Below are 57,671 nucleotides of genomic sequence, written 5' to 3'. Positions count from 1 at the left end.
ACGCTTCATTGGCTGTCCGGAAGCCGAAACTAAAATAATTTCATCGACTACATTTTTATGCAAATCGATTAGATCGTAATTAGCCTCTGACATGTTTCCAATTTCAAAACCTTTAAACGGATTTTCTTTTTGAAAACCTGCTTCGATAGATTTCTCAATCGCATTGTACAATTCTTCAACAGAACCAATCAGAACTTCTTCTTTTTTGTCTTCAGTTCTCCAAATTGGCAATGGAATTCCCCAATATCTAGAACGAGATAAATTCCAGTCGTTGGCATTTTTCAACCAATTTCCAAAACGTCCTTCACCAGTAGATTTAGGCTTCCAGTTGATAGTTTCGTTCAGGTCGAACATTCTATCTTTTACATCGGTTACTTTTATGAACCAGGAATCTAGTGGATAATATAATAACGGTTCATCAGTTCTCCAGCTGTGTGGATAACTATGTACGTATTTTTCAACCTTAAAGGCTTTATTTTCTTCTTTTAAACGAATTGCGATCTCAACATCTACAGAACGTTCTGGAGCTTGTCCCGCATCATAATATTCGTTTTTAACATATTTACCGGCAAGTTCACCTAAATGCGAAGTAAATCTTCCTTGTAAATCAACTAAAGGAACTGCTGTTCCATTTTCGTCCAAAACTAACATTGGCGGAACTTCAGGTTTAGCTTCTTTAGCAGCCTTAGCATCCTCTGCACCAAATGTTGGAGCGGTATGTACAATTCCAGTTCCGTCTTCTGTAGTAACAAAATCGCCAGCAATTACTCTAAATGCATTTTCAGCATTTTGATACGGCAATACATAAGGTAATAATTGTTCGTAACGAATATCAACTAAATCAATCCCTTTTGCTTCAGCTAGAATTCTGAATGGAAGTTGTTTGTCTCCATTTTTTACTTTTTCAAAATCTGCATCGTCTTCACTTGCAAAAAATCCTTTTCCGAATTGTTTTCCAACTAAATTTTTAGCCAAAACTACATTTACAGGTTCAAAAGTATATTGATTGAATGTTTTTACTAAAACATAATCTATTTTAGGACCAACTGTTAAAGCGGTATTTGATGGTAATGTCCATGGTGTTGTTGTCCAGGCTATGAAATGAACATCTCCAAAACCTTGCAAAAATGAAGGCAATGTTTCCGGAAGTGTTTTAAACTGTGCTACAATTGTAGTATCTGTAACATCACGATAAGCACCCGGCTGATTTACTTCATGAGAAGACAATCCTGTTCCGGCTTTTGGAGAATAAGGCTGAATTGTGTATCCTTTGTACAACAAACCTTTATCATAGATTTGTTTCAAAAGCCACCAAACAGACTCCATATATTTTGGTTTATAAGTCACATACGGATCTTCCATATCAACCCAATATCCCATTTTTTCAGTCAGGTCATTCCATACGTCAGTATAACGCATTACGGTTTTTTTACACGCTTCGTTATATTCTTCTATAGAAATCGTTTTACCAATATCTTCTTTTGTAATTCCAAGTTCTTTTTCGGTACCTAATTCTACAGGTAAACCGTGCGTATCCCATCCGGCTTTTCTTTTTACCTGAAAACCTTTTTGAGTTTTATAACGACAAAAAATATCTTTAATGGCACGCGCCATAACGTGATGAATTCCCGGCAATCCGTTTGCAGAAGGCGGACCTTCAAAAAATACGTAAGGCTCAGCACCTTCGCGAGTAGTTACACTCTTTTCAAATATATTTTCTTTCTTCCAAAAATCAAGAACTTCTGACGCTACTGTTGGCAAGTCAAGTCCTTTGTATTCAGTAAATTTTGTGCTCATTTTATCCTTTTCTTAAACGAGGTGCGAAAGTAAGGAATTTTGAGGGAAATAGAGAAAAGATGAACAAAAAAAGCGTCAAGACGGTAAATTTATAATAGATTATGCAAAAAAAGTCAGGCTTCATCAAATTTTCAGACCAAAACTTAACTTTGCGATAACTAAAAAACAACAGTCTGTGACTAGAGTTTTCTAAGTATTTCTATTTTATCATTTACACATATCCAGCGCTTCTACAAAAACGCGTAACGAATTTAAATCATTTCCAAATTCATTTTTATTGGCTCTTGCAGCTAATTTTGGACATGATCTGGCTAATTCTATAAACTTAGTTCTCGTATTCATTTGCCAGCCTACAGAACTCGTCGAAGCTCCATGTTGATCACCTTGTTTTTTTATAATAATTTCTCCGTTATAACATTCATACAAAGAAATAGTTTTTCCGTTTAAAACATCTCTCACGAACCTCGCTACAGGTTGTCCTCCTCCGGAAACCTGCGTTGCCGCTTTGAAAGAAACGGTACTGTAAAAATCGTATTCTCCAACAATTACATTGGAAACATCACTTGCATTGAATGTTTTAAAAGCAACATGAAGCCCATTTGAATCTGGAATGCTAACCTTTATTATTTGATCTAAATTTAATAGCTTACTTAATTTAGTGTAAGCAGAAATAGTATCATTCGTTTTTAGAACAAGTTTTACTAAACCATATTCTTTATCCTCTTTAAAAGAATGATTTGCTCCTACCGCTTTATCATCATTACTATTATCAACAATCCCATTTGTTCGGGGCTCAACATCGAGATGTGTGGTAGTAATTTTATTAATTGCAAAACGTTTTCGTAATGTTTCATTTCTGGCTTTCATTCCTTCACCATCTGACGCATCATATTTATTTGCTATTAATTTATTACACCAAATATCAGACTCATCAGGCATGTCTAAATAATAATAAATCGTTGCTAAATTATAGTAGGCACTGTAACGCAACTTTTTATCCTTTCTATCTTCAGCAGTAAATCTCGTGTCAATGGCTTTGAGATATTGAATCGTTTTGTCTAATTCTACCTTTACTGGTGTAATTTCCTGATTGTAACGCATTTTATTGAAGGCGGCACGAATATCAGTCAAAGCCTTTTTACTATTATCAAATTCAGGATGTTTTTTAGAATCTAAAATCCACAAAAAATCTGTAGTTTGCTGAATTACAAAACCATAACTACCACTCAGTTGTTCAGTTATATTGGAAGCTACCGACTCTAGAAAATCATTTCCAATCGTTTTTAGTACAGCGACCACAAATGCCTTACCTTCATCAGGATTATTACAATCTCTTTCCAGCGTATACTCACGATCTAAACTAAACAATCGGTTAAAAGAAGGATCACCAGCACAGTCCAATTTATAACTACCTCTTTCTTTACAGTTAACGATAGCTTTATACGTTATTATTGTCTGCTCGACACCATATACATCTTTTTCCTTCCTTACGATTCTTTTAATTTCGCTCGAAGCAATAGAGGGTTCATACAAAGAAACTGAAATAGAGAAATATCCGTTTTCAGGAACATTTTTAAAACCGTCTATTATTATATCATCTGAAATATAACCTTCTTCTATATTAAAAGTGGGAATACCATCTGCTTTAATTTTTACCGAAAAAGTTCTGTTTTGCTTCTCTAAAACCGGACTAAAAGGCAATCTGACATAAGACAAATTAAAATGATACGGATCTAAATCAACCGATTGGGAAAATACAATTTGAACTAAAAAAAGGAGAAAAAGAGTAGTTATTCTTTTCATATAAAAGGCGTTTTTGGCTAGCCAAATATATAACATTTACCATTCCGTTTTTAAGAAAATATCTCCTTCAAAACATCAAGTGATTTGGGCTTTTTAAATCCATCCAGATGAAAACTATAATAGTCAATCAAAACTTTAAGCAATATTTGTCTTTCGATAACGTGAAATACTTTTTGACTGTTGTCAAACTTTAAATCAATTAACTTTTTAAACAATGTTGTTTCATGATCTGTAAGCGCGGTCGATCCATGAAAGGGCGTGAAAATGCCTTCGATCATTTCAAAATAAGGCAAATCGATATCTGAAATATCCGGATAAAAACCCAAATATTTTGTAGTTTCTAAAAGTAAAATCAAATGGAAATTAGAAATATCATCATGATGATCGAGCCATGTTAAGGCAGTTTCTAAAAACATGAAAAGTGATTCGTTCTTTTCTTCTTCTTGTATGGAATAATGAAGCATTTCAGATAAAAACATGACCATGGTACTTTTTACAATATCCGTATGAATACTCTGAAAAGGAACTGCCGTTTTTATTTCTTTAAAATTCTCTAAAGTTCCTTTGTTTTTATGAACGGCTTCTATTTCAAGAATCGACAAAGGCTGAAAATAGGCAATTTTCTGGCTGGCTTTACGAGTCGAAAACGCATCGCGAACGAAGTAAGACTTAAGACCGTTTGAAAGTGTAAAACATTTTACAATCAAACTTTTCTCCTGAAACTTCAGGGACGAAATAACAATTGCTTTGGTTTTTACTAACATACTGACTCAACTTGCTTTAAACTATTATTTTTAAATCGATCTAAAAATCTTTTTTCTACAACAAACCAGGAAAGAATAGCAAAAACCAAGGTGAGTAAAATCGCTCCAATTGAAACAACAAAAGGATTGTATTTTTCGAACCAATTGTACTGTCTCAAAAGCTGAATTATTGGAAAATGATAAATGTAAATACCATACGTGAAATCCCCATATTTTCCGAAATTATTAAAAAACGAAAAACTGTAAGCAACAATAATTATTAAAACTCCAAACGCAGCAGGATACAACATACCCATTCTAATATTCGAATAATAAAACAAGAGTAATATAATAGTTGCTATTATTGCTAACGATATCCTGTTCTTCATCATAAAACTAAAGTTCAAAAAAAGCATTATTCCGGTTACGAAATAGCACAAATAGCCTGGAAGCTGTTTCGCCAGTAAAGGTTTATTCAAGTAAAAATCCATTAGAAGCCAATACAAAATCGATAAGACATAAAGACCTACCAACACCAAAAAAGCTTTCTTGGATTTTTTAATACAATAAAATATAAGCGGCAAAACAACATAAAAACCTTCTTCAATTTTTAATGTCCACAATGCTCCGTTTACTGAGCAAACAAAATTACTCTCGAAAAGTCCCGGTAAGCAAGGGTGCATAAAATTTAAAAAAATCAAATTCCACCCTAAATATTGATATACTCCGCTATCTGAAAAATATTGAGCAATACTGTAACGACTAAAGAAGGCTAAAATAATTGTTGAGAGTATAATTACAACAACGTAGGCAGGCAAAATTCTTTTAGCTCTTTTTACAAAATATTGTTTTAAAGAGGGGGTATTGACGTAACTTTTGGCAACTAGAAAACCGCTTATCACAAAAAATCCTTTAACGCCTATTATTGCACTGAAGAAATTTGACAAAAAAGATAAGTTTTCATTTTGAGAAAGCTCGCCAAGATGTGAAAACACAACATTTGCCGCAAAAAAGAATCTCAAAAAATCAAAACAGTTTTTAGTATACATGATCAGCTTAGCAAATATTATCTAATAATCATTACTTTTTTGACTTTGGTTTCACCGCCATCCTGAGCAGATATAAAAATCATGTAAACTCCTGAAGCCACTTTATAACGCCCAAAAGCGGTTGTATCCCATTCTAGTGTTCCTCCTTGCGAAATAGCTTCGAAAACCAAGTTCCCTTCAATATCTGCAATTTTTACATTTGCTTTATCCAGCAAACCGGCAATTTTTACGGTGCCTGAAAACTGCGGACGCACCGGATTTGGATATACATATACGTTGTTTAAATTTTCATTTGCTGCAGTCGATGTTCCTTTAAAAGAAACTAATCCTTTGTCTGTTGCAATAAAAACTTCTCCCGTTGCACTATTAATATCTATATCATTAATGACATTACTAGGTAAAGGCGAATTGTTTATAGTAAAATGATACTTGGTTTCTTGTCCGTTTGGAGAAAGTAAAAACACTCCGGAATCCGCAGTACCAATCCATTTATTATTCGATCCGTCTACTACGATATCCGTAATGAATTGCTCATACAATAATTCCTGCGCTAAATCGTCTTCAACAATAACAATTGATCTTGTGTTTAACTGGCTATCTGTTAAAAAGCTATTTACACTAGGCAAAACACGCAATCCTTTTGTGGTTCCTATCCAGAGTTGGTTATTGTTATCCGGAGTTGCAACACGTGCATCTGAAATAGGTAAATTTCCTGTGGTTTCTCCTGTTGTTATTTTTTTGAAAAGCGTTCCTTTTTCGTTAAACCCAACAATTCCGTTATTATACGTCGCCATCCATTTGGTTCCATTTTTATCAATAGACATTCTTCCAAAAGGACATTTTGAAACGTCGCTTATTATTCCTTTAGTTGCAAAGGATTCCCAATCGCCATTTGGCTTAAGTACTTTTATTCCGTTATCTACCAAACTATTGTTCATCCATAAATTTCCGGCATTATCAAACACTGTCCCGTTTACCCAAACATCTCTTGTACCGGGAACGGCATTCAAAGAACTATTGGAGGTACTGTACAAATTAGTCGGAACCTCACTTTCAATCTTCAGCAATCCGGCATCATACGATCCTATATAAACGTTTTTCTCATTTTTTGGATCTACTGCAATTCTAACTAATGATTTTGCTCCTAGAACTTCTTCATACGGAATATTCAGCCATCCTGCCGAACTAAATTTACTTACGCCATAACTGTCTTTCGGATAAGGATTGTAGGCTCCGGAGTAATCTCCATAAACTGTCCATAAAGAAGTTGTGGTAGACTGCAATGCAAAAATATTATTTCTTAAAGGTCCGTTTGGCGTATTGTTTTGAAAACCTGATCCTCCGGAAAGCGTTGAAGAAAAAAGACCTTTATCTTTTGTTCCAATATAAAGCACATCTCCGACCGCGCTTGCACAGGTTAGCGTTAGAGCATTATCTAAAATCTGAGTATTTGAAATCTGACGGGTAAGCACCATCTGATTGTTATAAACATAAACCGCATTTGGCGTTGTTACAAACAGACTGCCATTTCGAGCTCTCATATCGACCGAAGGCTGCGAAAGCTGCAAAAATCCAAAAAATGTATTTGAATTATAACGATGAATGTTTCCGGAAGCATTGATAGCCAAAAGCTCCGTATCTAAAGCCTGAACACTGGACCAATCTCCTGCATTAACTAAAGTCCATTGACTAAAATCGACTAAATTAGCATTGGTACTATTTGCTCTTCTAATTCCGTTTGACGTGGCTGCAAAAATAAATCCATTAAAAAGAGTTGTTTGTCTAACACTAATTTCAGCACCGTTATCACCAATAAAATAAGTGTCACCAAATTGCGAAGTATTCAAATTAAACTGCACTATTCCAAAATCACACGAAACATAGACCAATCCGTTTTGCTCCATAAAGTGATTAATTTTCTTCTGATTTGGCGGCAATTGTTTGTTTACAATATCAACAACTTTCAGGATGGTTCCGTCATTTTCATTCACAACAATCATTAAACCATTTTCATAACCCACCAGCATTTTTTTTGAAGTTTCGCTATGGTACAAAGCCGAAATCGTCTGTCCGGAAAGTCCGTCGACTGTGGTGGTGGTTTTTACCACATTTGTTGTGGCGTTTTTTGTAAACACGGCATTCTCTGAAGCAGCAAAAATAGCTGTCGAACCTTCTGAAATATCTTTTATTTCGTTAAACGAAAAGTATCCTTGCCATGACAATTTATTTTGCGCAGAAACAAATTGCATTAGCGATAGCAATAAAACAGATAAAAATCTTTTTTTCATTATTTAATGTGTTCAGATAAGCAAATATACTATAAAGGAAAGTATTTGAATTTCTATTGTAAATAAAACTCCAAATGCATTATGACGATAAGTTATTTTAAAAGGTATTCTTTAAAAATACAGGATAAAAAAAAAGCCTTCAATTTATCATAAGACAAACTGAAGGCATTTTATAAATTGTATTTAAGATTACACTACACCTTGTGCAAGCATAGCATCGGCAACTTTTACAAATCCGGCAATGTTAGCTCCTTTTACGTAGTTTACATAACCATCTTCTCCTGCTCCGTATTTTTTACATTGGTTGTGAATTCCAACCATGATATCTTTTAATCTCAAATCTACTTCTTCGCTTGTCCAGTTTAAACGAATTGAGTTTTGTGTCATCTCTAATCCTGAAGCAGCAACACCACCAGCGTTTGCAGCTTTTCCAGGAGCAAATAACACTTTATTATCTAAGAACAATTTAATTGCTTCAAGTGTAGAAGGCATGTTTGCAGCTTCTGTAACACATAAAACACCATTGTCAATTAGTTTTTGAGCATCTTCACCTGTTAACTCATTTTGAGTTGCGCATGGAATAGCGATATCTACTTTTACTTCCCAAGGGCTTTTTCCTTTATGGAAAACAGCATTTGGATATTTTTGAATGTATTTTTCTGCTCTGTTATCACCAGTTGCTCTCATTTCAACCATGTGATCTATTTTCTCACCAGAAATTCCTTCCTCGTCATAGATATAACCATCAGGTCCAGAAATGGTAACAATTTTACCTCCCAGTTCGTTTACTTTTAATGCAACTCCCCAAGCAACGTTTCCAAATCCTGAAATAGCAACTCTTTTACCTTTAATATCATGACCAATAGTTTTCAACATTTGGTCTGTAAAATAAACTACTCCATATCCTGTAGCTTCCGGTCTGATCAAAGATCCTCCGTAAGCAAGTCCTTTTCCGGTTAAAACTCCGGTAAATTCGTTTCTGATTCTTTTGTATTGACCAAATAAATAACCAATTTCTCTGGCACCAACACCAATATCTCCTGCGGGTACATCTAAATCCGGTCCGATATGACGGCATAATTCTGTCATGAATGATTGACAAAAACGCATGATCTCTCCATCAGATTTTCCTTCCGGATCGAAATCAGAACCTCCTTTTCCACCACCCATTGGAAGTGTCGTCAAACTGTTTTTAAAAACTTGTTCGAAAGCAAGAAATTTTAAAACTGATAAATTTACTGTGTGGTGAAATCTAATTCCTCCTTTATATGGTCCGATCGCAGAATTCATTTGAATTCTAAATCCTCTATTTACAACTATCTCTCCTTCATCATCTACCCACGGAACTCTAAAAATGATAGAGCGTTCTGGTTCAGCAATTCTAAGAAGTAAGTTTTTTCCATCGTACTTTTTTCTTTCTGCAATAAATGGAATTACCGTTTCTGCAAATTCTCTAACGGCTTGAAGAAATTCTGGCTCGTTTGGATTTTTTGACTCAACAAGAGCCATAAATTCATTTATTTTTTGTTCCATTTTTTAAATAAATTATTCTACGTGAATTATATTGTTTTTGTTCCATTTTACAAGAGAAAATCGTTTAAGAAAACGTTTTCGCTTTAACGCACAAAGATATAGTAAATTGATTACTCAATGTTATTTTTTTTTGTTTTTACTATCGAATTGTGTATTTTTCAAACAATACCAAAAATAGTATTTTTCCCTTATTATTTTATATCAATAACATTTAATTAATATCAGCAAATTAAGTAATTTAATATTTATTTTCTAATACCTAATAATTTAATGTTTGTTTCGATTAGGTTTTTTATATATTTGCCACGATTTGAAAGCCCCAAAGACATGTTTAAACCTGTAATACTCACGATATTCACCTTGTTAGGAGTATCGATAAATACCACCGCACAATCTAAATTGGCGCAAGAAGTAGGAATAATTTTCGGACCTGTATCTTTTCAGTCAGATTATGGAGAACGCCATAATTTTGATACGAATATTGGAAATACAGGGTTTGGAGTTGGTCTTGTTCATTTTATAAATTTCTCTGCTGCCAACAATAGAGAAAATTACTTTACGGAACATTTTAAATTCAGATCTGAGTTATCTTTCAATACAACCAAATTGAATCATTTTGGAGAATGGGTTGATTCAGAAAAAAGAAAAGGACTTGTACAACATCTTAGATCTATGCACGGGTCATCAACTTTAGTAAATCTTGGAGCACAAATGGAATATTCTCCATTTATGAAAATTCACGATTTCGAACATACAGTAGGAAGTATTAGCCCTTATGTAAGTTTAGGTTTTCAGGTGAGTTATTATTCTACTAAAGCAAGTTCTACTTTAGGACCTTTAGGAACGTCTGAAACTACTTTTGGAAAATTCCTTACACCTTCTGATGGTCGTCAGTTTGGTTTTTCTAATGAAAACGGAGTTGTACTATCACTTACAGCCGGCGTTGGATTTCATTACAAATTAGCTGAAATGAGTGATTTGGTATTTGAGGCGCGTTACCAAGGATACAATTCTGACTGGGTTGATGGTTTAAATCCAAACAAAGAGCTTTACAAAGAAAACAAATCGAACGATTCTCAAGTTTGGTTTAACGTAGGATACATTTACTACTTAGAATACTAAATTCAATCAAAAATATAAAAGCAAAACCCCAACTCTTTCGAATTGGGGTTTGTTTTTTTATGCTAATGCCTGTTCTAAATCGGCAATTAAATCTTCTGCATCTTCGATACCAACACTCAATCGAACTAAATCATCAGTAATACCAACTTCAGCTCTTTTATCAGCAGGAATAGAAGCATGTGTCATTAAAGCAGGATGATTCGCCAAAGACTCTACTCCTCCTAAAGATTCTGCTAAAGTGAAAACTTTTAGTTTTTCTAAAAACGCAATAGAATCTTCTTTTTTACCTGAAACAAAAGTAAAAGATACCATTCCGCCAAAAGCTTTCATTTGTTTCTTCGCAATTTCATGAAACGGATGATTTGGCAATCCTGGGTAATAAACTGTTTTTATTTTAGGATGTTTCGTCAAGTACTCCACCACTTTTTCTCCATTTTCGCAATGTCTTTGTACACGTAACGAAAGTGTTTTGATTCCTCTTAAAACCAAAAAACTGTCCATTGGTCCAAGTGTTGCTCCGGTAGCGAATTGTTGAAAATGCAATTGTTCTCCTAACGCTTCATCTTTTACAATTAAAGCTCCCGCAATAACATCTGAATGCCCTCCAAGATATTTTGTAGCAGAGTGCATTACAATATCAGCTCCTAAATCAAGTGGTTTTTGCAAATATGGTGTAGCAAATGTATTGTCGACAGCCAACCAGATTTTATGTTCTTTGGTAATTTTTGCAATTTCCTGAATATCGGCTAACTTCATCAATGGATTTGTTGGCGTTTCAACCCAAATCAATTTTGTGTTTTCGTTAATCAGCGACTTCAATTTTGCAATATCAGTCATGTCTACAAAGTGAAACTTAATTCCGGAATCTTTATACACTCTCGAGAACATTCTGTATGTTCCTCCGTATAAATCATCCATAGCGATTACTTCATCACCGGCTTTAAAAGATCTAAGAACACAATCTGTTGCTGCAAGACCTGATGAGAATGCCAATCCACGTGTACCATTTTCGATACTTGCCAAAGCATTTTCTAATGCGGTACGGGTTGGATTTGATGCTCGGCTATATTCATAATCACCTAATGGCTGCCCAGGGCTTGTCTGAATGTAAGTTGAAGTCTGATATACTGGCGGCATAACGGCTCCTGTACTTGGATCATGATGCTGACCACCATGTATTACTTTTGTATCGAATTTCATATTTTAATTTTTATTTTATACTTTTATGAATCATCTATAATTCTCGATGAATTGAGACTGTAAAATTACATTTTTACATTTAATCATTACTAATTTTATGTGATTGCATTTTTTCAATCCTTAAATCAAATACAAATTTACCGCTTAATTTATTTTAATCCTGAAACAACACTTACCTTTGTATATAATTAACACTTTAGATATGAAACATTATACTTTTCTAGTCTTTTTGTTTTCAATATTGACAAGTTGTAATAAAGAACTTTCATTTGAAAATGAGAATTTCGAAAAACAATCTGCATTGCCCTGCAAAGAGGATTGCACAAAAATCACAATCGATATTCCAGTAGCACAAAATATTCCCGTAGTAGCGGACAGCATTAACAAAAAAATTTTTCGTACCGTAGAAGAAATTGTTTCTTTTGAAGAAAAGCAATTAAATTCAACCGATTACAATCAGCTCATAAATTCTTTCATATCTTATTATGAGGAAATGCATGAAAAATTCCCCAATGAAACATTTGGCTGGGAAGCTAAAATTACGGGAGATATCGAATTTCAGTCAGATCAGCTTCTCAATATCAAAATAGAACATTACACGTTTACAGGCGGTGCGCACGGATATCAGGGTTTTCGATCTCTGCTTTTTGATTTTAAGACCGGAAAAACAATTTTCACCAATCAACTTTTCAAAAATCCTGCAGAATTTAGAGCTTTCGCTGAAAAAGAGTTTCGCCTAAAATATCAAATACCAGAAAAAGAAAACATCAACGCAACAGGTTTGATGTTTGAAAATGATACCTTTCAATTACCTCAAAATATCTTTTATACGGAAGACGGACTGCTTCTTTATTACAATTCATACGAAGCAGCTTCTTATGCTGATGGTCCAAAAGAAATTTTATTTCCGTACGACAAGGTTCGCAAATTTTTATTGTATTATAATTGAAAAAATGAAATTTACATTTTGAAAAACAAATGACCTAAATATCTGCAATAAAACCTCTATAAAGGCATTTAGTGCATATTATTTAGTCAATGGATTGCCTTATGGGTTCACTCAAAAATAATGTAAATAGTTCATTTTTAATAAAAAACAGAAAAGCAAAATGTACATTTCATTTTAATTTTGTGTACATTTCATTTTTGCGCTCATACATTAAATACAAACTTATTTCTAAGAGTTTAAAGAACTTTAAAAACTATTAAAAATGGATGATTACTTAACAAAATATAGTGGTATTTTTTCAACCTTCATAAAACAAAACCCAGAATATTTTTATCTGTTTGTTTCTCTTATCTCGCTTTTATTTTTTATAGGGAGTATTAGAAAATGGAATTGGATTATTGACAAAAGTGGTAATTATTATGAGAGAAGAACAGGTTTTTGGGTAAATATTTTTGGAGAAAAGCTAGTTAGACTTTACATTACAATAATATCAGCAACTGTCACTATATTATGTTTGATTATATTTTTCTATTATAAAACATTTTGAATTTCGATATAACAAACTAAATACTCTCTGATTAATAACTAAAAAATGGATTTTGAAATTTTAAGACAAGAGAGAGAAAAGGCATCCGCTGGATAGAAAATATAAAGCTCCTTTATTGGTATCAATTCGAAAAGAGCTACCAGCAGTAAAATTTTTCCTTTCAATGTGGCTGTCAATTGTACCATAATTACCACTTGCCTTTTGTGTTTTACTCACAAAATGTACATTTCATTTTAATTTTGTGTACATTTCATTTTTGCGCTCATGGTATCAATAAATTTTAGACGTTTATTTAAAACCTTCCTGAAAATCGTATTTCATCTTTCTTAAGATTCGCAACGCTTCTTTAAAAGACAAATAAACCTGTCCAAAAGGCTTTAAAAGTAGCTTGGCATCAATTAATTTTTGTTTGGCATCATCAAAGCCATTCAAGTAACAAATCATATACGTAGAAGGCAGATTTTCAAGATCACGCATTTCACGTTCGGATAAAACCTGACCTTTCTGCAATTTTTGAAGCAATACCATATTCGAATTGTAAATATGATATAACATTCGCCTATTAAATTCAGGCGGCTGAAAAAGCATCGTTCTGTCTATTTTGTAATAACCATTATCAAAAAAATGTATGGTTTGCTGTTCTAAAGGATAGTAACTAGTTTTATCATTTAAACCCAGCGGAACATATTCAGTAATTGTAAAACTATCATCATCGTAAACAATCGTCACAACATCCTGAGCAGAATAAAAAAGTTTAATTTGTTCATTAATCAATTCAATATCAACGCGGGACAAAAAGGTTTTATCTCTTGATTTTTTAGGAACACCAGCCCAGCAAATCACAAATAATTCTTTAAAAACATGATATTTAGGCGCCATATCTTTATGCCTGAAATTCATAAAATCAATTACACCGTCTAAGGTATATTGAATACTGTTTCTGGAACTATTTTCGATTCCGATTACGGTTTCGGTATTCTGAAAATTTTTCTCTACCTCACCTTCAATCGGGACAGAATTACTGCCGCGTCGCACAAAAACACTATTGGCTACAATGGTATGAATTCCTTTTTTAAAATACGAAACTTTGCTTTTAGGCTTAATCGTAACCAAACCGATTACTTTATCTTTTGGAAGATTTGGAAAAGGCACATTCTCATATTGAATTTTTGGCGGATTCTCTAAAAAAGCATTTACCAGATTCTGAATTCGGCTATCATCAAAAAAATCATCTCCAACAATTTCATTGTCATGATCTTCTACTCCAACTACGATATAGGAATTATTAGTAGGATTAGAATTTGATAAGGCACAAATATGCTTCAAAAATTTTCCCTTCCCTTCACGCGAATGCAAATTCAGCTGCCTTTTTTTATCATAAAAACTACTCTCATCATTATGAGCGAGTAAGTTTTTTATTAAAAGGCGCTTGTTGATCATTTGTTTTTAGACTTACTTAGATTTCTTAGATTTTTAGACTGGCTTAGACTTCTTAGATCTCTTAGATCGTTAGACTCTTTAAATTATTGAATAATCTAATTTTCATCTTTCAATACTTTTTCAAACATTAATATCTTGAATATCAAATTCAAGCGTAAGTTACTTTAAAAAATCCAACAATCTAAGCTAATCCTAAAATCTAACAATCTGATAATCTAGGAAATCTAAGCCAGTCTAACATTCTAATAATCTAAAAATCCAACAATCTAAGTAAGTCTAAGCCAGTCTAACAATCTAAACAATTTCCCTTCTAACAATTGTCGAAGAAGCTTGCGCTGTACTCATAACTACTAAATCAGCAATATTTACATGATAAGGTCTTGATACAACAAAGTGAATAATATCAGCGATATCTTCTGCTTGCAACGGATCGAATCCTTTGTAAACATTTGAGGCGCGGTCAACATCACCCTTAAAACGTACTTCGCTAAATTCTGTTGCTACCATTCCCGGATGAATGGCACCTACTCTAATTCCAAAAGGATTTAAATCGATTCGCATTCCCTGTGTAATAGCATCAACAGCATGTTTTGTTCCGCAATAAACATTTCCATTCGGATAAACTTCTTTTGCTGCTGTAGAACCAATATTAATGATATGTCCCGATTTTTTTGCTGTCATTATTGGAATTACAACTTTCGAAACATACAACAATCCTTTTACGTTGATATCGATCATAGCATCCCAATCGTCTAAATCGCCTGTTTGAATAGGATCCAGACCATGCGCGTTTCCTGCATTATTAATCAAAACATCAATCGAAGCAAAGTCAGCAGGCAATGCTTTTATATTTTCAGCAACCGCTTCTTTATCACGAACATCAAAACACAAAGAATGTACCTCTGTAAATTCCGAAAGTTCTTTTTCAAGTGTCGCCAAACGATCTGAACGTCTGCCACAAAGAATAATTTTGTACTGATTCTTTGCCATTATTTGTGCTGTAGCTTTTCCAATTCCACTTGTAGCTCCAGTAATCAAAACTGTTTTTTTCATTCTATAGTTTTTATTTTTTTTTGTCGCTCCCAATTGCTAGTAAGAGTGGCAAAATATATTCAAATTCTATTCTTCCATACTTCCAAATTCAATACCATATTAAGCGCTGTCCAAGTTTCACCTTCTACTTCTCTTATTAGTTTTTTATCAGGTTTAATAACAAACCCAACCTTTTCATAACATTTTATAGCACCAATATTAAAATCAAAAACATTCAATTCGATTCTTCGCTCATTTCGATTTTCAAAAATAAATTCTATTAATAAAATTACCATTTGCTCACCAACACCTCTTCCTCTTTGATTTTTATCAACAATAAGAATTCGTCCAAGTTTTGCAGAATCATCTTTAAAATAAATTTCAGAATGTCCTATCGTAGTATTATTTGAAGTATTTACAACTCTAAAAGCAATTCTATTTTCATCAGAAAGTGTTTTATCTATTTGCTCTTCCGTTAACGGAAAAGTAAATTCTGGTCCGCCAAATTGCATTAATTCTTTTGCATCTTTGATGGAATTAATCAATTCTGGATAAAACTCTTCATCGAATTTTTCTAATCGTATCATTTTAAAATATCTCAATTAAGGCACATCGTCGCCCATACTTTCTGTCCAGATCGCGAACCAGTCTTCTTTATCCATTTCAAGCTCAACAGCTTTCATTAGCGATTGAATTCTGGCAATGTTTACTGTTCCGGCGATAGGAATAACTTTTGCAGGATGTTTTAAGATCCAGGCAAGTAAAAGTGTATCGGAACCAAAACCGTATTTTTTAACCAGTTCTGCCAATAATTTTTTCAAACGACGTGTTTTCTTCGTATCTTCTCTGAACACGGTTCCAAGAGGATTCCATGACAACGGACGAATTCCTTTTGTCTGCATATAGTCAAAACTTCCGTCAACCATTGGTTCAAAATTCGTAGCCGAAAATTGTACCTGATTAAAACTCACTTCTGTTTTTTGACGAATTAATTCTGTTTGTGAACTTGTAAAGTTTGACAATCCAAAATCAATAATTTTCCCATCAGCTTTTAACTTTTCAACTGCTTCTGCAATTTCATCTGCCTGCATAAGCGGACTTGGTCTGTGCAATAAAAAAACATCAACGTAATCTGTTTTTAGCTTTTTTAATGATTCTTCAACAGACCAGATTATGTAGTCTTTAGAATACTCATAATGCTTGATTTTGTTTTCACGGCCTGCGCCAGTCAATTGAATACCTGCTTTGGTGATTAATTGCAGCTTTTCACGCGAAATTTTACTTGCCTGAAATGCTTTTCCAAAATCGGCTTCAGTCGTATAATCTCCGTAAATATCGGCGTGATCAAAAGTGGTGATTTTGTTTTCGATACAAACTTGTATCATGTTTTCCATTTCTTTAGGCGTAAGGTTTTTATCCCAAACACCCCAATTCATAGTACCAATAATTATTGGTGATAATGCTGTTTTGCTCATGGTTGTATTGCGTTATTTTTGGTAATAAAAATGCTTTTATAAAGCATCTGCATCAAAGTTCTTAAAAATATAAAAACAGAATCACAATTCGTCCTTAAAATTAGGTAATTGGTCGAAGTTTTAACCATTCTTTAACATCTTACTTATCAAAAAATATTCAATTTGCACTCTCAAAAGTTTGGCATAAAAATCAGCGTTTTAAAAAGGTATTAAAAATATTTATATGGAAGAAAATACAACGACTTTAGACATTAGAGCGATAAATGAAAAAATTGAAAGAGAAAGTGCTTTTATAGACCTTCTTACAATGGAAATGAACAAAGTTATTGTGGGCCAAAAACACATGGTCGAGCGTTTATTAATCGGGCTTTTAGGTCAAGGGCACATTTTATTGGAAGGTGTTCCGGGATTAGCCAAAACTTTAGCGATTAATACTTTGTCACAAGCTGTTCAGGGTTCTTTCAGCCGTATTCAGTTTACTCCTGACTTATTACCTGCCGATGTTGTGGGAACTATGATTTACAACATTAAGGCAAATGAATTTTCTATAAAAAAAGGACCTGTTTTTGCTAATTTCGTTCTTGCGGATGAGATTAACCGTGCTCCGGCAAAGGTTCAGTCAGCATTGTTAGAGGCGATGCAGGAAAAACAAGTTACCATTGGTGACACTACTTTTAAACTAGACCGTCCATTCCTGGTATTAGCAACACAAAACCCGGTGGAGCAAGAAGGAACTTACCAGCTTCCTGAAGCTCAGGTCGATCGTTTTATGCTAAAAACTGTTATCGATTATCCAAAAATTGATGAAGAACGTTTTGTAATTCGTCAAAACTTAAAAGGATCATACGAGAAGGTAAATGCTGTTGTTTCTGTAGAACAAATTTTACGTGCGCAAGAAGCGGTTCGTGAAGTATACATGGACGAAAAAATCGAAAAATACATCTTAGATATCATCTTTGCTACTCGTTATCCAGAGAAATACAAACTAGCAGATTTAAAACCACTTATCAGTTTTGGAGCTTCTCCACGTGGAAGTATCAACTTAGCTACTGCAGCTAAATGTTATGCTTTCATCAAACGTCGCGGATATGTAATTCCGGAAGACGTTCGTGCAGTTGTTCATGATGTTTTACGTCATAGAATTGGAATCACGTACGAAGCAGAAGCAGAAAACGTTACTTCTATAGACATTATAAACAAAATTGTAAACGAGATTGAGGTACCTTAAAAATTTTAGATTTTTAGATTGCAGATTTTAGATTTAAAAAATGCAATCTAAATTGGAATCTAAAATCTAAAATCTCCAATCTGCAATCCGAAAAAATGGATACAAAAGAGCTTTTAAAAAAAGTAAGGAAGATAGAAATCAAAACCAAAAGATTGAGTAATCATATCTTTTCGGGAGAATACCACTCTTCATTTAAAGGACGCGGGATGACTTTTAGCGAAGTGCGTCAATACCAATATGGCGATGATATTCGTAACATCGATTGGAATGTAACCGCACGCTATAACGAAGCCCACGTAAAAGTTTTTGAAGAAGAACGTGAATTGACCATGATGTTAATGGTTGATATTTCCGGTTCTGAAAGTTTTGGTTCAAAAAGTCAGTTCAAAAAAGACATCGTCACCGAGATTGCGGCAACGATGGCTTTTTCAGCTACACAAAATAATGACAAAATTGGATTGATCTTGTTTTCTGATAATGTCGAATTATACATTCCGCCAAAAAAAGGTCGTTCACATGTTTTGAGAATTATTCGCGAACTAATTGAATTTGAACCAAAAAGCCATAAAACAGATATATCTCAGGCTTTTAAATTTCTATCGGGAACACAAAAAAAGAAAGCGATCGTTTTTGTGATTTCAGATTTCATGTCTGAAGATTACGAACACACCTTGAAAATTGCTTCTAAAAAGCACGACATTACAGGTGTTCGCGTATATGACATCCGTGAAGAAAAGATTCCAAACATCGGAATGGTAAGTATGCTTGATGCTGAAACGGGTAAAGTTCAATTGGTTGACACTGGATCAAAAACAGTGAGAATGAACTACGAAAAGCATTACCAGACTCGAATCAATTATTTCAAGGAAACTTTTAGTAAATCCGGAGCCGGAGTGGTTAACACCAGAGTCGATGAAAATTATGTGACTAAATTGCTGGGGTATTTTAAATCACGATAATTTAGATTAGTTAGACTTCTTAGATCTTTAGACTTCTTAGATTTTGATTTATAATGAAGAAGAATTAAAGAATGAACAAACAAGATTTAAAGAATCTATCAAAAGCAAAAGCAGTAATTAATTAAATTACTATCAATATTTGTTTGAGGTATTAAAACATCAAAAAACAATTAAAAAAAATAAGGGACGATTATAATTTTTGGAATTATGCAAATTCCATTTCAGAGAATAATCTGAAATCAAAAATCGTTAATCTTCAATCGTTAATCAAATGAAATTAAAGTTTTACATATTTCTATTTTTACTGTCTTCAGCTGTATTTGCACAACAAAAACAGATTGAAACCAGTGTTGATACGACAAAAAATAAAATTGGTACCGAATTCAAGTTAACACTTAAAACGGTAGTGAGTTCAAAATCAAAAGTCGTTTTCCCAAAGCCTAAAACCATTGGTTCATTAGAGGTTATTGAATCGTATCCGATTGATACCATCAAAAAAAATGACACTTACGAGCTGATCAAAAAATATGGTCTTACTCAATTTGATACTGGAAAATACACCATTGCTCCTGTTCAGATTCTAATCGATAAAAAACCTTTTTTTAGCGATTCTGTCAGAGTTGAAGTGGCAAGTGTAAAAGTGGATACTTTACAGCAAAAAATGTACGATATTAAAGGTATAACCATCGTTGACAATGGAATTGGCAATTGGTGGATTTATGTTTTAATTACGGTTTTGATTCTTGGAATTGGTGCTTTTGTTTATTGGTATGTAAAAAAACGCCAGCAGAAAAAGATTGAAGAAGAAGTATATAAAACTCCAATCGAAAAAGCGACAAGTTTGCTAAACAATCTGGAGAAAAAAGAGCTTTGGCAAAAAGGAGAAGTTAAGGAATACTATAGTGAATTAACGGATATTGCCCGTAATTATATTGAAGAGGCGATTCAGATTCCAGCAATGGAAAGTACTACTTCTGAATTGATTCAGGGAATCAGAACGGCATCGACAAAAAAGAAAATGGCGCTGACACCTGAAACTGTCGAAAATTTAGAGCGTGTTTTACGTCAGGCGGATTTAGTGAAATTTGCGAAATCTAAACCTCTGGATTTTGAAATTACTGAAGACCGTAATAAAATTCAGAAGGTAATTTTAACGTTGGATAATGCAATTCCAACAGAACTTCCTACGGAAGAAGACGAATTACTAAACGAAGCACAGCGCCAAAGACAAATCAAGATTCAATTGCAAAAAAGACGTAACAAACGTATTGCGCTTGCAGTTGGAACAGTTGTGTTTTTATTGGCTGCTACAACGACATTTTTTGTGGCAACGAAAGGCTTTACATACGTAAAAGATAATCTTATCGGGCACCCAACAAAAGAATTACTGGAAGGTGACTGGGTAAAGAGTGAATACGGAAATCCTGGTGTATCTATCGAAACGCCAAAGGTTTTAAAACGTATGGACACGGAAAAACTATTACCAAAAGAAACAATGGCTTTGCTTAAAGAAATGCAACTTTTTGTTTACGGAAGTATGATCGACAACTTTTACATTACAGTATCAACAAGTAAATTTAAAAATCCTGTAGATATTGATTTAGCAAAAGCTTTAGAAGGTTCTTTAAAGGTAATTGAAGCTCAAGGCGGTCAGAATATCATTGTAAAGCAAGAGGATTTTCAGACTAACGAAGGTATTACGGGAGTAAAAGGATATGGAACAATGTCTATCCTAAATCCGAATAGCAAGACAAGTACAAAAGCTTATTATGAAATTTTGCTTTTTAAACAAGATCAGGGCTTACAGCAAATTATGATTTTACACGAAGAAGGCGATACGTATGCCAATGAAATCTCTGAACGAGTATTACATTCTGTTGAACTTAGAAAAGCGGCTAACTAATGGGAAAAATAACTTTTTTAAATCCAGAATTTTTTTGGCTGTTTTTATTAATTCCAATTGCCATTGCATGGTTTTTCTGGAAACGTAATCAACAATCGGCTACATTAAAAATGAGCTCGATTCAGGGCTTTAAAAACAGCGAATCATTACTAACAAAATTAAAACCTTGTTTATACGTTTTTAGAATTATTGGTTTAAGCTCACTAATTGTTGCATTGGCAAGACCAAGAACGGTTGATATCAGCAATCAGACTAAAACGACTAAAGGAATAGATATTGTGATGGCAATTGACGTTTCCGGAAGTATGCTTGCGAGAGATTTAAAGCCAAACCGTATGGAAGCTTTAAAAAGAGTTGCAGCAGATTTCGTAGAAGAACGTGTTAACGACAGAATTGGATTAGTCGTGTATGCTTCTGAAGCGTACACCAAAACGCCTGTTACAAGTGATAAAGCTATTATTCTGGAAGCGATAAAAGGCATCAAATACGATAATCTTTTACAAGACGGAACAGGAATTGGAATGGGACTTGCAACGGCGGTAAATCGTCTTAAAGACAGCAAAGCAAAAAGCCGTGTAATCATTTTACTTACTGATGGTGTAAACAACGCCGGATTTATAGAACCTGAAACAGCAGCTGATATCGCAAAACAATACGGCATAAAAGTATATACAATTGGATTAGGAAGTAATGGAATGGCATCATCTCCTTATGCTTATGGTCCAAATGGTGATTTTCTGTTTAAAATGCAAAAAGTGGAGATTGATGAAAAGCTAATGAAAAGCATTGCTCAAAAAACAGATGGAACTTATTTTAGAGCCACCAGCAATGACAAGCTTGCACAAATTTATAATTCGATTAATAAATTAGAAACAACGGAAATAGAAGAATTAAAATTCTATGATTACGACGAAAAATACAGAGGATTTGTTTTACTTGCGGCCTTTTTATTATTGTTAGAAGTTGGTTTAAGAAACACAGTTTACAGAAGCTTTATTTAAATATTTTAGTCTGAGCGTCAGCAATTAAATGTGACCGGAAACTGAAAATTAGAATTGAAAAATGGAATTAGACGAAAAAAAATATTTATATCTTTTATTCTTACTCCCAATTGTGGTGTGTATTTACTTTTTTAATTTGTATTGGAAAAGAAAAAAACAACGCGAGTTTGGTGATTTGGAAATGGTTAAAAAACTGAGCCCTGAGCATTCTGTTTTTAAACCAATCTTAAAATTAACGGTAATACTTTTAGCTCTTGCCTGCTTAATCATTGGTTTAGTAAATCCAAAGATTGGAACTAAGATGGAAACTGTAAAACGTGAAGGTATCGACATTGTTTTTGCTGTCGACGTTTCCAAAAGTATGCTTGCTGAAGATGTTGCACCAAGCCGTTTAGAAAAAAGTAAACAATTGGTTTCTCAAATCATAAACCAATTAGGAAGTGACAGAATTGGAATTGTCGCTTACGCAGGAAGTGCTTTCCCGGTTTTGCCTATTACAACAGATTACAGCGTAGCCAAAATGTTCTTGCAGAGTATGTCTCCGGATATGGTATCTTCTCAGGGAACTTCGCTTGACGAAGCAATCAAATTATCATCGACTTACTTTGATGAAAAAAGTAAAACAAGCAAATTACTAATTCTGATTTCTGATGGAGAAGATCATTCTGAAGGTGCTTCCGTAGCAGCAGAAGAAGCCAACAAAATTGGAATGAAAATTATCACGATTGGTGTTGGAACAGAAAAAGGAGGAACAATTCCACTTAAAAAGAATGGCGTTGTACAGAGCTACCAAAGAGATAATAATAACGAAGTTGTTATTACCAAGCTAAATCAGGAAGGATTAAAAGCTATTGCTAAAGCTACAAAAGGAGGTTACATCTACGGAGCTAATACGAAAGAAGTTTTAGAATATGTGAAAAATGCTTTAAACAACATTCAGAAAACGGAATTTGAATCTACACAAATGGCAGACTTTCAATCTCAATTTCAATGGTTCATAGGCTTTGCCTTTTTATTATTGTTTTTAGACATTTTCCTTTTAGAAAGAAAAACAAACTGGATAAAAGAGTTGAATTTATTTAACGAAAAGAAATAGTTCTCCAATAAAACCGGAGCAAAAAATAAAAAATACAGAATGAAAAATTTACTTCTTTATATCTTACTAACGGTTTCCTTAGCTATTTCTGCTCAGGAAAAAGACAAAACATTGCCAGAAGGTAATGAAGAATATAAGCAGAATAAATTTGTTGATGCAGAGGCAAATTACAGAATATCAGAATCTAAATTCCCAAAACGAGGCGTTGCTTCATATAATTTAGGAAATACGATTTACAAGCAAAATCAAGCTTCCGAAGCTAAATTGGCTTATGCAAAAGCGATAAAAAATGCCAAAACAAAAACGGATAAACACAAAGCTTTTCATAATCTTGGAAATGTTTTCATGAAAGAGAAAGATTATACGCAGGCAGTAGAAGCGTATAAAAATGCTTTGCGTAACGATCCTACTGACGATGAAACGCGTTATAATTTTGCTTACGCCAAACAAAAACTAAAAGAGAATCCGCCTAAAAACGATAAAAAAGACAATAAGGACAAGGATAAGAAGAACGACAAAAAAGACGATCAGAAAAAAGACGGCGACAATAAGGACAAAGATAAAAAGGACGGAAAAGACGATCAGAAAAAAGACGATAAAGGCGACAAAGACAAGGATAAAAAAGACGGTAAAAACGATCCTAAAAAAGATGACAAATCAGATAATAAAGGAGAGCCAAAACCAATGCCGGGCGGAATTTCAAAAGAACGTGTTCAGAATTTGTTAGATGCCGTAAATAATGAAGAAAAGAAAATTCAGGATAAAGTAAATGCCGACAAAGTAAAAGGCAATCCTAGAAAAACAGAAAAAGACTGGTAATTGTTTGTTGAACTGTTTAATCGTTTATTTGTTTAACTGAATAATTGAAAAATTTAATGATTACAATATTTAATGATTAAATACGATTTAACAAATGAACAATTCTACTATTCAACAATAAAAAAGAAACGATTAAACAAATAAACAATTTAACGGTTTACCAACAAAAAAACGATTTAACAACCCAAATGAAAAGATATTTAATTCTCTTATTATTCACCTTTCAAGGGCTTATGGCACAGGTTCAGTTTGAGGCCAAAGTAAGCAAAAACACGCTTGGACTTAACGAAAGACTTCGTATTGATTTTACGATGAATGTTGACGGGGATAATTTTGATCAGCCTGCTTTTGAAGGATTTAGAGTTGTTGCAGGACCAAGTCAGCAAGTAAGTCAATCGTGGATAAACGGTCGAAGTTCTTTTCAAAAAATATACTCTTATATTTTACAACCGGCACAAAAAGGAAACTTAACCATAAAACAAGCAGCAATTGAATATAATGGTCAGGTTTACAAAACTTCGCCTATAAAAATTGTGGTTACAAATGCCGTTGCTCAGGAAAGAGATCCAAATGACAGACCGCAGGGAACTGGCAGCGAAACATTGAATTTAGTTGCTGAAATCTCCAAAACTACTCCATATCTAAACGAACCTATTACGGTCGTTTATAAATTATACTTTAACAATATTGGTGTTACCGGTTTTAAGGAACTGGCAAAACCGAAGTACAATGATTTTTGGAATCAAAACATTGACATCAAACAACTAGCTGTTGAAGAAGGAACGTATCAGGGACAAAGATGCTATTTTGTAGTATTGAAGAAAACTATTTTATATCCTCAAAAAGCAGGTCAGCTTACTATTGAACCGCTTTCGCTGGATATTGGTGTACAGTTGCCAACCAATCGTCGTGATATGTTTGGACAAATGATTCTGGCCGATGACAATAAAGTTGTATCTGCGGGAGCAAAAACGATTACAGTACGCCCTCTTCCTGAATCGAATAAACCAGAAGGTTTTAGCGGTGCAGTTGGAAAACTAAACTTTACCGTTACACCATCAAAAACAACGTTAAAAAACGGCGAAAGTCTGGAATTAACCGTTAGTGCATCAGGATCAGGTAATATGAAATTATTTACCTTACCAAAACCTGTTGTTCCTAATGCTTTAGAAATGTATGATCCTGTTCATGATGAAAAAGTAACAACTTCTTTATCCGGAATGTCAGGAAAAATCACAGACAAATATTCTATCATTCCACAATACAAAGGAAAATATGCTATTAAGCCAATGCAGTTTTCTTATTTTGATTTAAGTTCCGGTTCTTATAAAACCATAACTTCTCCGGAAATTATGATTGATGTTTTAGATGGTCCAACGCAGGCTGAACCAGCTGCTGCTTCTACCGCTGCTAAAAATGTGATCGCTAAGACAGACCAATTTAAATACATAAAATCAAAAACGACTTTAGTAGCTATAGCTAAAAATGATTTTTACGATTCCCTATTATACATGGGATTATTGTTCCTGCCATTTGCTATACTGCCAATCATTATTTTAGCTAAAAAACGAAAAGAAGCTATTGATGGTGATGTGACCGGAAACAGAATTAGAATGAACAATAAATTAGCTAAGAAATATTTATCTGAAGCTAAAAAACAACTTAATAACAAAGAACCATTTTATATTGCCCTTGAAAAAGCAATGCACAATTTCCTGAAAGCGAAACTGCATATTGAAACTTCAGAAATGAGCAAGGACAACATTCGTGAACTGTTATTATCCCGAAAAGCCAATGTTGAGACTGTACAAAGTTTCATTAATTTGACAGAAAACTGTGAATATGCACGTTACGCTCCGGCATCGAGTGCTTCTATTCAGCAGGATTATGACAAAGCAGTTTTGATTATCTCGGAATTAGAAAAGCAGATTGTTTAGTTTAAAATCAAACCTAACAGTTTTAAAATAATAAAATGAAAAATATACTATATCTCTTTCTATTAATCTCTCAGGTTTTCTTTGCTCAAACGAGCTTTGAAAAAGGAAATGCTTTGTACCAAAAGGGACAATATAAGCAGGCAGCAGAAGAATATGAAAACATTATTAAAGAGGATAAACAACATTCTGCTGAATTGTATTTTAATCTTGCCAATTGTTATTACAAGCTAAATCAAGTTGCTCCTTCGATATACAATTATGAAAAAGCATTGGTGCTAAAACCAAATGATGCTGAAACATTAAACAATTTAAAGTTTGCTAAAAAACTAACGATTGACGAAATAAAAGAAGTTCCTAAAGTTGGATTTGAAAAACTCATTCAGAACTTTACTTCTATTTTTGACTATAATATGTGGGCAAAAATTGCTGTAGCAATTGCGTTTCTATTTTTACTAAGTTTCATCGGTTATTATTTTTCGGAACTGACGCTAACAAAAAGAATTTATTTCATAGGTATGTTTATTCTTTTAGTCGCCTTAGTCGTAAGCGTGACTGCCGGAATATCTGAAAAAAGTAATTACGAAAATGATCGTCCTGCGATTGTTTTTGCCGAAATGAGTGAAGTTAGAAGTGAACCTCAAAAAGCAGGATCAGCTATTTTCTTATTACATGAAGGCGCAAAAGTCTATGTAATTGAAACTTTAGGAACCTGGAAAAAAATTGAATTAACAGATGGAACGGAAGGCTGGATTGACAGCACAACGATAAGAGAAGTAAAACAGTAATTTAACGCTACCAAATAATAAATCCCAATTTCAATCTATATGATTTGAAATTGGGATTTTGTTTTAAAATGCTATTTTACTTATTCTACAGCATCTACTAATCGTATAAACTCAGCTCTGTAACCTTCATCATCATGAGCCAATCCTGATTTTGCCAGTTTTTTAATTTCAGCACTTGAAGTATTAGAAATATATTTTGATTCTCTTAATTTCAATCCAAACCATGCTACGGCACTTGCAAATTTAAAATCAGGAGAACTTCTTTCCAGTGCTACGTTTTTATTCGCAATAGTATGTACCATTTCTATACTTGTATCACCATCCGGTTTTTTATATCTAAACTTTACCGTTGCCAATTCATCACTGTAGTTAGCATCATTGTTTTTTACTTTTGTATACTTTAGATCCGAAGGAACATAATTGCTTTCAACACCTGTTGGAATAATTTCATACAAAGCAGTAACCGTATGACCGCTTCCTAATTCTCCTGCATCAACAGCATCATTTTTAAAATCTTCTGCTTTAAGCTTTCTATTTTCATAACCAATCAGTCTGTAAGCCTGAACGTGTTTCGGATTAAATTCAATTTGAATTTTTACATCTTTTGCAATGGCAAACATAGAACCTTTAAACTCTTTTCCTAAAAAACGTTTGGCTTCCTGAATGTTATCAATATAGGCGTAGTTTCCGTTTCCTTTATCAGCCAGAACCTCCATTTTACTATCCTTGTAATTTCCCATTCCAAATCCTAAAACGGTTAAAAATACGCCCGATTTCCTTTTGTCTTCGATTAATTTTTCCATATCAGAATCGGAAGAAGCCCCTACATTAAAATCACCATCTGTAGCTATCACGACCCTATTGTTTCCTTCTTTGATAAAATTTTGCTGTGCTAATTGGTACGCCAACTCAATTCCTTCTCCACCAGCGGTACTTCCGCCAGCATTTAATCTGTCGAAAGCATTAATAATATCGTCTTTTTTATCTCCTGAAGTTGGATCTAATACAACACCAGCTGAACCTGCGTATACTACAATCGAAACTTTATCCTGAGGACGCAATTCTTTTACTAAAATTCTCATTGATTCTTTTAGTAACGGAAGTTTATTAGAATCACTCATCGATCCTGAAACATCAATCAAAAAAACAAGGTTACTCGCAGGTAAATTATTCATGGTGATATTTTTTCCCTGCAAACCTATTTTTAGCAGTTGAGAGTTTTTATTCCACGGTGAATCGCTTAATTCGGTATTTATGGAGAATGGATTTTGTTCGTCTGGCTGTGGATAATTGTATTTAAAGAAATTCATCATTTCTTCAACGCGAACCGCGTCTTTAGGAACTTTTTGTCCTTCGTTTATAAAACGTCTGATGTTGGTATAAGAAGCATTGTCAACATCTATAGAAAAAGTAGAAAGTGGTTCTTTGTTTGGAGATTCAAAAGGGTTTTCTTCGAGAGCAGTATAACTTTCGCTATTCTCTTCGGGCATATACGCCTCATCCGGCTGTTCCGGACTTGATACTATAATATCGCTTGATTCTTCGTAAAGCTCTGGATTGGGTCTTTTATTACAGCTAATAGTAATAAGTAAAAGGAATGCTATTGCACAAAATGCTTTAGTTTTCATTAGTTTGAAGGTTTTAAATTAGAAATTGATTTAATTCAAATAATGGCTAGCATTCCGGATGTACTAGGGTAAATTATTTGTGATTTCGCTCAATCCAAATTTAATGCCAAGATTCTTACCAAAATTAAACTAAAGAAAAACTAAACCTTCAATACTTTAGAAAGTATAGGTTTTTAAAGGCGTTAGACAATATTGTAAATATCATTTCAGCCCAACTAAATTTAAGTACACAGCAATTTTTCTCTTTTAGTGCGTAAAATACGATACTGCTTTTCCCACAATAGCACCTATGCAATACAACATTACAGAAATTATTAAAATGGTGCGAATAATGTTTAGTTCTTTATTATTTTTTGTGTCTAAAAAAAGAGTCTCGATAAAAGATGTAGTTTTTTTCATGTTTTATTTTTTTTCAAATATAAAAGAAAAACCTTTCATTTGTTAATCATTTTTAAAATATAAACTAAATACTTTAAAAAGTATAGGTTCTCAAAGGCGTTACGCAATAATCTAATTTCACATCAGATTCAAAAACATCATCTATTTGGTTAACAGCTTCAAAAACAGAAAGTCCAATCTTGATCGTTTCCGGTTTGCACCCAGCCAGAAATTTATCATAAAATCCTTTACCATAACCAATACGGTTTCCAAAAATATCGAATGCTAAAAGCGGCACAAAAACCACCTCGATAACATCAACCGGAACAGGCAAACCATTTACAGGTTCCGGAATATTATATTCGTTTTTCTTAATTTTAGTATTGTCCGTCAATAAAAAATGAGTCATTTCCCTAGTTTCAAAATCACTTTTCGAAATCACAATTTCTTTATCTCTGCCAGAAAGCAAGTGCAACACATATTCTGTATTTACTTCTTTCTGCTCCTCTATCGGAAGAAAAACATGAAAATAAGTTTTGTCCCAAATCGATAATACAATCAGATTATTAGCAATAACAAGACTTTTTTCGTTGATGTCTTCTGTAGAAAATCCCCTCCGAAGATTTTTATACTGCGCTCGCAATTCTTTTTTATTCGTTGGCATTTTCGGGAGTGTTTTTAGAAATATGATAAATGGCATCGCCTTCGTAAACAATTGGTGAATGATTCGCATTGATAACAAAACCATCGTGCGGTGCTTTTACTTTTTGCTCAAACTTACCAAACGGATCTGTTATAATTGCCAAAATAGTTCCTTTTGTTACAAAACGGCTAACCATATTAAAATCGTGCAATAAGCCGGAACATTTAGCTCTAAGCCAAACTGAATTTTTTATGTAAATAGAAGGTTCTTCTGCTTCTTCGACCACCTGATCCGGATCGAGCATATTCAAATAATGAAGCAAACGCTTCGTTCCTTTTACCGCTTCGTTTGCAATTTCATTATTAATATCTAATGATTTTCCGCCTTCAAAAAGTAACATTTTTACATTGGCCTTTTCAGAAGTATTTCTAAAAGAACCTGTAATATGTTTAGAATATAAAGTAAACGGAGCATTAAAAACATCAGCTAAACGCTTCAATTCCGGATTATTTTCTGTGATTCTAATCTGCGGAGCATTAAAACGGCTCGCTCCACCGGCATGAAAATCGACAGCATAATCTAAAATCGGTAAAATTTCTGCAACAATATGAAAAGCAAATCGGCTTGCTAAAGAACCTTTTTTACTCCCCGGAAAAACCCTGTTCAAATCACGCCCGTCTGGAAACTCACGCGATTTATTTACAAAACCATAAATATTTATAATGGGAATACAAATGATCGTACCTCGTGTTGGACGGTTTATTTTTTTGCTAATAATCTGGCGTACAGCCTCTATTCCGTTTATTTCATCTCCGTGAATTCCTGCTGAAAATAAAACTACAGGACCTTCCAGCTTTGAGCGGCGAACAATTACAGGAATATTAAGCTTTGTAGTTGTATGCAATCGGGCAATTTCAACGTTTATCGTTCTATGTTCTCCTGGCAAAATCGATTCGCCAAAAATAATCATGGGTTTGTTATTTTTCATATAGAATTATAAAATCTAAATATAGAAATTATTCTTTTGATTTCGTAAATTTGAAACTAAATCAATGTTAAGCTTGAATTGAAAATCGGAATGATTTTTGAAAAGTCTTATCAGGTACCTACAGAAACAAATTCAGAATGCAAAAACCGTCTTTAGAACTACAGATTCAAACCTTGCCAGACAATCCCGGCGTTTATCAATATTATGATAAAGACGACAAAATATTGTATGTGGGGAAAGCGAAGAATTTAAAAAAACGTGTTTCCTCCTACTTCAATAAAATTCACGATACTGCAAAAACAAATGTACTGGTTCGCAAAATTGTAACCATCAAACATATTGTTGTACCCACAGAAACGGATGCACTTTTATTAGAAAATAATTTAATCAAAACACTGCAACCGCGTTACAATGTCTTATTGCGTGATGACAAAAGTTATCCGTGGATTTGTATCAAACGTGAACCTTTTTCGAGAATATTTTTAACCCGAAGAATGGTAAAAGACGGTTCAGAATATTTTGGCCCTTATACGAATTTCAAAATGGTACACACCATTTTAGATTTAATAAAGGAACTTTATCCTTTACGTACCTGCAATTATGACCTGACTCAATCTAATATTGATTCCGGAAAATTCAAAGTATGTTTAGAATATCATATTGGCAATTGTAAAGGTCCTTGCGAAGGTTTAGAATCTTTAGAAGAATATCAAAGACAAGTCAATGCGATCCGCGAAATTCTTAAAGGAAACTTCAAAGAAAGCATGAAAGACTTCAAGCGCTTAATGACACAATATGCTCAGAATTTACAATTTGAAGAGGCACAAAAAATCAAGGAAAAAATAGAAATTTTAGAAAACTATCAATCCCGATCTACAATTGTCAATTCAAAAATTACCAATATTGATGTGTTTTCGATTGTATCAGACGAAAGTGCTGCTTTTGTAAATTTTTTACAAATCTCTCACGGCTCTATCATACGTTCTCACACGATGGAAATCAAGAAAAAGCTGGATGAAAGCGATGAAGAATTATTAGAACTTGCCGTTATTGAACTTCGTGAGCGTTTTCAATTATTATCAAAAGAAGTAATTGTTCCGTTTGAAATTGATCTTGGTGAAAATATTAAAGTAACTGTTCCGCAACTGGGCGATAAAAAACAAATCTTAGATTTATCAATTCGAAATGCCAAGTTTTTTAGAATAGAACAATTAAAGCAATTGCAAATTGTAGACCCTGACCGACATACTAATCGGATTATGGCTCAGATGCAAAAAGATTTACGACTACCAACAGAACCAAGACATATCGAATGTTTTGATAACTCTAATATTCAGGGTACAAATCCCGTTGCAGCCTGCGTAGTTTTTAAAGACGGAAAGCCCAGCAAAAAGGATTATCGACATTTTAATGTAAAAACGGTTGAAGGACCTGACGATTTTGCTTCGATGACAGAAATTGTATACCGACGTTACAAAAGACTCCTGGACGAAAATCAGCCCCTGCCTCAATTGATTATTATTGACGGTGGAAAAGGTCAATTATCTGCCGCGTTAAAAAGTATTGATGCATTAGAATTAAGAGGGAAAATTGCAATCATAGGAATTGCAAAACGCCTTGAAGAACTCTTTTATCCGGGTGATTCGATTCCGTTATACTTAGATAAAAAATCAGAAACGTTAAAAGTCATTCAGCAATTGCGAAATGAAGCACACCGTTTTGGAATCACTTTTCATCGTGATAAAAGAAGTAAAGCAGCTCTAAATTCCTCTGTAGAAAGCATTCCGGGAATTGGCGAAAAAACAATGCTAACTCTAATTCAGCACTTTAAAAGTGTTAAAAGATTAAAATTAGCGACAGAAAAAGAGATATCTGACGTTATTGGAGTATCAAAAGCCAAAAAAATTGTCGACTTTTACAAAACAAACTAGTTATTTTTATGAATCTACAAGAACTACTCATATCAAGCTCCCGCTCCAAAGGATTTTCTTTAAAATCCAGAAAAAGAGTTTTAAGAATAGTAGCTCTTTGGCAAGAAATAACATCTTTATTTAAATTTCAATTATCCGTTTTAAAAATAGTAATTCTTCTTTGTGTCTTCTTTGTGTCTTCTCAAAAAACATTTTCTCAAGACACTAAAAAAGATAGTATTAAAAGACCAAAAATTGGATTGGTTTTAAGTGGTGGCGGAGCAAAAGGTTTTGCACATATTGGTGTTCTGAAAGTTTTAGAAGAAGCCGGAATCAAAATCGATTATATTGGCGGCACAAGTATGGGATCTATCATTGGTGGTCTTTATGCATCAGGATACAATGCCGCTCAAATTGATTCTATTTTCAAAAAAACCGATTTTGATGAACTTATAAATGATTACATCCCTCGTTCCTCTAAAAACTTTTATGGCAAAAAAAATGATGAATTATATGCCATCGTTTTGCCTTTCAGTAATTTCAGAGTCGGAATTCCGGAAGCACTTTCTAAAGGAATGTATAATTATAACTTACTAAGCAGCTTAACGCGAAATGTGCGACATGTACGAGATTTCAATAAACTCCCAATCCCATTTCTATGTATGGGAACTAATATAGAAACGGGCGAAGAAGTTTTACTGGACAAAGGTAATTTAGTACAGGCAATGATGGCAAGTGCAGCATTTCCTTCGTTATTTACTCCTGTAGAAATTGACGGAAAATTATTGGTAGATGGCGGAGTGGCAAACAATTACCCTATCAGGGAAGTTCGCAATCTTGGTGCCGATATTATCATTGGAGTCGATGTTCAGGACGATTTGCTGACTAGAAAAAGCTTAAAAAATGCGACCAGAATACTCGTTCAAATTACCAATCTGCAGTCGATTGATAAAATGAAACGAAAAATAAAAAATACCGACATTTATATAAAACCTGATATTCGCGGCTACGGTGTAATTTCATTTGATAAAGGCGAAGAAATAATCAGGAAAGGTGAAGAAGCTACATTTGCTGTTTATGAAAAAATTAAATTACTGGCAGACAGCACTAACTTTTACAAAAAACCAAAATTAAAAGTCAGCAGTGACACTTTACATATCAAAAAAATAAACAGTGACCGTTTAGACAATTACACGAGAGAATACATTCGTGGAAAGCTTCGTTTTAAGCCCGGAAGCACCATTACTTACGATGATCTTAAAACAGGAATGAACAATCTGGATGCCACTCAAAACTTTAGTGCCATTTCGTATTGTCTTCAGCCTAACGCAAACGGTAAAGATGACGATCTCGATCTTGTTTTACAGGAAAACCCAACACAAACTTATTTAAAACTGGGGCTTCATTATGACGGACTTTACAAAAGTGGTGTTTTGCTAAATCTTACACATAAAAAAACTTTTTTAAAAAATGATGTTACGTCAATTGATATGATTTTAGGCGATAATTTCAGATATGATTTCAACTATTATGTCGAAAATGGTTTTAATATCAGTTTCGGATTTCGTTCAAAATTAAATCAGTTTAACAGAAATATCACAACAAGTTTTAGTGATCTCTCTCCTATAAATCCAATTGGAACCCTTATCAATGTTGACTTCTTGGATTTAACAAATCAAGCCTACTTTCAGACTATTTTTGTACAAAAGTTCCTGATGGGTGGCGGCTTAGAATACAAACATTTAAAAATAAATTCGCCAACACTGATTAATGAGGATAACTTAATCGAAAAAAGCAACTATTTCAGCCTTTTTGGCTACCTTAAATATGATTCTATGGATGATCGGTATTTTCCAAGTTCCGGATTGTATTTTTCATCAGAAGTACAGAGCTATTTAGGATCTTCTAATTATACCGGTACTTTCAAACCATTTTCGACTGCAAAAGCAGAAGTTGCTTTTGCGAGCACATTGTTTTCAAAAGCCACAGTAAAATTGGAGTCAGAAGCCGGGTTTAATATTGGCAGTAATAGCGTACCCTTTTTTGATTATCTCTTAGGTGGATACGGATATAACAAAACCAACAACTTTAATTATTTTTACGGATATGATTTTCTAAGTATTTCCGGAAACAGCTATATAAAAACAGCGCTTACTCTTGATTATGAAATCATCAGAAAAAACCACATCAACTTTTCTGCCAATTATGCGAATCTTGGAAACGACATTTTTTCTACTGTCGACTGGGTTTCAATGCCTAAATATTCAGGCTACGCAGTTGGTTATGGACTGGAAACCATTATTGGTCCAATCGAAATCAAACATTCATGGTCGCCGGAAACATCCAAAAATTACACTTGGTTTAGCGTCGGATTTTTATTTTAATTTTATAATTTAAATAAATAAAAATTACGATATTTGTTATAATGAAAACAAAATGGACAGGTTTATTAGAATATCTTCAATTCTTAATCAAGAGAAATCCTGAATAAAAACTACCGAATTGAGATGATTAGTCAATCCAAGAGATTGTGCTAATTATCTGTTCACACAATTCACCCTTTTTCGAATTATCTAATTATAAATTATCTAATTGAAAAGCCATGCCATTATATCACAAACTTGGAGATTTCCCTCAAAAAAGACACACACAATTCGAAAAACCTAACGGAGGGTTTTATTACGAACAGTTATTTGGTACCGAAGGTTTTCACGGACATTCGTCATTGTCGTACCATGTTCACAGACCAACGCAGGTTAAAGAAATTTTAAATTCGTATTCGGTTGAACCAAAAATTGCAATCGGAAAAAACATAAAATCATTACTTTTTAAAGGTTTTGAATTAAAACCGGAAAACGACTTTTTAGACAGCCGCAAACCTTTATTAGTCAATAAAGACTGTATTATAGGACTTGCAGCTCCAAAAGAATCGCTTCGAAAATATTTTTACAAAAATGCCGATGCTGATGAAATGATCTTCATTCACAGAGGAAAAGGAAAATTAAGAACCATGCTCGGAAACATTCCGTTTGAATATGGCGACTACCTTATTATTCCCAGAGGCATTATTTACCAAATAGAATTTGATACTGAAGATAACCGACTATTTTTTGTCGAATCCTTCGCCCCTTTTTACACACCAAAACGTTATAAGAACCAATCGGGTCAGCATCTAGAGCATTCGCCATTTTGCGAACGCGATTTTATCCTGCCTAACGAACTGGAAACGCATGATGAAAAAGGCGATTTTTTAATTAAAATCAAAAAAGAAGGTATGATTCACGAAGTTGTTTATGCCACACATCCTTTTGATGTTGTGGGTTGGGACGGCTACAATTTTCCATACGGCTTTTCGATTCATAACTTCGAACCTATTACCGGACGTGTGCACCAGCCACCTCCAGTACACCAAACATTTGAAACAGCAACTTTTGTCGTATGTTCATTCTGCCCTAGACTTTACGATTATCATCCAAAAGCAATTCCGGCACCTTACAATCACAGCAATATAGATTCAGACGAAGTTTTGTATTATGTTGATGGTGACTTTATGAGCCGTAATAATATTGAGCAAGGTCACATCACTTTACACCCAAAAGGAATTCCGCATGGTCCTGCACCAGGAGCAATGGAACGCAGTATTGGTCATAAAGAAACCCAGGAATTAGCCGTAATGGTCGATACCTTCCGTCCTTTAATGGTAACAGAAGAAGCCATGGGACTTGACGATGGTCAATATTACAAATCCTGGACTGAAGCCTAGACCCCGAAGGGGAATTGAAATACTCAATACCATTTTAAAAACAGAATCTAAGATTAACATAACTATTAACTAAAATCCTATTGACCCCTAATAGGAATACCCCCTTTGGGGGCTAGGGGGCTTATCATGAGTAAAGAAGTAAAATCAGTAGAATACGGCTTAGAAAAAATCTTTGAAGGAGCACAAGATTTCTTGCCATTATTAGGAACAGACTATGTAGAATTCTATGTAGGAAATGCAAAACAATCTGCACATTATTATAAAACTGCTTTTGGATATCAATCATTAGCTTATGCAGGATTAGAAACAGGCGTTAGAGACAGAGCATCTTATGTACTGAAACAAGATAAAATCAGAATTGTTCTGACTACACCATTAAGTCAGGATTCACCAATTCACGAGCATCTTAAAAAACATGGTGATGGTGTAAAAGTCGCGGCACTTTGGGTAGAAGATGCCAGAAGCGCTTATGAAGAAACTATAAAACGTGGTGCACGTTCTTTTATGGAACCAACTGTAGAAAAAGATGAATTTGGAGAAGTAGTTCGTTCCGGAATTTACACCTACGGAGAAACTGTACACATTTTCGTAGAAAGAAAAAACTACAACGGCGTTTTCCTTCCAGGCTATAAAGAATGGAAATCTGACTACAATCCTGAACCAACAGGTTTAAAATATATTGACCACATGGTGGGCAACGTAGGCTGGAATGAAATGAATACTTGGGTAAAATTCTACGAAGACGTTATGGGATTCGTGAATTTCTTATCTTTTGATGACAAACAAATCACAACAGAATATTCTGCTTTGATGAGTAAAGTAATGTCTAACGGAAACGGCAGAATTAAATTCCCAATCAACGAACCTGCTGAAGGGAAGAAAAAATCGCAAATCGAAGAATATTTAGATTTTTATGGCGGACCCGGAATTCAGCATATCGCTATTGCTACAGATGATATCATAAAAACCGTTTCGCAACTAAAAGCACGTGGTGTTGAATTTTTATCCGCGCCTCCACATACTTATTACGAAGCAATTCCGGAAAGACTTGGTGTTCACATGGACATGATGAAAGAAGACATCAACGAAATCGAAAAACTTGCCATCATGGTTGATGCAGACGAAGATGGTTATTTATTGCAGATATTTACAAAACCAGTTCAGGACAGACCAACCTTATTTTTTGAAATTATTCAAAGAATGGGAGCAAAAGGATTTGGCGCAGGGAACTTTAAAGCCCTTTTTGAATCAATTGAGAGAGAACAAGAATTGAGAGGAACTTTGTAAAATCGCATTATTTTTACATTAAAAAGAAAAATTAGCAGTAAAACGATGCTTTTTATGCAAATGATATGTTAAACTTACTTTTTGCTATTTTATTTTTGAACTTTGTATCTATCTTTGCACTCGCAAATCAAGAAGGGGTGGTTTCCTTCTGAATTGATATAAATTTCATAATTTATAGTTTTTTGGTTAGTTAATAGCATAAAAACTCAGTCATTTTTGACTGAGTTTTTTTGTTTCAGTACATTTGGAATAGAATTTGCATTTATTTATCTTTATAATGAAATGTAAATATTGTACTATGAAAAAACTAGTCATCCTCCTTTTGGTTTTCAGCACCTTAGCTTTCGATACTCAAAAAGAAAATGCCTTCGATACGGGAGAATATTTTAAATTCCGAATTCACTACGGAATTATAAATGCCGGATATGCCACATTAGAAATTAAAGATGCCACAATAAGCAACAAAAAAGTTCATCATGCTGTTGGAAAAGGCTATACAACCGGAATGTCAAAATTTTTCTTTAAGGTCGAAGATTTATACGAAAGTTATTTCGATAAAGAAACCGGAGAACCTTATCGCTATGTTCGAAAAATTGACGAAGGTGGTTACACCAAAAATCAGGAAGGTTTTTTTAATCAAAGTGAAAACAGAGTTTTAGTAAAAGACTACAAACGTAAAACGGAAAAAACCATTGTCCTTACAAATAATGTTCAGGATATCATTTCCTCTTTTTACTACCTGAGAAATCATCCTAATATCGACAAATTAAAATCTGGCGAAGCCATAACGATTGATATGTTTTTTGACGAAGAAATCACAAAATTTAAGTTAAAATATATAGGTCGTCAAGATATTACAACTAAATTTGGAACCGTTTCTACAATGGTGTTCAAACCATTGGTACAAGCGGGAAGAGTTTTCAAAGAAAAAGAAAGCGTAACGCTTTGGATCACAGACGACGACAATAAAGTTCCGGTTAGAATAAAAGCAGATTTGGCAATCGGTTCCCTAAAAGCGGATCTCGACGAATACAAAGGATTAAAAAGTCCATTTAAAGTAAAAAAATAATGAATCTTACTGATAATTCAGAATCAATTTTAAAAGAAATTGAATTAAAATTTCAAGCTATCAATCAAAAAACAGATGTACAGCTTGAAGGCCTGCTTTGGTCTAAACCCATTACTTATTGGGACTATATACAAACTGATGCGTTATTAAGTTTACAAACACAGCGTACCACACTTCCTGATGAAATGGTTTTTATCATGTATCATCAGGTAAATGAACTGATTTTTAAAATGATTCTGTGGGAAATCGATCAAATCGCGGAAACAAAAGAAATTCAGGTCGATTTCTTTAGTGAAAGATTATCCAGAATCACACGTTACTTCGACATGCTTACCAACTCTTTTAGTATTATGGAAAATGGTATGGAAGTAGAACAATACATGAAATTCAGAAATACGCTTACTCCGGCAAGTGGTTTTCAGAGCGCACAATATCGATTAATTGAATTTGCTTCAACAGATGTTATTAATTTAACCGATCGCAGATACAAAGATACCTTTGATGAAAATACAGATCTTGAAACCAGTTTTGAGCACTTGTATTGGCAAGCAGCAGGAAAAGATTATCACACCGGAAAAAAATCATATTTGTTACAAGAATTCGAAAACAAATATAAAGAACAGTTCATACGTCAGATTACGAACTTCAAAAACAAAAATATCTGGCAAAAATTTACGCAGCTTCCTGAAAAAGATCAATTAAACACTGCCCTTATCGAAGCAATGCGTCATTACGATTATACGGTAAATATTACTTGGGTAATGCAACACTTAAATACTGCAAGAAAATACATACTGGAAAGTGGTAAAGGAAATGGCGAAGCAACAGGCGGAAGCGATTGGCAAAAATATATGCATCCAAAATATCAAAGACGCATCTTTTTTCCTAAATTGTGGACCGAAGATGAACTGTCTAACTGGGGAAACGAAACAACCGTATAATTTCTAAAAAAATCTAAAAGTTTGAAAAAAGCATTCGTTATTATAATAGCCTTAGTTTCTATTATTTCATGCAATAAAACTGCTGAAAAAGTTGAAACTAAAATTATCAAACCAAAACAACCTACAAAAATAGAATTTGGCTTTAATTACGCTGATTATAATATTGTTCAGGATACGATAAAAAAGGGAGATTCATTTGGATCATTGCTTCAAAGCCAAAATATTGGCAACAAAAAAGTTTATGATATTGTCGAACAAATAAAAGATTCTTTCAACGTTAGAACCATTCGCTACAACAAACCTTACACGATTCTTCGCTCTAAAAATAAAGCAAGTCAATTGCAGGTTTTTATTTATCAGCCAGATGCATTAACGTATTATGTAATTGACCTGAGAGACAGCATTGCAAAAGCACATAAAAAAGTAAAACCCGTTACTTTTAAACGTAAAATTATTGGAGGCGTTTTAAAAAGTTCTTTATCTGAAACATTAGGAAACGAAAGTGTAGAAACTGCATTAGCCAGTAGAATTACTAAAGTGTTCTCATGGTCTATTGACTTTTTCAAACTAAAAAAAGGAGATCGATACGGACTTATTTTCAATGAACGTTTTATCAACGGAAAAGTATACGATGGAGTTGAAGACTTAGAAGCCGCTTTTTTTGAATATAAAGGAAAAATAATTTATGCTTTTCCATTTGAAAAAGATACTCTTTCAGGAAAAGTAGAGTATTATGACGATCAGGGAAGGACACTTAAAAACTTCTTTCTAAAAACTCCAATTAAGTTTAGCAGAATTACATCGAGATTTACCATGAACAGGTTTCATCCTGTGCAACACACCTGGAAAGCGCACAAAGGAACAGATTATGCTGCTCCAACGGGAACACCGATTTCTACAACCGCATCAGGAGTAGTAGAAACCACAGGTTACACGGCTGGAAATGGTAACTTCGTAAAGGTAAAACACAACGGAACCTACTCTACTCAATATTTACACATGTCTAAGATTTTAGTGAAACGCGGACAACGTGTTACTCAGGGACAAACAATTGGATTGGTAGGAAGCACAGGACTTGCTTCCGGCCCACACGTTTGTTATCGTTTCTGGAAAAACAATGTACAGGTTGATGCACTTCGACTTAATCTTCCAACTGGAGAATCTTTGACAGGCCGAGACAAAGAACGTTTTTCAAAACAAATCGAACCGCTAAAAAGAGAATTAGACAGTATTGGTAACTTGTAGATTTTAGATTGCAGATTTTAGATTGCAGATTTTAGATTGAACAACAAAAAACCTATCTAACCAAAAACCAACCAATTCCATGAAATTTAAAAACCTTGTACTGCTTCTTATTTTAGTGGTAAACTTTTCTTTTGGACAGGGCAATATTAAACTAACTTCATACTATGGAAGTTCAAATCAGGAAACTCAAAAGATTCTTGATTTTGAAAACATCAATATTGAACAACTCGATTTTGAAGCAAAAGATCTTAAAGGCAAACAATATTTAATCAACATACAAGAATTTACAGATGGTAAACTCGTTAACAAATCAGTTCTTTTTGACGGATTTGAAGGAGATTATTTTAAAATAAAAGGAAATAAAGAATCTTTGAATTTTTTATTTAAAATGACTGACGGTAAATTAAAAGCACAAATTGCTTGTTCGCGTTTCAGTAGTAAAAAATCCTATTTCGACTTAAAAGACAATGCTGATAATTATGCTTTGAAAGATTTTTTCGGAAGTAAAAAAGAATTATTTCTTGACCCTACACAAGAAACGGCTATTCTTGCCATTATAACCCCTACGAAACTTGACAACGGTAACAGTTCTTACTGCGAAGTTGTTCAATCAAATGTTAAGCCGGAAAAACTGGGAGAACATTTTAAAATTCCGCACTATTTTTTAATTACAATACTTTTTAAGTAAGATTTTAGATTGCAGATTTTAGATTGAATGATCTGGAATCTTTCTTGTGCAGTCTACGCATTCAATAAATTACTAAATAAGCCAAATCTAAAATCTAAAATACATAGTAATGAGAATAATTTCAACTTTAATCATTTTGCTGTTTTTGCAAACTTCATTTGGTCAGGCTTTAAATAGTTGTGCTTCCTGTAAAACGCAATTAATCAAAGCGGCTGATGTAAAAGATTTAAATGCTGATAAGATTCGTTTGTTACGAAATGAAATTTACGCAAGAAATGGCTATGAATTTGATAACTCCAGATTTCAGGAATATTTTGACTCTAAAAGCTGGTACAAGTCAATTCAGGACAACAAAAAAGTAGTTTTAAACGATATTGAAAAAAAGAATATTGCATTTTTGAAGGAAGCTGAAAAGATTTTAGAAGATCAAAAAAAAGAAATGATTGTTCAGCTTAAAAATTTTAAAACGCTGGTAAATGAAAATAAAACAGATGCATTAAAAGCAACTTATAATTTTGTTTACGAACAAAGCGAAAACAATTACGAGCAAAAATTACTAAAAGAGGTTTTCAGCAAAATAAACCTGGACGATATTCATTATTATAAAAACAAAGGAACTCATAAAGTAAATGTAGACAATGGCTTTGTACAGATCGTTTATATGATTTATATCGAAAATGATGAAATAACCATTTCGTACAACTACATGACGCACTCAGAAATTATTGAAGGCTTTGATGTATATACCGATTATCAATCTGAAAGTGAATACAGCTACAACTGGCAATTTAAATTCAGCAAAAACAAACTGAATTATATAAGATTTGCTGTAGCGGGATAAATTATAAATGCACCTCAAATAATACCTTGTAATAATACATCGATTTAGTATTCTTTATTGTTATAAAATCGTGAAGCCGCGCCCTATTCAAAGTAATTTGAGTATTTTTGTGTTTTATACATAACCAAAATTTCAATTCAAATAGATAATGGCTTTAAACACAACAAACCCAACCGGGACTGAAGCGTGGAAAAATCTACAAAACCACTATAACGCAATTCAATCATCTACGATACAGGAATTATTTCAACAAGATGCTACTCGCGTTGAAAATTTCAATTTACAATGGAATGACTTTTTAGTAGATTATTCTAAAAACAATATTACCAAAGAAACAATTTCTCTTTTACTGGAATTGGCAAATTCAATTGGATTAAAAAATGCAATCGCTGATTACTTCAATGGTGAAATTATTAACCAAACAGAAAACAGAGCAGTTTTGCATACTGCCTTACGCGCATCTGAAGCTGCTGTTATTAAAGTTGACGGAGAAAATGTTATTCCTGAAGTTTATGAAGTAAAAAACAAAATAAAAAAATTCACTTCAGAAGTTATTTCAGGAGACAGAAAAGGTTTTACAGGAAAAGCGTTTACCGATATTGTAAACATTGGTATTGGAGGATCTGATCTTGGACCTGCAATGGCTGTTGAAGCATTGCAATTTTATAAAAACCATTTGAATGTTCATTTCGTTTCTAACGTAGATGGTGATCATGTGAATGAAGTGATTAAAAAACTGAATCCGGAAACAACGCTTTTTTTAATTGTTTCTAAGACTTTTACAACGCAGGAAACTTTATCAAACTCTGAAACGATAAAAGAATGGTTTCTAAAATCAGCTTCACAAGAAGATATTGCAAAACACTTCGTAGCGGTTTCAACAAACATTCAGAAAGTAACTGAATTTGGGATCAATGCTGACAACATTTTCCCAATGTGGGATTGGGTTGGCGGACGTTTCTCTTTATGGAGTGCCGTAGGTTTAAGTATTGCTTTGGCAATTGGCTTTGACAATTACAACCAATTATTAGTTGGAGCAAATGAAATGGACGATCATTTCAAATCAGCAGATTTTGATCAAAACATTCCGGTAACATTAGCTTTATTAAGCATTTGGTACAACAATTTCTTTGGTGCGGAAAGTGAAGCTTTGATTCCATACACACAATATTTACAAAAACTAGCTCCATATTTGCAGCAAGCTACTATGGAAAGTAATGGAAAAAGTGTTGGTCGCGACGGAAAACCAGTTAATTACCAAACAGGAACAATTATTTGGGGAGAGCCGGGAACCAATTCGCAACATGCCTTTTTTCAATTGATTCACCAAGGAACAAAATTGATTCCAACAGATTTTATTGGCTTCATCAAACCATTATATGGAAATGAAGACCATCATGATAAATTGATGTCAAACTTTTTTGCTCAAACAGAAGCTTTAATGAACGGTAAAACGGCAGCACAAGTTCAGGCAGAATTTGACAAACAAGGACTTAACGCTGAAAAAGCATCGTACTTGTTACCATTTAAAGTATTTACAGGAAATAAACCAACAAATACTATTTTGGTTCAAAAATTAACTCCAAAATCTTTAGGTTCCCTTATTGCCTTATACGAACACAAGATTTTTGTTCAGGGAATAATTTGGAATATCTTTAGCTATGACCAATGGGGAGTTGAATTAGGAAAACAATTAGCCAATTCTATTTTAGACGAAATAAAATCAGAAACAGTTAAAAATCATGATAGCTCCACATCGTTTTTATTGAATCATTTCCTTAAAAATAAATAAAGACTTTAACCCATTACGTTATCAAATCAGAACGTCTTAATTCAGTGCGAATTAAGACGTTTTTTTATGCAAAAAAGTAAATTGGACTGAGAAAAATGACCTTTTTTGAACGGTTATAGTTACAACATAAATAGAATGATTACGTTTTTAACAAAATATCAATACTTAAATTCAAAAAATAACGTTTTTACACAATATAAAAAGAAAAAAACGTATAAATATGCAACGAATAAAATAAATCTTCCCTTTGTTAACATTATGATAACATTAACTGATTTATTTGTTATAATTTTGCCAAAAACAATAAACTAAATAAAACAAATGAAGACAATGAAAAATTGGTTACTCACGGGACTGCTATTTATGGTAGTTTCAACCGCATTTTCTCAAAGTAAAATTATTGGTGTCATTACCGATGGTTCTAATTCTTTACCAGGTGCTAACGCAGCTGTAAAAGGATCAGCTGACGCTGGGTCAAGTGATTTTGATGGTAAATTCACTATCTCTACATCAGTATTGGCTGGACAAGTTGTTGTATCGTACTTAGGATACGAAACTAAAACAATTCCTTTTTCTGTTACAAGCGGAGGAACTATTGATTTAGGAACAATTGCTCTAAACGCAGATTCTAATACATTAGAAGAGATTGTAGTTATGGGTAAAGGAATTATCGATTTAGCGAAAGACAGAAAAACGCCTATCGCTGTTTCTACAATTAAAGCTACAGAAATCCAAGCAAAAATTGGAACTTCTGACATCACACAAACTATGGTTAACACACCATCTGTATATGTTGCAGGACAAGCAGGAGGATATGGTGACTCAAGAATTTCAGTACGTGGTTTCGCTCAGGACAATACTGCATTCTTATTAAACGGTCAGCCAATTAACGGTATGGAAGATGGTAAAATGTACTGGTCTAACTGGTCTGGTATGTCTGACATTGCAAATGCTGTTCAAATTCAAAGAGGTTTAGGATCTTCTAAATTAGCAATCTCTTCAGTTGGAGGTACAGTAAACTTTATCACTAAAGCTACTGACAAAAACGAAGGTGGTTTTGTTTCTTTAGGTGTTGCTAACGATAACTTTTTTAAATCTACAGTAGCTTATAACACTGGTATGAGCAAAAGCGGATGGGGAACAAGCGTTATGCTTTCTCACTGGCAAGGTGATGGATACAACGACGGAACAAAAGGTGAAGGTCAAACTTACTTTATTTCAGTTGGATACAAAGCTAACGACAAACACAGCTTCAACTTCTTATTAACAGGAGCTCCACAATGGCACGATCAAAACTTTACAAAATCGATCGATTCATATTTGAAATACGGAAGAAAATACAACAATAACTGGGGAACTCAGGACGGACAATACAAATCTGAAAGAACTAATTATTACCACAAACCAGTTGCTAACTTAAACTGGGATTACGATATCAGCGACAAAACACAACTTTCTACAGTTCTTTACGGATCTTGGGGACGTGGTGGAGGAACTGGAAGCTACGGAACTAAACCAGCTTCAGCAGCTACTCCAGCTGGTGGTCAAGTAAATTTTGATGCTCTATATGCTAGCAACCAAGCTATTGTTGACGGTGCTGGAAGAGGTGATGGAAGAAGTACAAATCAAGCAGCCGTAATTAGATCAAGTGTAAATAACCACGCTTGGTACGGTGCTGTATCTAACTTAAAAAATCAATTAACTGATAATTTATCTTTAAATGTTGGTTTAGATTTAAGATCTTACAAAGGAACTCACTTCAGACAAGTTTCTGACTTTATGGGATTATCAAGCTGGACAGATACTAGAGAGCTTAAAGGTAATAATGACTTAGGAAGTGGTACTTCTGCAAGCACTACAGTTACAGAATCTGCAAAAGCAAGACCGTGGCCAGCGACTTTCAAGACTCTTGGACAAGATCAAAGAATTGATTACGATTACGGAGAAACTATCTCTTACGGAGGTGTATTTAGCCAATTAGAGTATTCTACAGAAAGTTTTTCTGCTTTCTTCCAAGGATCTCTTTCTAACCAATCTCACCAAAGAACAGATAGATTCGATTATTTATCTGAATTTCAAAAATCTGACAAAGTTAACAATGTTGGTTACAACGTAAAAGCTGGTACTAGCTACAAATTTGCTGAAAATCACGCAATATATGCTAATGCTGGTTACTACAACCGTCAACCATACCATGACAATGTTTACTTAAACTTTACAAATGCTGTTAACCCACTTACTGAGAATGAAAAAATTCTAGGTTTAGAAGCTGGTTATACATTTACTTCTAAATTAATAACTGCAAGCCTTAACGCATACAGAACTTCTTGGAAAGACAGAGTTACTACAACAAGTAATACTGCAACTCAAGGACAAATTGTTGGAAGCACAGTTTTAAATGCTGGAGATTTAATCTTTACAACTAACGAAGGTGTTTCTCAACTTCACCAAGGTCTTGAATTAGATTTAGTAGCAAAACCAATTGCTAAACTTGATGTAACTGGATTTGTTTCTGTTGGAAACTACGAATACCAAGGTGAATCAAGAACTACTAAAAGAGACGAAAGCTTACAAACTTTAGATGTAGCAGTAGTTGATGTTGATGGAGGAAAAGTTGGTGATGCAGCTCAGGTAACTTACGGATTAGGTTTCAAATACGAAATCGTTAAAAATCTTTCTGTAGATTCTGACTGGAGATACTATGACAAATTGTATGCTAATGCTGGTGCTGTAAAAAGTAATATTAAATTACCAAACTACGATTTATTAGATGCTGGTGTTTCTTATAAATTGTTTATTGGAAAAGCAAAACATGATTCAGTTGGATTCAGAGTAAACGTGAATAACGTATTTGATGAAGTATACTTATCTGAATTAACTTCTAACACTGCAGTAACTGGAACTTCAGTTAACTACAGAGGAGTAAATACTGCAAACAACGGTTTCTTCGGTCTTGGTAGAACTTGGAACTTTAGTTTACGTTACAACTTCTAATAAGAACCAAAATAAATAATAAAAACGACATTGACTTTTAAGTTTAATGTCGTTTTTTTTATACCCTTTTTTGTTATATTTGTTTTAACAAAAACAATATTTATGTACCATTTTTTACAAAAATTTCATTCTGGCTGGGCTTATTTAGCACTATTACTTTTAGTAGTTGCGGTTGTAAATGCCATAATTGGATTAACTTCAAAAAAAGAATTTACTGCTAAAGACCGTAAAATTTCCTTATTTGCTTTAATAGGAACACATACTCAATTATTGGTTGGCTTAATCCTTTACTTTGTATCTCCTCTTGGAAAAGATGCTTTTGGACAAATGTCTAATGCAGCACTTAGACTTACATCTCTAGAACACCCTCTTGTTAATATTATAGCTATAGTTTTGATTACTATCGGATGGTCAAAACATAAAAAATTAATCAATAGCCAGGCAAAGTTTAAAACGTTTGCTATTTTTTACGGATTAGGATTATTACTTATCTTAAGTAGAATCCCGTGGAACCTTTGGTTGTAAAACCAATCAATTAAAGCCCTAAAAGGGCTTTTTTTATCTCGGCATATTATTTGTACAAACTCCCCAAGTCTGAAAAACAATAACCCATGAGAATTAAAAAAAACATTACAGTCTCTCTACTTGCAATTTCCTTTTTAAGTTCTTTTACTTATGTTATAAGTCAAAGCAAACCCGCAATAGACCCGCCTAAAATCATTCAGGATACGGTAAAAAATAAATCTCTTTTACAACCTAAAGTAGCTGATTCAATCTTTACGGATAAAGGCTTAAAATTAAGACCTTACAAAAAGAATGCACACGCCTCTTACTACGCTGATAAGTTTACAGGAAGAAAAACAGCTAACGGAAGCCGATTCGACAATAACAAATATACCGCAGCACACAAAAAGCTTCCTTTTGGAACCCGAATCAAAGTGACCAATGAAGCAAACGGAAAATTTGTAATTGTAAAAATAACAGATCGTGGTCCATTCGTAAAAACACGCGAATTAGATCTTTCTAAACGAGCGTTTATGGATATCACCAAACAGAAAGGCGCCGGCGCCATGAAAGTAACAATAGAAACTATTGTAGAATAAAAAAGAACCCCGCAATTGCGGGGTTTAATTTTTAAACAAACTTTCTAATGCTCATTACAATTCCGGTATGCATGCCTTCATGATAATTGACAAAATCTAATGCTTCTTCAACATTGGTAAGTTCATTACCCATGCTTGTTGTATATGCCATATAATTAGTAAAAACGGAATTGCTATAATCCTGCTCTGTTTGCTGCAAAGTAGAAGAAAGTAATGCTTTTACTTCATCTACTTCTGCTTGTGATACATCACCTTCGGGTTTGGTTCCTTTTTTGTATTTATTCATAAAGTCTTCAGAAACCATTGGCGTCAAACCTGAAAGTTTATACACTAAAGCTTGTTGCGCTGCTATACAATGTGCGGCATTCCAAATGATGTTATTGCTAAATCCTTCGGGAATTTTATTCAACTGCTCTAATGAATGATTTTCTAAAATCTTTAAAAAGATTTCTCTAATAGTACGCTGTACTTTAAAAACTGAACTCATAATTATTATTTTTTTAATAAAATTAAGCAATTTTTATATCAAATGGATTTTCTTTGTAGTTCAAACAAATCAGAACCAATGAATAAGATATATTACCTGGCGTCTTGCGATACTTGCAGAAAAATCATCAAAAGTTTACCGAAAGACAATAATTTAGTATTTCACGATATTAAGCAAAATCCGATTACAGAAGCGGAACTAGAAGAGATGTATAAACTTTCCGGTAGTTATGAAGCTCTTTTCAGTAAAAAAGCGCAATTGTACAAGTCTATGGATTTAAAAAACAAATCGTTGACGGAAGCTGACTATAAAAAATACATCTTAGAACATTATACTTTTTTAAGTCGTCCTGTATTTATTATTGATGAAAAAATTTATATCGGAAACACACAACCTGTTACACTACAAGTTATGAAAGCTTTAGAAAAATAAGATTTGAAGAGTCCGGGGTTCGCGTTAGGGATAGTAGCGGAAATCCTTTTTTTGAGCTTTTTCTGCTCAAAAAAAGATTGAGAGCGAATAGCTTGTTCGCCGCGGCGAAAACGCCCAAACAAAAATAAAAATTAATTTTTTGGCTATAAAAAACTAGAAACTGTCACTTTGAATTTTTTAGTATCTTTGCGCCTTTATACTCAATTACATGATACAATCTATGACAGGGTTTGGCAAAGCTTCTTTGCAATTGCCTACAAAAAAAATTACCGTTGAAGTAAAATCTTTAAATAGTAAAGGTCTTGACTTAAACGTAAGAATGCCTTCTCTTTATCGTGAAATGGAACTAGGCTTAAGAACGCTAATCTCGACTAAGCTGGAAAGAGGAAAAGTTGATTTTGCGATTTACATAGAAAGCACTGCTGAACAGACTTCGACTAAAGTAAATGTTCCTGTCGTAAAAAATTACATCACGCAACTTAGAGAAGTATATCCTGGTGCTGATGAAACTGAATTGATGAAAATGGCGATCCGAATGCCAGATACTTTAAAAACGGAACGCGAAGAAATCGATGAAAATGACTGGGAACAAATTCAGGTTATCATCGAGGAAGCGCTGCAAAACATCTTAACTTTTAGAAAAGATGAAGGTGAATCTCTTGAAAAAGAATTCAACCTTAGAATTGGAAACATTCGCCAATATATGAACGATGCACTGGCTCTTGATCCAGAACGCGTTCAAGCTATAAAAGACCGCTTACAAACAGCCATATCTGAATTAAAAGTAAATGTAGATGAAAATCGTTTTGAACAGGAATTGATTTATTATCTTGAAAAACTTGATATTACAGAAGAAAAAGTACGTTTAACGAATCATTTAGACTATTTCTTGGAAACCATTAAAGGAAAAGAAGCAAATGGTCGAAAACTGGGCTTTATCACTCAGGAAATGGGTCGCGAGATTAACACTATGGGGTCAAAATCAAATCACGCTCAAATGCAGAAATTGGTCGTTATGATGAAAGATGAACTAGAAAAGATTAAAGAACAGGTTTTAAATGTTTTATAAGTTTCATTTTTAAACATGAAAAAAACACTTCTCCTACTTTGTCTTATAATTCTTATTACAAGCTTTGTATACTGCAAAAAAGAATTTACTATAATTGGAAAATGGAAGGCAATAGAGTCAATAGGAAGTAATGGCGCAACAAAAATTCATAGTAAAATAGAAAATGGAGATGAAATTATTTTTGAAGAAGATAATATAGTTATTGATCATCGTCAAAACAAAGGAAAATATGAGATGTTAGGAGACAGTCTTCATATTGTTTTTCCTAATGAAGAATTTTTTTATTTCTGTCGGAGCAATAAATGGAATTCGGAAGAAATATCTTTAACACCTTTAACAAAAGAATACCAATTAATTTGCGATGAAGGCTGTTCAACAATTTACAAAAAGCTATAATAAAACCAGCGACTTGACGCTAAACAACATACAAATTAAAAGCTTAAAGCGTACTGCCGAAAGCCAAAAGCATACATAATGAACAAAGGAAAATTAATTGTTTTCTCGGCTCCTTCCGGATCAGGTAAGACAACTATAGTAAGACACTTACTTGGTAAAGAAGATTTAAATTTAGAATTTTCGATCTCAGCGGCATCGCGCGATCGACGTGGAGAAGAAGAGCACGGAAAGGATTATTATTTTATTTCGCTTGAAGAATTTAAAAAACATATTAAAGCAGAGGATTTCCTGGAATGGGAAGAAGTATACCGCGATAATTTTTACGGTACTTTAAAATCTGAAATTGAAAGAATCTGGGCTTTAGGTAAAAATGTTATTTTTGATATTGACGTTGCCGGAGGGTTACGTATCAAACATAAATTTCCGGAACAAACGCTTGCCGTTTTTGTAAAACCACCAAGTGTTGACGAACTAAAACGCCGACTAAAACAGCGCTCAACTGAAAGTGATGACAAAATCAACATGCGAATCGCAAAGGCTTCTGTTGAATTAGCCACCGCGCCACAATTTGATACGATCATAAAGAATTACGATTTAGATACTGCAAAAGAAGAAGCATATCAGTTAGTGAAGGAGTTTGTTTCGAATTAGTTTTTTTAGTACTTAGTAGTTAGTACCTAGTGTTTAGTACTAAGTTTTAAATCTAGCGTTTTAGTTCTTAGTTCGATCGAAAATCTTATTACAAAATTTACATGGCTGGTATTAAATCATACAAAGACTTACTTATTTGGCAAAAAGGAATTAGAATCGTTGTTTTAGTTTATAAACTCACACATAGTTTTCCCAAAGACGAAATATATGCTTTAACAAGCCAATTAAAAAGAGCAAGCGTATCAGTTCCTTCTAATATTGCAGAAGGTTTTGGACGTCAAACGAATAAATCATTTGGTCATTTTTTGAATATTTCCAGAGGTTCTTTAAATGAGATAGAAACACAATTAATTATTGCAAAAGAATTAGAATTTATCACTGACAAGAATCTATTTAATGAGATTATGTTCTTAATTGAAGAGGAAAGCAAAATGATAAATAGTTTTTGCAAAAATCTAAAAGACTAAAATCTAAGCACTAAAACTAGGTACTAAGAACTAAAAATCTAAGTACTAAAAACTAAGTTCTAAAAAAATGAAAATAGGCCTTTATTTCGGAACGTATAACCCCATTCATGTTGGTCATTTAATTATTGCCAATCACATGGCTGAGTTTGCTGACTTAGATCAGATCTGGATGGTTGTTACGCCTCATAATCCGTTAAAAAAGAAAAGTACTTTATTAGAAGATCATCAACGTTTGGAAATGGTGTTTTTGGCAACGGAAGATTATCCAAAAATCAAACCTTCTGATATCGAATTCAAATTACCACAGCCTAATTATACGGTGAATACGCTGGTTCATTTACAGGAAAAATATCCAACGCACGCTTTTTCCTTAATCATGGGTGAAGACAATCTGAAAACGCTTCATAAATGGAAAAACTACGAAGTTATTCTGGATCAATATGACATTTATGTTTATCCGCGTATTTCTGAGGAAGAAGAAAATCTGGAATTGAAATCGCATCCAAAAGTGCATATCATTGATGCGCCAATTGTAGAAATATCATCTACTTTTATCCGAAACAGCATTAAACAGGGTAAAAATATTCAACCGCTTTTACCTGCTAAGGTTTGGGATTATATAGATCACAATAATTTTTATAAAAAGTAAAAAAGAAAGAACACGATCATCAAAAATAATTATGTATTAATTTCGATTGTTGTAAATTATTTACTGATCTCTCTAAAATAATAAATTTGTTCCGTAGGAACGATCTATTTTGTAGCAACGGATTTTAGTACGTTGATTAAAATTACGATCATAGCTAAAGTTCCATAGGAACGACCGATCTTTTTACGCAATGTTGACGAATATAGACCGATCCTATGGATCTCTTTTTCTGTAACTTGCTTGTGAGACCGGATTAAAATCCGGCCCTACAATATACCCGAGCCTCTGGCTCTTAAGAATTTTAAGCAATCTACTATTTATATTGACAAACAAAAAAAAGCCCGAATTTAAAATTCGAGCTTTGCTTTATAACACAATGTTATAGACTAACTTTTTATTCTTGCTCTAATTTCACTTAAAGACTGATCTACTATAAGTTTTCCGTCTCTGAAAACTTCTTTCAATTCACCTTGTTTTTCTTCCTCCCATGAAACATTATCTGTTAATTGGTACACACCATCAACAAGATTGATTTTCATTAAACCTTTAGCCGATTTTTTAGTTCCGTCGTCTGTGATTGGATCTTTGAAAATAGCTCTTCCTTCTCCATCAACTTCTCCGTAAGTGGCTTTCATTGCGAATCCAAAAGTATCTCGGGTATTGTATTGGTAGGTAAAAGATCCGATTCCAAGAACTACATTCGTTGAGGCAAAACCTTTTGCTTTTAAACGTTCACAAATCTGAACAGATCGCGCTACTGTAATACTATCGCCGTAAATAGCCCCAATTTGAGGAATAAGCTCTTTAAATCCTTTTGCGTTAACTGTACCTCCAAAAACATCCCAAAGAAGCTCTATTACCCCTTTTTTCTCTTCTTCTGTTTTTCCATCAGGATTTCCGCAAATAATATCTACCGGGTCACCACTATCTGGACGAATAACAACTTTTCCTTCTCTTGCTACAATGTCCTCTTTTAAACGTGGTAAATAATCTGTTAATACTTTCCATAAATCCCAGGTATCAGAAACGATTGAAACAATTCCTTTTGGGTAAACTTCTGTAATTAATCTTTTGAAGGTTTCGCACTCCCCTTCTGTTGTTCCCATGCACATTACAGAATGCTCTGTTGCTGCAACAGAACCACCAATTAACTCTGAATCTGAATTGGCATTGTAGTATTCTTCAAAGAAGTCGATTACCGGAATAGTATCGGATCCTGTAAAACTCAACAAATGTCCCGCTGCAGAAGTTATAGCTGCTTCGATTCCGCCCATTCCTCTCATTGAGAAATCATGCGCCTGCCAATCTACAAATTCCGGAACTGATGATGTTTCAGCAGCATACTTATCTAAAACTTTTCTGTATTCTTTTGCAATTGTAGCTGAGTTACATGGCAACCAAACTACAGCAGAAAGTAACGTTTCGAAATAGTTTGTCAACCAGAAAAACTCCGGAATCGTATTGTACATCGTAAACATTGGTACTTTTAAAGGTACACTTACGCCTTCCGGCAAAGCTTTAAACACCATTGGAATATATCCTAAATCGTGTAAATCTTCAATATGTTTCGTTCCCACTTGGTTTTCACCCAAATAATTATTGATTCTGCGAGAATATTTTTTTACAACTTCTTCTTTTGGCTTTTTGAAAAAATACTCTTCAAAATCATGAATGATATATTTTTTGATAAAATATTGTAATCCAAAAAACACAACCTCATCCAAACCTTCGATTCTTGATTTTCTTGGCGTCCAGTTAGAATATACTAAAGTTGTTTTATCCGGGTATTGTCTTCTGTGGTCAACTTTGTAACCATCAGTTAATAGTAGTGGGTTCATAATCCTTAATTTATATTTTTTGATAATCGTTCTGCTAAATCCTTTATATCGTTTGTTCTAACTAAATTGTCAATCCACTTTTGTGGGATGTTTTCTATTCCGTAATGAATTCCTGCCAATCCTCCTGCAATTGCTCCTGTTGTATCTGTATCTCCACCTAAATTAACGGCTTTTAAAACTGTTTCTACATAAGAATCCGAATTTAAAAAACACCAAAGACTAGCTTCTAAACTATGAAGTACATAACCTGAAGATTCAATTTGGTTTTCATCATACCTTGAAATATCATTTTTTAAAACACGCTTGAATAATTCAATTTCTGCAGGATTAAAACTTTTACTGTCCAGAAACTTAGAAACAATAATTTGCATTGCTTTATAAGCTTCGAATTTATCTTTATCTTTTAAGATTTCCAAACAATACACTACGTAAATAAAACAAGCAAATACAGATCTAAAATGTGCATGCGTTATAGACGAAACTTCTTTTACTTTTAAGTAAATGACCTCAATATCATTTTCTATTTGAAGATAAAAAACCAACGGCAAAATACGCATTAATGACCCATTGCCGTTATCTTCAGCAAAAAAATTTCCCGAGTTTCTAGCAGATTCTCCTTTTGCAACTCTTGCTAAAGAATGTCTTGTAGTTCCTCCAATATCAAATACTTTATGATGAGCTCCCCAATATCCTTCCTGCATCCATTTTACAAAAGTTATAGCCATATCTTCTACATCTAAACCTTTGCATAAACTTTCAGCAGTACAAAAAGCTAAGGAGCTATCGTCGCTAAATGTTCCTGGCGGCTGATGCCAGCACATGAAACCCATCATATCGACAACTGGATTTGCTTTTAAATATTCTCTTGATTTAAATTCAACAGGAACACCTAAAGCATCACCTATTCCGACACCAAATAAACCAGATACTATTTTGTTTTTCATTTTCTTACTTATTTCTTCCTTTTTCATTTTCATACAATGTCTGTACGACATCACTTTGCCAAAATACTTTTGTTTCTACATCAATACAGGAAAGCTTTCCATGGAAACCTGCTCCGGTATCAATATTCCAAACATTACAGCCTTGCATCGGAACATCGACATCGTAATGAAGTGTTGGCGTGTGCCCGATATAAATTTCATTAAAGAGCAATAATCTTTTAGGATAAGAAAGTGAATCTTTCTTGATTCGGTTATCCATTGTCAAAGCCATTTCCCACAATGTTCTGTCCCATGAAAAATTAGTTTGATAATGTTCTTTCGATGGGCCATGCATGGATGAAAAACCGGCATGAATATAGAGGTTGTTATTTTCATCAACAAAATAATCTTTCATTGCATTAAAGAAATCAAGATGCTTTTGTTTTGTTGTATTAGCAATGCTTTGATAACTTTCGATAGTTGATTTTCCGCCGTGTAAAAACCAAATTTCATTTACAACATCTTTCTCCAGCCATTCCTGACACCAAACATCATGATTTCCTTTTATAAAAATGCATTCATGTTTTTGAGATAATGCTATAAGAAAATCAATAACTTGTGCTGACTCGCTCCAACCGTCGACATAATCGCCTAAGAAAACCAACCTGTCATTTTCAGACAGCGTAACGCCTTCTAATAATTGAACCAGCGCTTTTAACCCTCCGTGAATATCTCCAAAAACTATTGTTCGTTTCATGATTAAAATTCAATGTATTTTGCCGGAACTTCATCTGTCAGCCAAACATTATTATCGGATAAATAAAATTTAAACCCATCCTTAAACATGGCACCACTTCTAATGGTTAATATTTGAGGAGCTCCTCTTCTACTTCCTACTTTTATCGCGGTTTCCTTGTCTTTACTCAAATGCACATGCTGACGACTCATTTTTTTCAAACCTTCATTTCTTATGCTTTCCATGAATTTACCAACTGTTCCGTGGTATAAAAAATCTAATGGTTCTGTTTCTGCTAAATTTAATTCTACCGAAATAGAATGTCCCTGACTTGCACGGATTTTAGTTTTATCGTCACTATAAGCGAAACGCTTTTTATCGTTATTTTCTACAACGTAATCTAAAAGTTCTGGATTTAACTTTTGCCCTTTTTTATTGCATTTTGCAATTAATTCTGCCACATCTGCCCAACCGTTTTCGTCTAATTTTAATCCGATTTTTTCAGGCGAATGTCGAAGCACCAGACTTAAAAACTTGCTGACGCTTTTTGCTATATTTTCATTCATTTTTTCTATTCTTTTTCATAATACACAATGTTCTAATTGTGCATGCTTTATATTTTATTATTCTATTTCTAGAATCTCTTTGTAGATTTGATAGTTTTCATCATCAAAACAGACAAATATTACTTTCTCTATTTCTGCAATTTTATCAAAATCTTTTACTGTTTTTATCGCAATTTGTGCCGCTTTATCTTTTGGAAAATGGTAAATTCCTGTACTGATATTTGGAAAAGCAATCGTTTTGATTCCGTTCTCAATAGCAAGGTTTAAACTATTCTCATAACAACGTGCTAATAATTTTGACTTTTCCTCTTTATCACCATTCCAAACTGGTCCTACGGTATGAATGACATACTTTGCCGGAAGATTTCCTGCTGTTGTAATTACTGCTTCACCAGTATTACACCCTCCTTGCCTGTTACGAATTTTGATACAATCTTCTAAAATTTCTTTTCCTCCTTTACGATGAATTGCTCCATCCACACCGCCGCCACCAAGCAAAGAAGTATTTGCAGCATTTACAATTGCATCAACCTTAATTTCGGTTATATCAGTTTTAAGAAGTTCTAGAATCATTTTCTAAATTCATTTAATTTAACTTTCAGGTCATCATTAGAACTTAATAATGAACGATCAGTAAAATATACTTTTACAATTTCAATTTGTCCAACGATATTAGAATTAAAATCAACCAGCTCTTCAGATGGAATCCAAAGTTCATTGTGATTTCTATCTCCTACATTTTGAACATCATATTTATCTAAAAAAGCAGTTTTAACTTCAAAAGCAGTTACAATTCCAATAAAACCCGAAAACTCATCAACAGTGTTCCATTCTAAAGCGATCTGTTCTGCATATTGCTGATTCGTTACAGGATAAAAAATAGGTTGCCAATCCAGTCTTGGAGGAAAGTTTGTATAATCTGATTCCGCAATCAGTTCCATTTCCTTCAATCCTACAGGTCGATATAATGTTGTTGTTTCCATAATTCAATTATTGTAATTCGTCCCTAACTTCCATTAAAGCAAATCCTAAAAGATTCAAACCTTTCCATTTCGCTACATTCAAAACGTCCTTATCATCACTCGCCATTCCGATTCCCCAGATTGGGTCTACAGGACTTGCTTCGACAATAACACGATCTTTGGTATTGAGGAGGAACGTTTGTAGTTCACGGTTTTGACTGAACTTATGATAATTTCCTTGTTTTACGATTTCGTATCGGTTTGCCAGCCATACTTTATCATCGTAGTTTTTTACTTCACGACCTAACTTTTTAGCTTCTGCCGGAGAATCTGCATCCAGTATTTTTTCTAAGGTTTCGTGATCCTGAAACAATTCGGCTTTTTTTGCCATCATCCAGTGTTCCGCCGTTTTGTAGGTTACTTTATCTACTTTGAACCCGCTCAGCCACCATTGACTGAAACAGGTTTTAGAAATTTTTCCGTCCTTATTGGGCTGATGTCCCCAGAAAAATAAAAATT

53 protein-coding genes (2 of these 53 only partly in view) are annotated in these 57,671 nt (G+C 33.7%); 30 read left to right on the top strand and 23 right to left on the bottom strand.

The genetic code is table 11. The annotated features are described in order from the left end of the window. The 6 genes from ileS to gdhA all read right to left on the bottom strand — a co-directional run. A protein-coding gene (gene ileS, locus B0A66_RS04535) for an isoleucine--tRNA ligase (RefSeq protein WP_089048657.1) crosses the window boundary here: on the bottom strand, positions 1–1,797 show its 5' portion. It extends 1,605 nt beyond the left edge of the window; 1,797 of the gene's 3,402 nt are visible here — the first part of the coding sequence; it begins with the start codon at positions 1,795–1,797; its stop codon lies off the left edge, out of view. Positions 1,798–2,004: 207 nt separating this feature from the next. Next, complete coding sequence (locus B0A66_RS04530; protein WP_123868204.1) at positions 2,005–3,600, bottom strand: hypothetical protein; 1,596 nt, start codon at positions 3,598–3,600, stop codon at positions 2,005–2,007. Positions 3,601–3,650: 50 nt separating this feature from the next. Then, positions 3,651–4,364 carry a DNA repair protein RecO gene (recO, locus tag B0A66_RS04525; protein WP_089048655.1) on the bottom strand — a complete coding sequence of 238 codons (714 nt, stop codon included), beginning with the start codon at positions 4,362–4,364 and terminating at the stop codon, positions 3,651–3,653. Beyond that, positions 4,358–5,392 (bottom strand): acyltransferase family protein, encoded by a 1,035-nt coding sequence (locus tag B0A66_RS04520; RefSeq protein ID WP_089048654.1) that lies wholly within the window; start codon positions 5,390–5,392, stop codon positions 4,358–4,360. The genes recO and B0A66_RS04520 overlap by 7 nt, the downstream gene beginning before the upstream one ends. 17 nt (positions 5,393–5,409) lie before the next feature. After that, complete coding sequence (gene porZ / locus B0A66_RS04515) at positions 5,410–7,680, bottom strand: type IX secretion system anionic LPS delivery protein PorZ (RefSeq protein ID WP_089048653.1); 2,271 nt, start codon at positions 7,678–7,680, stop codon at positions 5,410–5,412. 189 nt (positions 7,681–7,869) lie between these two features. Further along, a complete protein-coding gene (gdhA, locus tag B0A66_RS04510) occupies positions 7,870–9,213 on the bottom strand; it encodes an NADP-specific glutamate dehydrogenase (protein WP_089048652.1) in 1,344 nt (447 codons plus the stop codon). A gap of 327 nt (positions 9,214–9,540) precedes the next feature. Between gdhA and B0A66_RS04505 the strand changes: the two genes are divergently transcribed. After that, positions 9,541–10,335 carry a THC0290_0291 family protein gene (locus B0A66_RS04505; protein ID WP_089048651.1) on the top strand — a complete coding sequence of 265 codons (795 nt, stop codon included), beginning with the start codon at positions 9,541–9,543 and terminating at the stop codon, positions 10,333–10,335. A gap of 57 nt (positions 10,336–10,392) precedes the next feature. Here B0A66_RS04505 and B0A66_RS04500 read toward each other — a convergent pair whose 3' ends face one another. Further along, complete coding sequence (locus B0A66_RS04500; RefSeq protein WP_089048650.1) at positions 10,393–11,535, bottom strand: cystathionine gamma-synthase; 1,143 nt, start codon at positions 11,533–11,535, stop codon at positions 10,393–10,395. A gap of 202 nt (positions 11,536–11,737) precedes the next feature. Between B0A66_RS04500 and B0A66_RS04495 the strand changes: the two genes are divergently transcribed. Beyond that, entirely contained in the window at positions 11,738–12,484 is a 747-nt protein-coding gene (locus B0A66_RS04495) for a DUF3298 and DUF4163 domain-containing protein (protein ID WP_089048649.1), read from the top strand. 262 nt (positions 12,485–12,746) lie between these two features. After that, positions 12,747–13,031: an immunity 17 family protein gene (locus B0A66_RS04490; protein WP_089048648.1), complete on the top strand. Its 285-nt coding sequence runs from the start codon at positions 12,747–12,749 to the stop codon at positions 13,029–13,031. A gap of 288 nt (positions 13,032–13,319) precedes the next feature. Here the strand turns inward: B0A66_RS04490 and B0A66_RS04485 are convergent, their stop codons facing one another. The 4 genes from B0A66_RS04485 to B0A66_RS04470 form a co-directional block, all read right to left on the bottom strand. Beyond that, the gene (locus B0A66_RS04485; protein WP_089048647.1) at positions 13,320–14,471 is read right to left on the bottom strand and encodes an ATP-binding protein; all 1,152 of its coding nucleotides are present in this window, start codon (positions 14,469–14,471) and stop codon (positions 13,320–13,322) included. A 294-nt stretch (positions 14,472–14,765) separates the two neighbouring features. Then, a complete protein-coding gene (locus tag B0A66_RS04480) occupies positions 14,766–15,524 on the bottom strand; it encodes an SDR family NAD(P)-dependent oxidoreductase (protein ID WP_089048676.1) in 759 nt (252 codons plus the stop codon). A 59-nt stretch (positions 15,525–15,583) separates the two neighbouring features. Beyond that, positions 15,584–16,090, bottom strand: a complete 507-nt coding sequence (locus tag B0A66_RS04475) for a GNAT family N-acetyltransferase (RefSeq protein ID WP_089048646.1) — start codon at positions 16,088–16,090, stop codon at positions 15,584–15,586. A gap of 15 nt (positions 16,091–16,105) precedes the next feature. Beyond that, entirely contained in the window at positions 16,106–16,978 is an 873-nt protein-coding gene (locus B0A66_RS04470) for an aldo/keto reductase (protein WP_089048645.1), read from the bottom strand. Positions 16,979–17,201: 223 nt separating this feature from the next. On the opposite strand from B0A66_RS04470, the gene B0A66_RS04465 reads away from it, so the two are divergent. The 8 genes from B0A66_RS04465 (at position 17,202) to B0A66_RS04430 (ending at position 26,706) form a co-directional block, all read left to right on the top strand. Beyond that, positions 17,202–18,206 carry an AAA family ATPase gene (locus B0A66_RS04465; protein WP_089048644.1) on the top strand — a complete coding sequence of 335 codons (1,005 nt, stop codon included), beginning with the start codon at positions 17,202–17,204 and terminating at the stop codon, positions 18,204–18,206. A gap of 95 nt (positions 18,207–18,301) precedes the next feature. Continuing rightward, positions 18,302–19,165, top strand: coding sequence for a DUF58 domain-containing protein (locus B0A66_RS04460; protein WP_089048643.1), 864 nt, complete (start codon positions 18,302–18,304; stop codon positions 19,163–19,165). Positions 19,166–19,436: 271 nt separating this feature from the next. Beyond that, positions 19,437–21,068 (top strand): hypothetical protein, encoded by a 1,632-nt coding sequence (locus tag B0A66_RS04455; protein WP_089048642.1) that lies wholly within the window; start codon positions 19,437–19,439, stop codon positions 21,066–21,068. Further along, entirely contained in the window at positions 21,068–22,069 is a 1,002-nt protein-coding gene (locus B0A66_RS04450; protein ID WP_089048641.1) for a vWA domain-containing protein, read from the top strand. Before B0A66_RS04455 ends, B0A66_RS04450 begins: the two co-directional genes overlap by 1 nt. Before the next feature lie 61 nt (positions 22,070–22,130). Next, positions 22,131–23,165, top strand: coding sequence for a vWA domain-containing protein (locus B0A66_RS04445; RefSeq protein WP_089048640.1), 1,035 nt, complete (start codon positions 22,131–22,133; stop codon positions 23,163–23,165). Between the two features lie 39 nt (positions 23,166–23,204). Next, positions 23,205–23,984 (top strand): tetratricopeptide repeat protein, encoded by a 780-nt coding sequence (locus B0A66_RS04440; protein ID WP_089048639.1) that lies wholly within the window; start codon positions 23,205–23,207, stop codon positions 23,982–23,984. A gap of 188 nt (positions 23,985–24,172) precedes the next feature. Beyond that, positions 24,173–25,921, top strand: coding sequence for a BatD family protein (locus B0A66_RS04435; protein WP_089048638.1), 1,749 nt, complete (start codon positions 24,173–24,175; stop codon positions 25,919–25,921). A gap of 35 nt (positions 25,922–25,956) precedes the next feature. Then, positions 25,957–26,706 carry a tetratricopeptide repeat protein gene (locus B0A66_RS04430; protein ID WP_089048637.1) on the top strand — a complete coding sequence of 250 codons (750 nt, stop codon included), beginning with the start codon at positions 25,957–25,959 and terminating at the stop codon, positions 26,704–26,706. An 80-nt stretch (positions 26,707–26,786) separates the two neighbouring features. Here the strand turns inward: B0A66_RS04430 and B0A66_RS04425 are convergent, their stop codons facing one another. The 4 genes from B0A66_RS04425 to B0A66_RS04415 form a co-directional block, all read right to left on the bottom strand. Then, positions 26,787–28,334, bottom strand: a complete 1,548-nt coding sequence (locus B0A66_RS04425; protein WP_089048636.1) for a vWA domain-containing protein — start codon at positions 28,332–28,334, stop codon at positions 26,787–26,789. Between the two features lie 246 nt (positions 28,335–28,580). Then, entirely contained in the window at positions 28,581–28,733 is a 153-nt protein-coding gene (locus tag B0A66_RS22810; protein WP_165766581.1) for a hypothetical protein, read from the bottom strand. 73 nt (positions 28,734–28,806) lie between these two features. After that, positions 28,807–29,376 carry a 5-formyltetrahydrofolate cyclo-ligase gene (locus tag B0A66_RS04420; protein ID WP_089048635.1) on the bottom strand — a complete coding sequence of 190 codons (570 nt, stop codon included), beginning with the start codon at positions 29,374–29,376 and terminating at the stop codon, positions 28,807–28,809. Then, positions 29,363–30,343, bottom strand: coding sequence for a succinylglutamate desuccinylase/aspartoacylase family protein (locus B0A66_RS04415; protein WP_089048634.1), 981 nt, complete (start codon positions 30,341–30,343; stop codon positions 29,363–29,365). Before B0A66_RS04415 ends, B0A66_RS04420 begins: the two co-directional genes overlap by 14 nt. Positions 30,344–30,480: 137 nt before the next feature. Between B0A66_RS04415 and uvrC the strand changes: the two genes are divergently transcribed. The 13 genes from uvrC to B0A66_RS04350 all read left to right on the top strand — a co-directional run bounded on the left by uvrC (position 30,481) and on the right by B0A66_RS04350 (position 47,976). Next, complete coding sequence (gene uvrC / locus B0A66_RS04410) at positions 30,481–32,274, top strand: excinuclease ABC subunit UvrC (RefSeq protein WP_089048633.1); 1,794 nt, start codon at positions 30,481–30,483, stop codon at positions 32,272–32,274. 8 nt (positions 32,275–32,282) lie between these two features. Next, positions 32,283–34,637 (top strand): patatin-like phospholipase family protein, encoded by a 2,355-nt coding sequence (locus B0A66_RS04405; protein WP_089048632.1) that lies wholly within the window; start codon positions 32,283–32,285, stop codon positions 34,635–34,637. Positions 34,638–34,855: 218 nt separating this feature from the next. Next, entirely contained in the window at positions 34,856–36,016 is a 1,161-nt protein-coding gene (locus tag B0A66_RS04400) for a homogentisate 1,2-dioxygenase (protein WP_089048631.1), read from the top strand. Between the two features lie 126 nt (positions 36,017–36,142). Next, the gene (gene hppD / locus B0A66_RS04395; protein ID WP_089048630.1) at positions 36,143–37,303 is read left to right on the top strand and encodes a 4-hydroxyphenylpyruvate dioxygenase; all 1,161 of its coding nucleotides are present in this window, start codon (positions 36,143–36,145) and stop codon (positions 37,301–37,303) included. 298 nt (positions 37,304–37,601) lie between these two features. Continuing rightward, the gene (locus B0A66_RS04390) at positions 37,602–38,372 is read left to right on the top strand and encodes a DUF3108 domain-containing protein (protein ID WP_089048629.1); all 771 of its coding nucleotides are present in this window, start codon (positions 37,602–37,604) and stop codon (positions 38,370–38,372) included. Continuing rightward, positions 38,372–39,313: a tryptophan 2,3-dioxygenase family protein gene (locus B0A66_RS04385; protein WP_089048628.1), complete on the top strand. Its 942-nt coding sequence runs from the start codon at positions 38,372–38,374 to the stop codon at positions 39,311–39,313. The genes B0A66_RS04390 and B0A66_RS04385 overlap by 1 nt, the downstream gene beginning before the upstream one ends. A 21-nt stretch (positions 39,314–39,334) precedes the next feature. Then, positions 39,335–40,558, top strand: a complete 1,224-nt coding sequence (locus B0A66_RS04380; protein WP_089048627.1) for a peptidoglycan DD-metalloendopeptidase family protein — start codon at positions 39,335–39,337, stop codon at positions 40,556–40,558. Between the two features lie 79 nt (positions 40,559–40,637). Next, positions 40,638–41,246, top strand: coding sequence for a hypothetical protein (locus tag B0A66_RS04375; RefSeq protein WP_089048626.1), 609 nt, complete (start codon positions 40,638–40,640; stop codon positions 41,244–41,246). A gap of 109 nt (positions 41,247–41,355) precedes the next feature. Next, entirely contained in the window at positions 41,356–42,087 is a 732-nt protein-coding gene (locus B0A66_RS04370) for a YARHG domain-containing protein (RefSeq protein WP_089048625.1), read from the top strand. Positions 42,088–42,235: 148 nt separating this feature from the next. Continuing rightward, entirely contained in the window at positions 42,236–43,879 is a 1,644-nt protein-coding gene (gene pgi, locus B0A66_RS04365; RefSeq protein ID WP_089048624.1) for a glucose-6-phosphate isomerase, read from the top strand. Positions 43,880–44,209: 330 nt separating this feature from the next. Continuing rightward, entirely contained in the window at positions 44,210–46,873 is a 2,664-nt protein-coding gene (locus tag B0A66_RS04360) for a TonB-dependent receptor (RefSeq protein WP_317044355.1), read from the top strand. A gap of 102 nt (positions 46,874–46,975) precedes the next feature. Then, positions 46,976–47,398, top strand: coding sequence for a hypothetical protein (locus B0A66_RS04355; protein WP_089048622.1), 423 nt, complete (start codon positions 46,976–46,978; stop codon positions 47,396–47,398). An 86-nt stretch (positions 47,399–47,484) separates the two neighbouring features. Continuing rightward, positions 47,485–47,976 (top strand): septal ring lytic transglycosylase RlpA family protein, encoded by a 492-nt coding sequence (locus B0A66_RS04350; protein ID WP_089048621.1) that lies wholly within the window; start codon positions 47,485–47,487, stop codon positions 47,974–47,976. 31 nt (positions 47,977–48,007) lie between these two features. Here the strand turns inward: B0A66_RS04350 and B0A66_RS04345 are convergent, their stop codons facing one another. After that, entirely contained in the window at positions 48,008–48,463 is a 456-nt protein-coding gene (locus B0A66_RS04345) for a DinB family protein (RefSeq protein ID WP_089048620.1), read from the bottom strand. Between the two features lie 78 nt (positions 48,464–48,541). Here B0A66_RS04345 and B0A66_RS04340 point away from each other — a divergent pair, with 78 nt between their 5' ends. The 6 genes from B0A66_RS04340 to nadD all read left to right on the top strand — a co-directional run bounded on the left by B0A66_RS04340 (position 48,542) and on the right by nadD (position 52,127). Beyond that, positions 48,542–48,895: an arsenate reductase family protein gene (locus tag B0A66_RS04340; protein ID WP_089048619.1), complete on the top strand. Its 354-nt coding sequence runs from the start codon at positions 48,542–48,544 to the stop codon at positions 48,893–48,895. 208 nt (positions 48,896–49,103) lie between these two features. Then, the gene (locus tag B0A66_RS04335; protein WP_089048618.1) at positions 49,104–49,964 is read left to right on the top strand and encodes a YicC/YloC family endoribonuclease; all 861 of its coding nucleotides are present in this window, start codon (positions 49,104–49,106) and stop codon (positions 49,962–49,964) included. Between the two features lie 15 nt (positions 49,965–49,979). Continuing rightward, positions 49,980–50,360 carry a hypothetical protein gene (locus tag B0A66_RS04330; RefSeq protein ID WP_089048617.1) on the top strand — a complete coding sequence of 127 codons (381 nt, stop codon included), beginning with the start codon at positions 49,980–49,982 and terminating at the stop codon, positions 50,358–50,360. Between the two features lie 78 nt (positions 50,361–50,438). After that, positions 50,439–51,011 (top strand): guanylate kinase, encoded by a 573-nt coding sequence (gene gmk / locus B0A66_RS04325; protein ID WP_089048616.1) that lies wholly within the window; start codon positions 50,439–50,441, stop codon positions 51,009–51,011. Positions 51,012–51,112: 101 nt separating this feature from the next. Further along, complete coding sequence (locus tag B0A66_RS04320; protein ID WP_089048615.1) at positions 51,113–51,478, top strand: four helix bundle protein; 366 nt, start codon at positions 51,113–51,115, stop codon at positions 51,476–51,478. A 67-nt stretch (positions 51,479–51,545) separates the two neighbouring features. Continuing rightward, entirely contained in the window at positions 51,546–52,127 is a 582-nt protein-coding gene (gene nadD, locus B0A66_RS04315; protein ID WP_089048614.1) for a nicotinate (nicotinamide) nucleotide adenylyltransferase, read from the top strand. A gap of 386 nt (positions 52,128–52,513) precedes the next feature. Here the strand turns inward: nadD and B0A66_RS04310 are convergent, their stop codons facing one another. The 7 genes in view from B0A66_RS04310 to B0A66_RS04280 are tightly spaced (at most 57 nt apart) and all read right to left on the bottom strand, a layout consistent with a single transcriptional unit that may run on beyond the window. Further along, on the bottom strand, positions 52,514–53,965 hold the full coding sequence (locus B0A66_RS04310) for a nicotinate phosphoribosyltransferase (RefSeq protein WP_089048613.1): 1,452 nt from the start codon (positions 53,963–53,965) through the stop codon (positions 52,514–52,516). A 5-nt stretch (positions 53,966–53,970) separates the two neighbouring features. After that, positions 53,971–54,909: an ADP-ribosylglycohydrolase family protein gene (locus B0A66_RS04305; RefSeq protein ID WP_089048675.1), complete on the bottom strand. Its 939-nt coding sequence runs from the start codon at positions 54,907–54,909 to the stop codon at positions 53,971–53,973. Positions 54,910–54,913: 4 nt separating this feature from the next. Next, complete coding sequence (locus B0A66_RS04300; RefSeq protein WP_089048612.1) at positions 54,914–55,645, bottom strand: metallophosphoesterase family protein; 732 nt, start codon at positions 55,643–55,645, stop codon at positions 54,914–54,916. A 2-nt stretch (positions 55,646–55,647) separates the two neighbouring features. After that, positions 55,648–56,190 carry an RNA 2'-phosphotransferase gene (locus tag B0A66_RS04295; protein WP_089048611.1) on the bottom strand — a complete coding sequence of 181 codons (543 nt, stop codon included), beginning with the start codon at positions 56,188–56,190 and terminating at the stop codon, positions 55,648–55,650. Between the two features lie 57 nt (positions 56,191–56,247). Next, positions 56,248–56,763, bottom strand: a complete 516-nt coding sequence (locus B0A66_RS04290; RefSeq protein WP_089048610.1) for an O-acetyl-ADP-ribose deacetylase — start codon at positions 56,761–56,763, stop codon at positions 56,248–56,250. Further along, positions 56,760–57,173, bottom strand: coding sequence for an ADP-ribosylation/crystallin J1 (locus B0A66_RS04285; RefSeq protein ID WP_089048609.1), 414 nt, complete (start codon positions 57,171–57,173; stop codon positions 56,760–56,762). The genes B0A66_RS04290 and B0A66_RS04285 overlap by 4 nt, the downstream gene beginning before the upstream one ends. 7 nt (positions 57,174–57,180) lie before the next feature. Next, on the bottom strand, positions 57,181–57,671 hold the 3' portion of the coding sequence (locus B0A66_RS04280) for an NADAR family protein (RefSeq protein ID WP_089048608.1). The gene runs 37 nt beyond the window's last position; 491 of the gene's 528 nt are visible here — the last part of the coding sequence; its start codon lies beyond the right edge, outside the window; its stop codon occupies positions 57,181–57,183.

The organism is Flavobacterium hercynium (genome assembly GCF_002217285.1).
In the GTDB taxonomy this organism is placed as follows: domain Bacteria; phylum Bacteroidota; class Bacteroidia; order Flavobacteriales; family Flavobacteriaceae; genus Flavobacterium; species Flavobacterium hercynium.
The sequence above is the reverse complement of the archived record's forward strand: the minus strand, read 5'-3'. Positions and strand labels throughout refer to the sequence as shown.

What these genes read in the sequence shown, in the direction of transcription:
- B0A66_RS04530 (WP_123868204.1), bottom strand. Translation starts at nt 3,600, where the DNA reads ATGAAAAGAATAACTACTCTTTTTCTCCTTTTTTTAGTTCAAATTGTA.
- recO (WP_089048655.1), bottom strand. Translation starts at nt 4,364, where the DNA reads ATGTTAGTAAAAACCAAAGCAATTGTTATTTCGTCCCTGAAGTTTCAG.
- B0A66_RS04520 (WP_089048654.1), bottom strand. Translation starts at nt 5,392, where the DNA reads ATGTATACTAAAAACTGTTTTGATTTTTTGAGATTCTTTTTTGCGGCA.
- porZ (WP_089048653.1), bottom strand. Translation starts at nt 7,680, where the DNA reads ATGAAAAAAAGATTTTTATCTGTTTTATTGCTATCGCTAATGCAATTT.
- gdhA (WP_089048652.1), bottom strand. Translation starts at nt 9,213, where the DNA reads ATGGAACAAAAAATAAATGAATTTATGGCTCTTGTTGAGTCAAAAAAT.
- B0A66_RS04505 (WP_089048651.1), top strand. Translation starts at nt 9,541, where the DNA reads ATGTTTAAACCTGTAATACTCACGATATTCACCTTGTTAGGAGTATCG.
- B0A66_RS04500 (WP_089048650.1), bottom strand. Translation starts at nt 11,535, where the DNA reads ATGAAATTCGATACAAAAGTAATACATGGTGGTCAGCATCATGATCCA.
- B0A66_RS04495 (WP_089048649.1), top strand. Translation starts at nt 11,738, where the DNA reads ATGAAACATTATACTTTTCTAGTCTTTTTGTTTTCAATATTGACAAGT.
- B0A66_RS04490 (WP_089048648.1), top strand. Translation starts at nt 12,747, where the DNA reads ATGGATGATTACTTAACAAAATATAGTGGTATTTTTTCAACCTTCATA.
- B0A66_RS04485 (WP_089048647.1), bottom strand. Translation starts at nt 14,471, where the DNA reads ATGATCAACAAGCGCCTTTTAATAAAAAACTTACTCGCTCATAATGAT.
- B0A66_RS04480 (WP_089048676.1), bottom strand. Translation starts at nt 15,524, where the DNA reads ATGAAAAAAACAGTTTTGATTACTGGAGCTACAAGTGGAATTGGAAAA.
- B0A66_RS04475 (WP_089048646.1), bottom strand. Translation starts at nt 16,090, where the DNA reads ATGATACGATTAGAAAAATTCGATGAAGAGTTTTATCCAGAATTGATT.
- B0A66_RS04470 (WP_089048645.1), bottom strand. Translation starts at nt 16,978, where the DNA reads ATGAGCAAAACAGCATTATCACCAATAATTATTGGTACTATGAATTGG.
- B0A66_RS04465 (WP_089048644.1), top strand. Translation starts at nt 17,202, where the DNA reads ATGGAAGAAAATACAACGACTTTAGACATTAGAGCGATAAATGAAAAA.
- B0A66_RS04460 (WP_089048643.1), top strand. Translation starts at nt 18,302, where the DNA reads ATGGATACAAAAGAGCTTTTAAAAAAAGTAAGGAAGATAGAAATCAAA.
- B0A66_RS04455 (WP_089048642.1), top strand. Translation starts at nt 19,437, where the DNA reads ATGAAATTAAAGTTTTACATATTTCTATTTTTACTGTCTTCAGCTGTA.
- B0A66_RS04450 (WP_089048641.1), top strand. Translation starts at nt 21,068, where the DNA reads ATGGGAAAAATAACTTTTTTAAATCCAGAATTTTTTTGGCTGTTTTTA.
- B0A66_RS04445 (WP_089048640.1), top strand. Translation starts at nt 22,131, where the DNA reads ATGGAATTAGACGAAAAAAAATATTTATATCTTTTATTCTTACTCCCA.
- B0A66_RS04440 (WP_089048639.1), top strand. Translation starts at nt 23,205, where the DNA reads ATGAAAAATTTACTTCTTTATATCTTACTAACGGTTTCCTTAGCTATT.
- B0A66_RS04435 (WP_089048638.1), top strand. Translation starts at nt 24,173, where the DNA reads ATGAAAAGATATTTAATTCTCTTATTATTCACCTTTCAAGGGCTTATG.
- B0A66_RS04430 (WP_089048637.1), top strand. Translation starts at nt 25,957, where the DNA reads ATGAAAAATATACTATATCTCTTTCTATTAATCTCTCAGGTTTTCTTT.
- B0A66_RS04425 (WP_089048636.1), bottom strand. Translation starts at nt 28,334, where the DNA reads ATGAAAACTAAAGCATTTTGTGCAATAGCATTCCTTTTACTTATTACT.
- B0A66_RS22810 (WP_165766581.1), bottom strand. Translation starts at nt 28,733, where the DNA reads ATGAAAAAAACTACATCTTTTATCGAGACTCTTTTTTTAGACACAAAA.
- B0A66_RS04420 (WP_089048635.1), bottom strand. Translation starts at nt 29,376, where the DNA reads ATGCCAACGAATAAAAAAGAATTGCGAGCGCAGTATAAAAATCTTCGG.
- B0A66_RS04415 (WP_089048634.1), bottom strand. Translation starts at nt 30,343, where the DNA reads ATGAAAAATAACAAACCCATGATTATTTTTGGCGAATCGATTTTGCCA.
- uvrC (WP_089048633.1), top strand. Translation starts at nt 30,481, where the DNA reads ATGCAAAAACCGTCTTTAGAACTACAGATTCAAACCTTGCCAGACAAT.
- B0A66_RS04405 (WP_089048632.1), top strand. Translation starts at nt 32,283, where the DNA reads ATGAATCTACAAGAACTACTCATATCAAGCTCCCGCTCCAAAGGATTT.
- B0A66_RS04400 (WP_089048631.1), top strand. Translation starts at nt 34,856, where the DNA reads ATGCCATTATATCACAAACTTGGAGATTTCCCTCAAAAAAGACACACA.
- hppD (WP_089048630.1), top strand. Translation starts at nt 36,143, where the DNA reads ATGAGTAAAGAAGTAAAATCAGTAGAATACGGCTTAGAAAAAATCTTT.
- B0A66_RS04390 (WP_089048629.1), top strand. Translation starts at nt 37,602, where the DNA reads ATGAAAAAACTAGTCATCCTCCTTTTGGTTTTCAGCACCTTAGCTTTC.
- B0A66_RS04385 (WP_089048628.1), top strand. Translation starts at nt 38,372, where the DNA reads ATGAATCTTACTGATAATTCAGAATCAATTTTAAAAGAAATTGAATTA.
- B0A66_RS04375 (WP_089048626.1), top strand. Translation starts at nt 40,638, where the DNA reads ATGAAATTTAAAAACCTTGTACTGCTTCTTATTTTAGTGGTAAACTTT.
- B0A66_RS04370 (WP_089048625.1), top strand. Translation starts at nt 41,356, where the DNA reads ATGAGAATAATTTCAACTTTAATCATTTTGCTGTTTTTGCAAACTTCA.
- pgi (WP_089048624.1), top strand. Translation starts at nt 42,236, where the DNA reads ATGGCTTTAAACACAACAAACCCAACCGGGACTGAAGCGTGGAAAAAT.
- B0A66_RS04360 (WP_317044355.1), top strand. Translation starts at nt 44,210, where the DNA reads ATGAAAAATTGGTTACTCACGGGACTGCTATTTATGGTAGTTTCAACC.
- B0A66_RS04355 (WP_089048622.1), top strand. Translation starts at nt 46,976, where the DNA reads ATGTACCATTTTTTACAAAAATTTCATTCTGGCTGGGCTTATTTAGCA.
- B0A66_RS04350 (WP_089048621.1), top strand. Translation starts at nt 47,485, where the DNA reads ATGAGAATTAAAAAAAACATTACAGTCTCTCTACTTGCAATTTCCTTT.
- B0A66_RS04345 (WP_089048620.1), bottom strand. Translation starts at nt 48,463, where the DNA reads ATGAGTTCAGTTTTTAAAGTACAGCGTACTATTAGAGAAATCTTTTTA.
- B0A66_RS04340 (WP_089048619.1), top strand. Translation starts at nt 48,542, where the DNA reads ATGAATAAGATATATTACCTGGCGTCTTGCGATACTTGCAGAAAAATC.
- B0A66_RS04335 (WP_089048618.1), top strand. Translation starts at nt 49,104, where the DNA reads ATGATACAATCTATGACAGGGTTTGGCAAAGCTTCTTTGCAATTGCCT.
- B0A66_RS04330 (WP_089048617.1), top strand. Translation starts at nt 49,980, where the DNA reads ATGAAAAAAACACTTCTCCTACTTTGTCTTATAATTCTTATTACAAGC.
- gmk (WP_089048616.1), top strand. Translation starts at nt 50,439, where the DNA reads ATGAACAAAGGAAAATTAATTGTTTTCTCGGCTCCTTCCGGATCAGGT.
- B0A66_RS04320 (WP_089048615.1), top strand. Translation starts at nt 51,113, where the DNA reads ATGGCTGGTATTAAATCATACAAAGACTTACTTATTTGGCAAAAAGGA.
- nadD (WP_089048614.1), top strand. Translation starts at nt 51,546, where the DNA reads ATGAAAATAGGCCTTTATTTCGGAACGTATAACCCCATTCATGTTGGT.
- B0A66_RS04310 (WP_089048613.1), bottom strand. Translation starts at nt 53,965, where the DNA reads ATGAACCCACTACTATTAACTGATGGTTACAAAGTTGACCACAGAAGA.
- B0A66_RS04305 (WP_089048675.1), bottom strand. Translation starts at nt 54,909, where the DNA reads ATGAAAAACAAAATAGTATCTGGTTTATTTGGTGTCGGAATAGGTGAT.
- B0A66_RS04300 (WP_089048612.1), bottom strand. Translation starts at nt 55,645, where the DNA reads ATGAAACGAACAATAGTTTTTGGAGATATTCACGGAGGGTTAAAAGCG.
- B0A66_RS04295 (WP_089048611.1), bottom strand. Translation starts at nt 56,190, where the DNA reads ATGAATGAAAATATAGCAAAAAGCGTCAGCAAGTTTTTAAGTCTGGTG.
- B0A66_RS04290 (WP_089048610.1), bottom strand. Translation starts at nt 56,763, where the DNA reads ATGATTCTAGAACTTCTTAAAACTGATATAACCGAAATTAAGGTTGAT.
- B0A66_RS04285 (WP_089048609.1), bottom strand. Translation starts at nt 57,173, where the DNA reads ATGGAAACAACAACATTATATCGACCTGTAGGATTGAAGGAAATGGAA.